Consider the following 56796-nt stretch of genomic DNA (forward strand, 5'->3'; position numbering starts at 1 on the left):
TGCGAAGCCACGCCCCTGTTCTCCCGCACGAGCAGCCTCAACAGCCGCGTTCAGTGCCAGTATGTTGGTCTGAAACGCGATTCCCTCGATGACACCAATGATGCTGCTCATTTGCTGGGCGCCGGTCGCCAGTTGATTCATGGTTCCGGCAACACGGCTTACCTCTGCGCTACTACCGCCCGTCGCTTCGGAAGCGGCATTCGCCAATGCGCTCGCCTGCATGGCGTTCTCGGCAGTGTGTTTAACGGTCGCCGTCAGTTGCTCCATGCTTGCCGCCGTTTCTTCCAGGGACGCAGCCTGCTGCTCTGTTCGTCGCGACAGGTCGTCGTTGCCGGCCGAGATTTGCGCCGATGCCGTCGCGACGGACTCGGCGGTCTGGTGAACGTGACGGACAACATCGGAGACGCGCTCATTCATGCTGTGCAAGGCACCCAGCAATTGCCCCGTTTCGTCGGTCCGGTCGACGATGATCTCGCTCGTGAGGTCACCGTTCGCTACGGCCTTGGCGATTGTCACGGCAGCCCCGATCGGTCGGGTGATGCTTTTCGTCATGAAGTAGGCAAGCAATGTCGCGGCAATCATCGCTGCAATTGTGACGACCACAACAGCGACTTCTGCGACATGCGCCAACGTGGTAATCGCCGCGCCCTGTTCGGTCGTACGCTGCATAACGATCTGGATCAGTGCGTCCAACGCCTTCCCGATCGGCTTGTCTGCGCCAGCAACGCTCCTGTCCCGAACATCAATCGCTGCCCCGGATTCAACAAGGGAAGACAGCCGCTCCATCGACGCCCGATACGCCCTTGTCGAGTCGAAAAGTGCCGCGCTCGCTGCTTGTTCATCTGGACCGAGTTGCTCTCCTGTTTCGACCGTTTTGACGGCAGTGTCGATATCGTCCAGGTTTGCCATGAACTTCGCCTTGTAGTCGCCTCCACGAAGCACATAGTCCTTGTAATTGTGAACGGCGTCGCCGAAAGTACCTTTCGCGTGCTGCAAAACCTTTAGCCTGGTGAGGGTGACCGATTCAAAATCGGTCCATTCATTTGTGATTTTCGTGAGCTTGACAAATGCCGTCGCACCGAGCACCACTGTGAGTAGGGCCGCGAGGGCGAACGCGATTGTGAGGCGCACACCGATGCGAAGATTTTTGAAGCGAAGGAAACTGCCTGTCATGATTTGTCCGTATCCTGGCCATGAGAATTGAGGATTTTTTCGGATGAGTCACCGGTGATCTCATCGAATCGATCAGACTCAAAGCGGATTCCGTCTGCATACCGCTTACCATGTTTTACGGCATGTTTCCGAATAAGCTTGAGATACGGGAGTCCCTGAAAACCACCGGCAAAGGTTTGTGAATGGATGATTTTTTTGTCAGGTTTTCCTGACGGTCAAAGAAAGCACCTCCGGGTTATGAGTTGCATCTCCCTTCAGCCACGTGCGCACGAGTTTCCGCCCGCGCTTTCGAAATCAGTCGCCCCAATTCCCTTAGACGACGTAGAAGGCAGGAAGAACCAATTCGCCGTCGAGCGTATCCGGTTCACTTGGCGGCGCTTGATCCGTGCGCGTTCAAGACCGCCTGTCGATTAGTCGCCGAGGCCTATTGGCTCTCGTGACTGAAAAGATCATCGACAATTCGCCGTGCTGCGCTATAACCACCCATCAGGGCATCTGCTTCCGTCACAAACGGAAGACCGCCGGCCTCCCCGAAGCGCAGCGGCGAAAACATGGCGACCGCATTGTCCGCCTGAAAGATCCTGACGATCGCCACGTACCCTACGCATGCAGCAGCGCCGCCAAGCTGCGAGCTAAGGTCGGATTCGACGGCCACCACAAGGGTGTACCCGTGATATTCATAAGTACGCGTCATTGCCTGTTCCACTCTCATCTGCCATTCCGGCACTCACGGACACCGGACATTGCTGCGAGGCGCGCACTGATCGTCGTGAACTCGCTGGCCGTCGCGCGCGATAGCCCAATCTGCACTTCGTCGAGTTCAGGGTCGTCTTCCGACTGCTGGACGATGAACTGCTTCACCCGGACACTTCCCGTTCCCAGGGCGTTGTGAACACTGTCAAGCGATACACTGCCGCGTTCGACCAGCAGGGTTATGTTGCGCTGTTGTTTGACCGAAATGAAGCGACGTTCCAGCGGCTTCACACCGACGAGAATAATCAGAATAATGATCGTCGCGCCGATGGCAGCCGTGTACATCCCTCCGCCGACTGCCAGACCGATTCCCGCCACGGACCAGAGACTCGCGGCAGTTGTCAGCCCACGCACGATCTCCCCGCGCAACAGGATCGACCCTGCGCCCAGGAAACCGATGCCTGACACTACCTGCGCGGCAACCCGGGAAGGATCGAGGACGACGTTCTTTTCGCCCAGCACATCCGCAAATCCGAAGGCTGATACCAGCATGATCAACGACGACCCGACGCATACAAGCATGTGCGTGCGCAAACCGGCCGCCCAATTCAATCTTTCGCGCTCAAAGCCGATGACGCTTCCGAGTAGCGCTGCCAGGACGAGGCGCGACAACAGCTCGATATTACCTATCACAATTTTCCTTCGATAGTGACACGTTAAGTCTGCTGCGAAGGCGTGCCGGTAACGTTGAAATGAGGTTGGGCCGTCCGGTGAACGAGCTCATCCGGTTTTTCTATGACCGCCGGCGGCACCTCGGCACGATTTTCGTGCGTGCAGAAAAGTTGGACGATTTCCCGGGTCGGTATGCTCGTGACGAGCGTTGAGATTTTGCCCGGGTTGAACCACCGGCAACGCGAAATTTCGCTACGCGCTTCAGCGGATGCGCCCTGACGAATATCGGCACGGAAAACGTGGTGGTGTTTGCTGAGGCCGCCAAACTGGAACAGGTACGTAAGTTCCACTCCAGCGAGCGAAGTCTCTTCTTCCAGTTCGCGCAGGGCGGCGTCCAGCGGCGATTCGGACCGTTTTATCGTGCCGCCGGGAAGCGACCATCGTGAGCGCGCGCGGGCGACCAGAAGCACCTTGCCATCGCGTACGCATACGATTGTGGATCGATCTTTCATGCTCTTCAGTCTACGAGGTGATGTTTGCGTGTATAGAGGTGAGGTGAATCAGCTTGGGGTTTTCAACGTGCAGAATAGCCCACCAGGAACATCTGCAATTAGCGGTGCAAAAATGACAGAAAACCTGGTCGGTTGCACCACGCGAAATGCTATAAGCTGAAAAATCGTAATGATTATGCTGGCGCGAAAACGACATGAAAAATCGCTCGCCAATTATCCTCTGCCTACCGCTCGCGCTGTTTATTGCGGCCTGCTTGCTGTCCCTTCCCACTTTCGTGGTGGCGGTTGTCTGGATGACGATCGGCGTGATGGCGCTCGGACACCGCCCCCTTGAGAGCTTTCCTTCAGCCGGTATCCGCCGGGAGTGGCTCCGCGGGTATCGCGCAGCGTTCGTGTGGTTCTATCACCTGGCGTGGTGGCCCTGGTACATGCGCTCGTCGATCCGAGACATCGCCGGTCAGATCGGAGCCACGCTGCGTCGAGTGAGGAAATCTCGGGGTAAGGGGCCGGATAGCCCGCCGGACAACAGGTCAAACGACGAATGTGAGTGAACGCGCAACAAGAGCGGTCGGAGCAAACATCGTCCGATGGTGGGGCACAAGGCTCCCCGTTTCGACCGTTCGCAACGGCTGTTCAGATCCGGGAGTGATCGACTGTATCTGTCGAACTTGTGATTCACCAACGCACAATACGAGCCCCAGCCATCCGAAGGCGCATTGCCAAACGGCACTTTAATTTTTGCGTTTAGCGTACGAACTTACCGAATGACAGCATTGATATCTCTTGTCCTGTTTGATATGGACGACGTCCTGTCTCACTACGACCGCTCGGCACGGGTCCATCACCTCTCAGTGGTATCAGGCCGAACATATGAAACTGTCCGCGAGGCCATTTGGGAATCCGGGTTGGAAGCTAGTGCAGACGCCGGCTTGATAAGCGACGAAGAGTATCTGACGGCGATGGGAGAAATCCTGGGTTGTCACGTCACGCGCGATGATTGGCTGGTTGCACGCCGCGCATCGATGTCGCCCAATTTCGAAGTGCTCGCGCTTGTTAGAAAACTGTCCGCGCGATACCGCGTAGCCGTTCTAACCAACAATTGTCGACTGGTGACTGAAAACATCCAGTATCTCAATCCCGCGGTGGCTGAACTCTTTGGCCCTCACGTATACGCATCGGCCTCATTCGGTGCGGCCAAGCCGGCAGCTCATACATATCTTCGCTGCCTTGATGCCCTCGGTGTTAGCGCAGCCGAGACCCTGTTTATTGACGACCTTGAGGTAAATGCGGAGGGTGCAATCAATGCAGGTCTTCACGGGCACGTGTTCACCGGCGCAGGGTCGTTATCAGAGGAGCTGGAGCGTCGCAAGTTGCTGTAGCGGGGGCAATCGTGGCAGAAAGTGTCCAGAGCGCCGAGCCGAATGAGGGCGCGCTTGATCGGTGAGCGTCTCATGTTGAACGGAGATCGGACGACTATGTCAGTGGGCCGATAGACTGAAATGGGTTGGGTACGGAAGTTCGGCAAGGGACCGGGTTCGGCCAGTGGACGAAACCGCTCGCGCGGTAAGCGGCTCCGGCCAACGGTAGTGATCAGGGAGAGGAAACCGACTCTGTCTTCATGTTGAAGCGCGAGGTAATCTGCCCCGTCATTCAACGAGACGTCGCTCAGTCGCGACCCCGTTGGACGGCCGCGAGTATCCCCCCATCGCCGGTTTGCGACGGGCAAAAACGGGTCATCGCAGTCGGCTCGGGGCGACGTTGATCAACCACCTTTGGGCATTTGGTCGGCTTCGCGCAGCCGAGCCAGTGCTCGAACAAAACCATTGGCTTTTGCCCTGTTTACCTCGGCATCAAAGCAGCTTAAGGCACGTTGCAGTTCAATCCAGGCCATCTCGTTGTCGACATTACCGGGGCCAGCCTCTGTCCTCACTTCTCGTGCAAGCCTGTGGGCAAAGCCCGCATCTAACGCTCCGCGCGCCACGAGATCGGTTAAATAGGCTGCCAATTCAGTTAAGCCTTCAACATTTGCGCCCGACTTGTGTCCTGCTCCGTCCAAGTTCCTATTCATATCATTTACGACAAAAGCACGCAGTTAGATGGTGGGTTTGCAACAGAACGACCTGCCTGGTTGCGTACGAGTTAGCCACGTCGAGGGCAGTCTCGTACTGGTTGCAAACGCGGCGGCTGCAGCGAAGCGACATGCCGGCTTGTCCCATGCCGGGTCCGACCAGCACACTGTTTTACCGATGCGAAATGAATAGAACGAGCGGCATAGTGATTGCTGCCAGCGCCGTCTGAATCGTAATAATTCCGGCCGACAACTGATGATCTCCGCCTAAGAGCTTCGCCATAATGTATGCCGATGGGGTGCATGGCAGCGAGTTGAACAAAACGATCGTCGTCAACGCTGGCCCATGAATTCCGAGACTCACGCCTATCCAGAGTGTAAGTAGCGGGACGAGCAATAGTTTGATAAACGACGACTGCAGAACGGGCCCCCGCGCCTCCTTTGCTGCTTTCATATCAAGCCCAGCACCTACGGCGAGAAGACCTAATGGCAATGACGCCGCTCCAAGAATTGAAAGAATGTTCGAAAACGTACTCGGCAGTGAAAGACCGCTCACATTAAAGAGCGCGCCAAGTAACACGGCCATGATCACGGGATTCTTCAGCAACGCGCTCATGATTTGCCGGCTCGTTGGGGCGCCGCCGCTCCCGTAATGCATCAGGATGATGATCGATGCCACATTAAGCAAAGGGATTGCGACCGCAATGCTGATAGACGTCAACGTCAGACCAACACTTCCATACATCGCTGCCGCGGCTGCGACGCCCACGTAGGTGTTGGGTCGCAGTGCGCCTTGAATCACAGAAGAAAAAACTGCGCCTGATTGCTGGCTCCAGATGCGCCAGGCATACAGCACCAGTGCGCCGGTTCCGACCGCTCCGAGAATCGCAATGGCTATGGGGCGAATCGGAAACTGTGTCAAGTTTGCTTTTGCCACCTGGCTGAACATCAACGCTGGGAACATATAGTAGTAGTTGAGCGTTTCGCATGGTAGCCAAAATTCATCGGCCAGCATTCGGCGCTGGCGAAGGATAAAACCCATAAGAATGAGGGCAAAGATCGGGGCGAGCGCTGTAAAAACGCTTTGCATGGCGCTCTCCGTTAAATGAACGTCTTAGCCAACACCACCGCACCATAGGCACCGATAAACGCGGTCATAGCGCGTTCATACAGCGGAGCACCGGCGCGTTTGAATAGGAGGTTGCCGACAGAGAAGTAAACAATGACCGCAATCGGTGCGACTGCAAGGCCTTCCCAACTCAATGCAGATCGTCTCAAGACCGCGAGCGTGCACAGTTGGATCGCACCAAACACCAGGTAGTAGCGGGCGATGGCCAAACGCACCTGGTCCTTTTCGCTATAGCCGCTCACGGCGTAGACGGCGAGCAAAGCGCCGCCCATGTTGGTTAGCCCATGGACGAGCCCCATCACGCCGACGTACGCGCGACCTTGGCGCAGCACGAACGCTTGCAACTGTGTCTGCAGGCGTCGGGAGTATCGGATTGCTGCGGCGCTCAGCATCGTGAGGCCTATAAGGATATCGGCCCGCGCCTTAAGATTTGTGTACATCAGTATCGCCAGCGACGCCACTACGACAAGCGCGCAGATCTTCATATTGACCCGTTCTCGGGCCGGCAATGGTCGATTGCGTCCTGACCACACCTGAATCGAGGAGATCGCGATCGACGACGGAAGCAAGAGGCCGAGCACCGTCGTAAAGTCGAATCCGATCAGCAGAAGCGTAGGGGTACCAAATACGAGGATGCCCATTCCAAAAATGGATTGAACCACGGCCAGCAAGGCAATGATTGCCGAAAGCAGATAGACGTCGTTCATGCTATGCCGCCTCCAGGCTCTCAGCGAGTGGCCAAGCCTGTTGTTCTGCAAGTTGACCCACCCGCACGGTCTGGAGGAAACTCAGCGATGCGTCGGCGTCGTTAGTCGTCGCCAGGACCACGAGAACAACGTCGCTCTGTGTGATGTGACCAGACGACCACAGTGCTTCGAGTGTGATGGTGCCCGCGCTGTCGGCAGCTATGTTCACATTCGGCAAATGGACGCCAACCGTGCCGGGCAATAAGTTCCAGGCGCGCACAAGAGCGGTGTCGTTGCCAACAGCAATGATTGGCTGCTGAATCTGTGCCATAGAGACGAGCCGTGCGGCATAGCCTGTTCGCGATAGCACCACAATCTTCGAGATGGGAAGGGTGCGGGCCAGTGCTTGCGTTGCGGCTCGCAAGTCGTTATGACTGGCGGCTGTGTTCGCGAGTGCCGGAGCTGACGCGTGCCTGTGGGCTTCGGCCAAGGTAACGATGCTGCGCAGACGCGCAACGGCTTCCACAGGAAATTTGCCGACGGCCGTCTCCCCGGAAAGCATAACCGCGGATGCACCGTCGATAACTGAATTCGTCACGTCACTGATCTCTGCCTTGGTCGGCAGTGGACTTTCGATCATGCTGTGAAGCAGTTCCGTCGCGACGATTACAGGTTTTCCATATTGTTGGGCAGCAGAGATGATCTTTTTTTGATAAATCGATACGTGGTCGATGCTGGTTTCAACCGAAAGATCACCGCGGTCGATCATGATGATGTCCGTTGCCTGGGCGATCTCATCAAGATGATCGAGTCCACCCTGGTTTTCGACTTTGGCGACGATTTGAGGCGTGGCAGCATCTATTAGGCTACGAATCGCTTCTACGTGCCGGGAAGACTCGACAAAACTAATGCCAACAAAATCGACTCCTGTCCTCTTGGCGAACGTGATCATTTCGCGATCGCGTTGCGTTACCAACTCTTGGCCCAGGTCAATTTCTGGAACGTTAATCCCCTTCCGGCTTTTGAGCGCCCCTGCCGTCTCGGCGACAACTTGTACATCCCTTCCACTAACTTTCTCGACTCGGAACGACAGCGTGCCATCGTCCGCATAGATGCGTACGCCTACCCGGAGCTTCGAATGAAACTCAGCATAGTTAACGGGGACCTTCTCGCTGCCGTCATGAGACAAGTCGGTCGTGAGAATCACACGATCACCGACGTTAAATGAGGGTTCCACGCGTAGTTGAATCGTTCGGATTTTGCGTCCGGGTATATCTAAAAGAATCGGCAGTTCGGGAAGCGTTTCCCGGATAAGAGTAATGGTGGCCTTGTGCCAGTCCAGACTGCTATGTGACCCGTTTAACCGCGCGACGGTCATGCCAGCGCGGTGTAAAGCCAAAAGAGTTGAAGGGTTGTCAGATGCTGGGCCGATCGTTGCCACAATAGTTGTTTTAGCCATTTTTTCTCTGTCGTTAGGTTGGTCCCAAGTAAATATGACAGTAATGTGTCATAACTGTTAATAATAAAAAATCGTCTGTTAAGACCAAAAAGAGATAAGGAGTGAATTCCGCGGTGAGAGCGTAGATAAGGGCGTTGCAGCACCGTGCTCAAAGGCCTTCAAGGTCTGGGATTAGGCGAGTCGACCGATGATTTCCTGCCGCGGCGAGATTGATTGGGCCGAAACAGATCTGAGCGTCGAACTATAGAAAAAGGGGATGGCTGTACTGCCTATGTCGGCGCGGTTCCGACGAAGGCTAACAATCCGGCGTCGACTGTCATGGTCTCATCCTGCGCTGGAAGCGGTCATCCGCTGATTCGACGCTAACGGCGCTTGTGGGTCGATCTCGGTTGTTCGAACCCGCGCTGGAAGACTCGCACGCATTGTGGATCTAGCGGGACGGATTGCGATGGTAGCCTCGCCCGGCCAGAGGGTCTCCCAATGCATCGCGGGCATCCATGAAGTGACGTTTCGGGTCGGCGACTATCATCGAGCGCAAGTGGGGTACGCTTGAGGGCGTTCCCTTTCTCGACGTGGGCCCTTACCGTTTTTGGACTCGTCAATCTGCTACAACACTATCACTTGTCGTTCAAGATGACGCTGTGGGGATTCTCCTGCTTTCGAGGAGGGGCATGAGGGCGATGCTAACTTGCGCGCGCCTTCCAGGCATTGCGAGCAGGTGCCGCAAGGCCGCCTTTTCGTTCACCTCGCTTTGCCGCGGAACGGCTGCTCGATTTACGTGGAATACGCATCCTCGGCGACCTGACTCGCTGCCGTATAAAGCCGGGCGTCAGCGACGTTCTATCAATGTACGTTTCCAGCAGCGTCATCTACTGAGCTCTTCCAGACCACCCCAACGACGGCGCCGAGCACGCATAGCGCCGCGAGATACCATGCCGGAGCCATAGTGAGACCTTGCTTGCCGACGAGGAAGGACGCAATAGCTGGAGCAGTTCCGCCGAACAGCGCGTAGGCCGTGTTGTAGGAGAGTGCGAATCCAGTGAACCGCACCTCGGCCGGGAAACTCTTGACGATGATGTACGGACCAAGCGTGATTGTGCCAATAAGGAAGCCGCCGGCGATATACAACGGCCACACCGCGCCACCGGTACGCCCCAAGGTCAGATAGAACGCGCCGCAGATGACCAGCATCGCGACACAGCCGATAGTGTAGGCGCGGCCACCTCCTATTCTGTCTGCTGCCACGCCGGCGACTACGCTTCCGACGATGAGGCCGAAGATTGCCCACGAGTTGTTGGCAAACACTTCCTTCGCTTCAATGTGGAATTGCGACTGCAGGAACGTGGGCGTATACAAAAAATACAGCACAAAAACGCCCGAGAAAACCCACGTCGCTAGGCCGGAAATGACCAGAGCGCGCCTGTGCTCCGTCAGCACCACTGCAAGCGGTAGCCGCTTGTCGGCTTCACGTGCCACTCGCAGAGCTTCGAAAACGGGCGTTTCGTGAAGATATCTGCGCAGGTAGACGGAGATGAGCCCAAACACGCCGCCGGCGATGAAGGGCATACGCCAGCCCCACGCCTTCAGGTCGCCTGCGGCGAGATTGCCAAGCAGGTACTTTGCGCTCAATGAACCAAGCAGAATGCCGAGGCACAATCCGGCCATGAGGAGGCCGCATGCGAGTCCGACACGGTCCCGTCTCACATGCTCAGAACAAAAAATCCAGGCCCCTGGAACTTCGCCGCCGACGGATAAGCCCTGAAGCACCCGGCAGAGTAGAAACAACAGCGGCGCGCCAATGCCAAATGTCGCATAGCTTGGAAGCAGGCCGATGAGCAGCGTCGGTGCCGCCATCAGAAACAGGCTGAGCGAGAACATCTTCTTGCGACCAATGCGGTCTCCAAAATGGGCAAAAAATACCCCGCCAATCGGACGCACAAGATATCCCGCCGCGAAGATGCAAAACACCTCCAGTTGTGCGAGCCACTCCGGCGTATGTTCAGGAAAGAACACTGTCGCAAGCAGCTTTGTAAAGAAAACCGCAACGATGAAATCGTAGTACTCGAGCGCACCTCCTAAAGAAGCCAGGGTGAGGGTTTTGATGTCATTTCGGCTCATCGCTGTCCGTTGCACGGCGATGCCGGCTGACCCGACAGGGGTAGAATTCATCGTTATCTCCAAACACAACGAAAAAAATGGGGAGCCGCAATCCTTATGTTTGTTGTAACCATGCTTTCAGGATTTTGCGGAATGCGTTCACTACAATCCCTGCCTCTGTGAGAGCAAGCTCAGTTGAACGGCGCGTACGGATTCGTTGTTTATCAACGCAGCCGATAGCCACCGTACAGTTGTCGGGCGCTAGACTTCTTCCAGTTTCTTAAGTGCTTCGTCGCGCGTCAGCACGGTTGCGTACTTCTGCGCCATGTCGAAGAGATTCGCCTCATGCGGCCCGAGCGCTCTGTCTCCCACGCAGTCGGCCAGCACGAAGGGCCGGAACCCGTGCTGCATCGCATCGACGACGCTCGCACGCACGCAGCCACTCGTCACCGCACCGGCAATCAAAAGCGTCTTGACGCCGCGGTGCGTGAGCCATGCCGCGAGCGAAGTGCCGAAGAACGCAGAGGGCACGGTTTTGCGCACGACCAGTTCGCCCTCACGTGGCGTCAGTGCGGGGACAACTGCACTGCTGGCGTCAGCCTCCTTCAGGGCCAGCATTCCAGGCACCTTCAACGTGAAGATGTTCTGGTCAGCGTCGTCATCGGCGAACACGATTCGCGTATGGGCGACGGGCCAGCGTTTCTCTCTTGCGTACTTGAGCAAGGGCACGGTGTTCGAAATAGCGTCGGCAATATTGCCGCCACCAAACACCTCGGGGTCCGCGAACCCGTTCACGAAGTCGATAATTAGTAACCCAAACGGTGGTTCGGCTGCCAGCTCGGCGCCGAAGCTCTGACGTCGATATGTCTCAATGTCACTTCTCATTTCGATGCCCACCGTTGTCTGAGACTACGCCGTTGCGCACTACCGCCTCGCCATCGAGGAACACATCGCAGTGTCGTAACGGGATATCGATGTGACAGGCCGTCGTTCGACTTCCTCCTGCCTCGTTGTTCGGCCCGAGCGAAAAGAGGAAATTTCCTTCGAACGCGCGCGCATCCATTCCTATCGTCGCTTCCCGGTCATAGAGGCCCAGCGTCGACCACCGGGCACGCGGCTGCAGTCCCCAACCGATGTGGGAGATTGCATATGCCTCCGGGTCATTGAAGGTCTCCATGTAGTCCGCAAGCCGTTCGGCGTCGACACCACCCTCTATCCGCGTGGCAAATCCGTTTTCAACGGTCAGCTCGACAGGTTCGGAAACGTAGTACTTCTGTGGCAGGAGGATGTCCCCCTTGTCGATGACAATGCGCCCGTTCGCGCCACCCTCGTCCGGAAAGGTCAGCGCGAAGCCACTTGGCCAGTGGTCCCACCTCCCGGGTTGATCGACGTAGCCATATTCGGCGATGGGTTCGAACTCGCCAATCGGACAGCGCAGGTTGGTTCCAGACCTGGAGACGACATGCATCTCCCGCGCGCGAGCGATACGCGCTTGAGCCGCAAGGACGCGCTCCCGGTCGGCCTCCGACGGAACAAGCCGCGTGAGCACTTCAGGCGGCTCTACCGCGAGGAGGATCTTTGTCCCAGACTTCAAGATATCCAGCTGCTCCGGAGAAAAGAGCAGTGTCATCAGATCCAGAACGAGGTCGCTCTCTTTCAGCGCGGCAATTGCGGCTCGATTGCCCGTGAGAGGCGTCGTCCCCAGGTATGCGAGCGCGTCCCGGCTCAAAGACTTCTCTCCATTAACGGGCGGCAAATCGAGCCTGTTCACCACAGCGCTCATTGCCTGAGCTGCTATCACCGCGGTTGAAAGGGTTTGTGGATGAGTCGACGCACTTGTCAGAATCGTCACTGTCTGCCCGGCCTCAAGCCGGGACAGCTTCAGCACGGTCGTCCAGGCTGTCATCATCTGATAGTCACTGACTGGCATGTGATACTCCTCAATCGACAGATTCGTGCCCGGCGGGCGAAACGCCCACCGATTCCCCAAGGAAATCCCCCAACGCGCGATAGAAACCCGGCTCGTTGTCCCAGGGAATCATGTGGCCTGCTGCTGCCACACGAACGTGCAAGAGCTGCGGGGCTAATGCGCGAATCTCCCTGACGTCGTCCTCGAGGACTACGTCACCGCGCTCCGCCGTCATCAGCAGGAGCGGGATGGCGATCTCTCCGATATCCACATGCACGTCATCGCTGTGAAAACCATCAAAGCTATCGCGCACAGCACGCTCATCGCATGTCGGTAGCCATTGCGCCCGCAGTGCCAGTTGCTCTTCCGTCCACGTCGGGCAGAACACGCGCATTGCATCGGCGTCCATGCCAATGCGTGACTGCCTTATAGAGTCGACGTACCACGGCAACTTTGACGGATACGCGCGACGTCCAGGCCCGGAGACTGGCGGGTCGGCCATCACGAGGCGGGCGAACCCTGCCGGAAAGTGTCGCGCGGCCCGAACCCCAATGCGGGCGCCCATCGAGTGCCCCAGTACGCTGTATCGTTTGAGTCCAAGCTTGTCCGCAAACGCAATCAAATCCGCGGCTTGCGCATCAAGGCTGTAATCGAGTCCGTCGCCTGCCGACGAAAGTCCGCGGCCGCGCACGTCGAGAACGTACGTATCGAATCTGCTTCCCAGACATTCGCCAACGAACGCCCAGGTCGCGGCCGGGCTCGTGATTCCCGGAACCACAATAACGGGGTCATGCACTGTGCCGGCACATTCAGCACCACCAAATCTCAGGTAGTGCTGACGGATACCGTTTGCGTGGACGTGCCCACCATAGCGATAAGTCGTAGGTGAATGCATTAGAAATCTCGCGGACGGGGTCACTTAGTAGGCGCCAGACAAAAGCGCACCGGCACCCGGCGCGATAGCTTCGAGTCCCAGTTTCTTCAGGATCGCGTAGGTGGTCGCGACGGCTGCGGTAATAACAGGCTTGCCGGTCATCGCTTCGACTTTGGCAATGGCCGGTAGCGACGGCATTTGTACGCAAGCCGACAGCACGATGGCGTCAGCCTCCTGATAGCGCAGTGATTGCACAATCTCCGGCAGACGCGCGGGGTCGTGCCGCCCCACATCGAGATTGTCGGGAATCTCGAGCGCGCGATAGTCAATCACTTCATAACCTTCGTGACGAATGTAGTCGACGACCAGTTCTGTCAGGGGCTTCATATAAGGTGCGACGACAACAATTCGCTTTGCGCCGATTGTGCGCAGACCATCGACGAGTGCACCGGCGCTCGTAATCACCGGCGCTGCACCGCCATTCTCAACGGTCCGGGCCCCAAGTCTTTCCTGCGATACCCGGTGGTAACCGTGGCCCATGGCCATAATGGCGACAAGGCATGCGTAACCGAGCACATCCACACGCGCGTCGCTTAGCTCGGCAGCACAACGGTCCGACTCCGCGTCCATCGCTGCAAGCTCTTCCTTCACCACCTTCTTCATGCGCATGCGGCTCGAGTGAAACGTGAAGCGCTCTGGTCGAACCGACTGCCGCGCGAGGAGCATTGCGGGAATCTCCGTCTCCATCGTTGTATTCGAACTCGGAACAATTTGACCGATCCGGTAGTGCTTCGTCATGTCCAACTCCATTGATTCACACATCTCGTAACGTGCGAGAACAAACTGCTATGGCAATATCGGCGGCTGGTTCAAGCCGGTTGGCGAAAGCGCTCCACGCAAAGCCGGGCGTCGTATTCGTATACCCACTCTGCTTTGATACCGACCGCATTCGGATTGGTCTTCTGTTGCTGCTGCATCTCGAGGTCGCGCTTCGCCTGTTCTTCGGGGGACGCAAGGTGATATGTGCGGCCGCGTTCCCGAGCCTCCAGTTGCACGCGCGCAGTCCGTGGTCGCCGTTCTTCTTCGTACGCATCGAGTGCGCTCTGCAAATGACCGAAGTGTGCGAGCGCTTCAGCAAGAACGTATGCGTCCTCGATTGCCATGGCCGCACCCTGCGACAGGAACGGCAACATTGGATGTGCCGCGTCTCCGAGCAGCGTAAAGGCACCTTTCGACCATTGCGGCATCGGGTCCCGGTCGAAAAGTCCCCACTTGAATGTCGTCGCGCTGTCTGTCATGCGGAACAGGTTCACGATATCGGAGTGCCAGCCTTCGAATGCGGCAAGCAACTCCTCGCGGGAGCTCGGCTGCGTCCACGACTCGGCAACCCAATCGGCGCTTTCAGCAACAGCAACAATGTTGACTGCTGCGCCGCCCTTGACGTAGTACGTGACGATGTGCGCCTTCGGTCCCATCCAGAAAGATGCGTCCGGGCTGGCAAACTGCAGGGGATGCTTATCGACCGGTACGAGCGCGCGCCAACACATGTGACCAGTGAAGCTCACGGGGGTCTTGCCCCAGAGGCCGTCACGAACAACCGAGTGAATTCCGTCTGCACCGACAATCAAGTCGGCTTCGAAGCTCGAACCATCGCGGAAGTGAGCAATTGCCTTCTCTCCCTGCTGCTCCACGTCGGTGCACGCCGCGTTGAATGTCACATTGCGCATATCGAGACCTTCGGTCAGGATGGCATGGAGGTCAGCGCGGTGAACATGATAGAAATCGGCGCCAAACAGCTTCGGGCAAATCTCTTTCAGCGGGGTGCGGAACAACTGGCGCGCACTCTCCCAGTTGCGCCCAGTCATCGCCTCCGGCAAGAAACCGATTGCTTTCAGCTTCTCCGCGAGCCCGAGTGCGTTGAGCACTTTCACGGCGTTGGGCGTCATCTGCACACCGGCGCCGATTTCGCCGAAGACCGGCGCTCTCTCAAAGAGGTGCGCGGTGATGCCGCGCTGCTGAAGCGCCATTGCCAGCGCAACGCCACCGATACCACCACCAATAATTCCGATTTTCATATGTATTCCTACGTGTTTACGCGCGAGGTAGATCGTTTTTATATTCGCTACCAATGGCTGTATGTCTTTAAAGGTCGAGGACCAGGGACGTGTCCCTGGCTCGGGAACAGCAGATCATCATTTTTTTGTGCTGCTGACGTTGCTCCGGGGTGAGAATGCTGTCTCGATGGTCGACCTTGCCTTCGAGCACGGCAACCTCACACGCGCCACATACACCTTCCTCGCACGAGTAGGCGACGTCGATGCCGGCCTTCAGACAGGCCTGGAGCACGCTCTCGGATGGGGCGACTGTGAGTGCCCGGTTCGACCGCTTTAACATCACCTGGAACTCATCGCCGCTGGTGTTTTTGACTGTCGAACCGAAACGCTCCCTGTGCGCCACGCCGGCGGGACGGCCGGTACAAACGGCGTCGAACTCGTTCAGCATGCGCTCGGGTCCACAGCAATAAAGCTGCGTATCGGGGGGCAGCGCGCGAATTACGTCTGCAATTTGCACAGCAGGTGCGCCCAGCGAGACGTCATGCATCAGATGAACGTCTGCGTCGCCTGACAGTTCGTCGTAGAACAATGTTCTCAATGGATTTGCCGTCCAGTAGTGCAACGCAACAGCTGCCCCGCGTTCTTTCAAGTTTCGATACATCGACGCAATGGGCGTAATGCCAATGCCCCCGGCGAAGAGCGCGTAGCGCTCCGCACCCGGGTGAACACGGAAGTTATTCCGCGGTGCAGAAATCCGATACGTGTTTCCAACGACACTCTCGTGGTGAAACGCCCTGGAGCCACCACGCCCCGCGCTGTCCAGTTGAACGGCGACGGAGTAGCTGTTTGCACTGGGCGCCGGCCACAGCAAGGAATACTGCCGCCGGTGCGGCGATGAAATCTGCAGGTCGATATGAGCGCCGGGCTCGAATTCCGGCAGTCTCGCGCCGTCGATCGAGCTGAAACGATAGATGTTGATGCCTGCTGCGCCGTACGAGATTTCGGTGAGCCGCACCAGAATATCGGCGCCGTCGGGGTTAGATGACGCCATAAGAAATCCCCTTGTTTCGCAGCCACATGCGATAGCGCTGACCCATGAGGTCCGTCCTGTGATGCAGCTCATAGCGGAGCTCTGTCGGAATGCGCTCCGGTCGTTGTGTTTCGACGATGTCCTTATCCTGATTGAAGATAATGTCCGCTCGCGCACGCACTGTCTCGGCATCCGGAGCCGGCTGGACATTCAGGCCGGCGCAGACCCGGACAATACAAAGGGTCTGGTCAACCAGTTGCACAGTGAAGAATGTCCCGAAAGTATCGCAATGGTCGGTGATTGGGTTGCCGTTTGCGTCCGCACGTTGAGTACGCTTGCTGAAATAGGCCACCAGAGGACGCAGTGCGTGGTACGTGTAGTACGCAACAAGCGGGTGGCCCGTTGCGTCCCCGACAGGCTGAAACACACGGACCTCGGACGACTTGAGCCCTGTCTCGACCTCGTCCACCGTGTACGGTTCAAGGCGGTCCGCATTGTCCTTGACGCCATTGAGTCCTGAATGGACAAAGGGGAAATGTGAAGCGTCGATGAAGTTCTCGATAGCGCGATAGCCGTTCGCACCATACTGATAAGGGCCGCTGTGAACCGTCATGAACTGGCTATCGTGCCATTCCGGAAAGTCGGGAATGTCCGACTGAGGCTCGCCAAGACAAACCCAGACAAAGCCAAAACGTTCCTCGGCTTTGTAGCTAAAGGCGATAGCCTTCTTCATCGGTTTTTCGTCAGGCGCTGCAGGCATCCGGGTGCATTTGCCGGTGCAGTCGTACTCCCAGCCGTGATACGGACAAACTACCTGGTCATTCGAAATCCAGCCGCGGGACAGCCGTGCGCCCCGGTGGATGCATAAGTCCTCCCAGACATGAACCTGACCGGACGCGCTGCGCCACACAATCAGGTCTCGCTCGAGGAGTCGAGTCGGGTAGATTGTTCCCGACTGAAAATCGCTAGAGTATCCGACGACATGCCAATCATTCAGCAATACTGAGTCTTGGCAGCCGTCCTGTGCCGTGATTGGTACAAGCTTGATGTCGATAGGGGCGTTCATGGTGTGTCTCTCGTTTGGATTCGTGTCCGTGAATCGCTCAGCACGTGGCGTCAGCGTGGACACAGTATTGCGAGCCAATTTTTTGTTGTCGTTTTCCCATCTCGCCATTCAATCTTCAAAATCCGTCATCTATCGGATGACCTCTTGCTAGCCCGTTCCGGGTGGTCGTCGATCTCGGTGTTTCTACCGCTGTCTAAATTCGCGAGTGGGAGAGCACAATTTTGACTTCGTTGACACATCTAACGATGCGCCCATAATCCGTCGAGACGCTTTAAGCACTTAGCGGGGAAACCTCAATGTCGTATTCGCCAACGCTTCGCGGTTCCTATTCGCAGTTCGACCCCGACGTGGCGGCTGGGGAAACGGTAGCGCTGCGCGTCAATCTCTCCTGCGTCGAAGATGAGCAGCCTGTCCATCATCACCGCAAGGGGCAACTGGTTCTGGCGCTGCGCGGCAGCGTGACATGCCGGCTGTCGGATGCGCTGATGATGGTGTTGCCGCAGTCTGGTGTGTGGATTCCGAGCGAGCTGCCGCACAGCAACCAGGCGAGCCCTGATTCGCAGATTATTTTTTTGTTTGTTGAACCTGACGCGCTCGCACTACCGGCTCGTCCGTGCATCCTGTCGATTAGCCCGCTCATTCGGGAGATGGTGATTCACCTCGCCGATCATGGAGATACGTTTTCGGAACAGGTGCACCGTGCCCAATTTTGCCAGGTGTTGCTCCATCAGCTATCGGGCTCGCCTGTCGAGCAACTGTCTCTGCCGATATCGACCCATCCGAAGTTACGAAACGTATGCAACGCCCTGATCGACAACCCCGCGGATAGACGGTCCCGAGCCGAATGGGCCAGCATGGTTGCAATGAGTGAGCGCACCTTTGACCGGCTCGTGATGAAGGAAACCGGGCAGAGCTTTGGTCGTTGGCGTCAACAACTTCAGCTGGTTGTCGCGTTGCGCGATCTATCCGGCGGCGCCAGCGTTCAACAGGTAGCGCTTGCCCTCGGGTACGAGTCCACCACTGCGTTCATCATCATGTTTAAGAAAGCGTTTGGCGTGCCACCGGGCCAATATATGCTGGACCGCCGCGCGCACGTCGCTGCCGATCCGGTCGAGGAGAGCGTTTAGAAGAAGCAGGCCTGTCGCGCATTTACGGTGGAGTGATGTCCTGCTTCACGCGATGAATGTGCTGTTCGACGTAAAACGCTGCGGCATCGGCATTGCCCGTAACGATTGCCTCATAGATGAGCTGATGTTCCGCAACGTAGAGACGAATACGCTGCGGGTCGAATATCCCATCGTCCTTTATCCGCTTCCACAGCGATTGATCCATCGTCTCCGCGATTTCATCTGCGATTCTTGCCAGCAACGCGTCACCCGTCATCTGGGCGAGCTGCCGATGAAAGAGACGGTCGCTGTTGTTCCAGAGCGTGCGTTGTTCAGGGTCGGACACATCGGTGAGCGTTTCCATCTGTGACAGATAGTGCTCCGCAAGCTTGTCGCGCTTTTTGAGCGCGGCAGCGCGCCGTGCAATTGCGGGCTCCAATATCAGGCGAACGTCCAGTGTCGCTGAGGGGCTGTAATCGGGCTGCAGTTGGCCATCCGGTGCTTGCGCTACGTCCACACTTCTGCTCAGAACGTCGGGCGCGTTGCCCGCGACGTATGTGCCTGAGTTTCTGCGCGTGATGACGAGCCCTTTGTTCTGAAGGGCACCAATGGCTTCACGTACAGCAGGCCGCCCCACGCCGAAAAGTGAAGCAAGTTCACGCTCTGAGGGTAGCCGCGCATCAGGCATAAATCGTCCTGCGCGGATTTCAGCTCTGATTTTTTCCGAGACCTGCTCATAAATCTGAAGCGGGCGGAAATTGCGAGGGAATTCGGCTGGTGCGGAAGCCATATATGGACGAATGCGAAGAGATGGGTGGTTCAAAAATGTACCACTTGAGGAAGACTGGCACCCCGCTGCGGGCTGATTGTTCCTAGGGAATTCCCTCAATTTGGCTTTAAATTGATCAAAATTGCTTCTTTACATGTACTATTGGCTTGGTTGTGAACCATAACTGGTCTAAATAAAGTCCAGTGGCTATCCGGCTTGACTCTCTGTCTGCGTACGCCGAGTCGCCCCTTCCTACCTCAGTGGAAACCGCATGAATACCGAAAAGACGACTTTTGATGCACAGGAGACAGCTTCGCTTCTTGACTACACCGCACTCGTAGAGACGCTTAGGCGAACAATCGTCGAGTACGGCGCCGGCGACATCGCGAGTCCCGAGCGACTGTCCATTCCTTTAAAAGGCGGGGTGATGCTCTCCATGCCGTCGAGCGCGGAAGATATCGCGATTCATAAGCTGGTGAACGTCTGCCCGGGCAACATCGCTCGCAACCTGCCGACCATTAACGGACAGGTCATCGCATGCGACGCAGACACTGGCGAGATGTTGTTCGTGCTTGATGGTCCGACTGTGACGGGGCGTCGCACGGCTGCCGTGTCGGCCTTGGGCGCAATGACGCTTCTGAATGGTTTGCCCAAGGAAATCCTGGTCATCGGCACGGGAAAGCAGGCGTCGAATCACGTCGAGGCTTTTGCAACACTTTTCCCTGAGGCGCGAATCCTGGCCAAGGGCATTTCGGACGACGACACACGAAGCTTTGTTGAACGACACATGGTGGTCGCCCCGAAGCTCGAAGCACTGCAAGGTGAGATCCCCGACTCCGTCGACGTTGTGGTTACCGTGACTACGAGCAGGAAGCCCGTCTACAACGAAGCGGTTCGTTCCGGTCGGTTGGTCATCGGCGTCGGGGCGTTCACGCCGGACGCTGCCGAAATCAGCAAACAGGTTGTTGATGGCAGTTTCGTGGTTGTTGACGACCCAGTGGGCGCGAAGCACGAGGCAGGCGACCTGATTCAGGCTGAGTTTGACTGGAGTCGCGCTGGTTCGTTGGCACAAGCGATTCAAGGTCAGCTCAAGCCGGATGCACCGGTTTTCTTCAAGAGCGTTGGCTGCGCCGCATGGGATCTGGCCGCGTGCCGCGTGGCGCGCAGTGCGCTAGGTTGATCAACCAGTGCCCCGCAACTGCCAACTTGCGCTAGCCAGGCCGTTGCCCCCGATGGGTTCCTGCGCAGTATGCGTCGGCCTTCAGGGGTTCTGCGTAAGTATCTGAGATGCAGCGCAGAGAAGTAGCAATCACGGTTTCGGTGCCTTGTATGCGCTGGCTTGTTCGAGAAGCCATGTTCTGAAGAGCTCCAGCGGTTTGCCGTGGCTCAGTTCCGTCGGATAAACGAGGTAGTAGGCGGAGTCTGCAACAGTTGCGGCTTCAAAGGGAATGATGAGGCCAAGCTGCTTCAACTGCCCCTCGACGAAAAACTTTGGTACAAGTGCCACGCCTAGCCCTGCGGCGGCGGCACTGATCAGCATCGTATGGAGTTCGTAGCGCACGCCTTGCATCGTGGAATTGTCCTCGACGCCGAGATCCGATAACCATCTTGTCCACGCGTCGGGACGAGTGGTCGAGTGCAACAGCGGGTAGGCAAGCAGTTCGTGGGGTTTTTTGATGGGTTTGGATAAGAGCGACGGCGAGCAGATGGGTACCACCTCTTCCCCGAACAGATAGTCGGAAGAGGTGCCCGGCCACGTCGGCTTTCCATAGTGAATGGCCGCTTCGAAATGTGATTCCTCGAACGAAAACGTGTCAGTACGCACGCCCATATTTATCCGTACGTCAGGCGTTCGGTCGTTGAAATCTTTCAGGCGCGGAATTAACCACTGAGACGCAAACGTGGGAAGTACTGCGAGTTCGAGATAGCCACCGCCGCTACCATGAGCGATGATTGACAGGGTATCGCGGTCGAGATTTTCGAGCGCCCTGCGGACTTGCGTGCCGTACAGCCGCCCGGCACGAGTGAGCACCACGCGCTGCTTTGCGCGAACAAACAGGCGGACACCAAGATTGGATTCGAGTGTTGCGATTTGACGCGAGATGGCGCTTTCCGTCAGGAACAGTTCCTTCGCCGCATGCGTGAAGCTCTCGTGTCGCGCAGAAGCTTCAAATGCCAGCAACGCGCCCATGTTGGGAATCTTGAACTTGCGCATGTTAATTCCTAAATGTCATCAAGTAACAATTTAATCTCGCTTTACGCGATATGCAACCGTTTGAATAATGCAATCACGTACGGCTGACCTTCCTCCGGGAAGTCAGCAGAAGAACAATCTCCGCCTTCCGGCGCTGTGTCCCTGTGAGATAAGCGATGCGTAATTCGAACGTTGAACATCTGTTACTGAAGCTGCTTGGCCCCGCAAAGACAGACTCCCTCTTTGCCACCCTGAATTTCCCGACCGTGCTTCAGGACTGGGAGGCCGGGATTGTTACGCGCGCCGAACTGGCGCATACGATGAACATGGCCCTGTTCGAGGATCTGCTGGACCGCTCGACGAATGGCCGGATCTACACGGACGAGGCAATCGCCAAAGGCGGGTCAGTCTACTTCGACCACGGCGCGCTTCGCACTGTTCGTTGGTCGAAGAATGGCGCACTGCCGCCGGGCGAAGCCGCATTTACCCGAATTCTACGTCCGCTTGGTTTCAAGCTGAACGGCCGCTACCCGTTGGACAAGCTGGGCATGACCGGACGCGCTTACTTACACGAAGACGCGCCTGATGGGATTGCCCAGTTTTTCGTCAGCGAGCTTCACCCGGAACGTTTCTCCAGCGAGTTTCAGCAAGCCGTGACGAACGTCGTGAGCACGTCGAAGGACCCGTTGACGCCAGCAGCAGTCTCGCAACTCTGGGAGCTGGAACGCGACGGCTCGCTGCCTGTCGAGGCAGCATGCGAGCTACTGCCTGTGATCGTCGGCGCCTTTGCGCGCCATCATGAAGTACCGCAAGAAGCAGACTACGAGGCACTCCTGCTTGAGTCGGCCGAAATGGCCTGGATTGCGACGGAAGGCAATGCGTTCAACCACGCCACGGACCGCGTCGAAGACGTGTTCAAGTTGTCCGACGATGAGAAGGCGAAGGGGCGGCCGATGAAGCCCGAAGTCGAGCGGTCGCGCTCAGGTCGTGTATTCCAGACTGCCTACCGTGCCGACACGGTCAGGCGCGAGTTCAAATCGCATGACGGAAAAATCGTGACGCGTGACGTCCCTGGTTCGTTCTATGAGTTCATCACGCGCAAGCGCAACTTCGACCAGGCATCGCGCAGTTGGGCAACTGACCTGCGCTTCGACGCCGGAAACGCTCAAGGCATCTTCAAGATGACAGCGAACGCGGCGCAGTAAAGTGAAACCCGCTACCGCGTTCCAGGCGAGCAAAGCCCTGTTGCAAGACATTGAGGCGGAGCTTCGGAAAACCCTTCGTGGTGAAGTTCGTTTCGATGCCGGGTCGAAAGCGTTGTACGCCTCTGATGCATCGAACTACCGGCAGATACCACTAGGCGCTGTGGTCCCCGTCGATGTGGACGACCTCGTTGCCGCGCTCGGTGTGTGCCGGCGCAACGATGTTCCGTTTCTTACACGAGGCGGAGGCACTTCGCAGAATGGCCAGTGCGTGAACGTGGCGGTTGTGGCTGACACGAGCAAGTATGTCAACCGGATCGTCTCTGTTGACGCGGAAAGCCGGACGGCGCTGGTTGAACCGGGCGTCGTGTGCGATAACCTGCGCGACGCGGCTGAAGAGCATGGCCTGACCTTCGCGCCGGACCCTGCGACACACAGCCGATGCACGCTTGGCGGAATGATTGCCAACAATTCTTGCGGTGCGCACTCGGTGATGGGTGGCAAGACCGTCGAGAACATCGAAGCGCTGGAAATCGTGACGTATGACGGCGCGCGATTCTGGGCGGGTCCGACCACGGAGCCCGAGCTTGAAGAAATCATTGCGCGCGGCGGCCGGCAGGGAGAGATATACGCAGGGTTGCGAGCGCTGCGCGACCGTTATGCGCAAAGAATTCGTGCGGAGTTTCCGCAAATCAAGCGGCGCGTGTCCGGATTCAACCTCGACCAACTGTTGCCGGAAAATGGCTTCAACGTTGCGCGAGCACTCGTCGGAACCGAAGGGACCTGCGCCGTTACTTTGCAGGCAATGGTGCGCCTCGTTCACAGCCCATCGTGCCGCGTTTTGCTCGTGCTTGGCTTCAAGGACATCTACACCGCGGCAGATGGCGTTCCTCACTTCAATCGCTTTTCGCCAATCGCAATCGAAGGCCTCGACCGCGCCATCATTCGTGGTCTGCAAGCGCGCGGACTGAAGAAAGAGGAGATTGCGCTGTTGCCGGAGGGCGACGCCTGGGTCGTTCTGGAGTTCGGAGCGGACACGGTTGCTGATGCCATAGAACAGGCAAACGATGCTCACGCTTACTTCATGGCCGGCCACGGCGGTGCCGCGGTCAGCGGTTTTGTCGTCGAAGACAAACAGAAGCAGCAGAAGATCTGGTCGATTCGAGAGACAGGTGCATCTGCCGTTGCACTGGCGGTGGACCCGTCAAAGCCTGACCCGATTGTGGGCTGGGAGGACGCGGCCGTTGACCCGTTGCGACTCGGGGACTACCTGCGCAAGTTTCAGGCGCTCGTGGACCGGTTTGGATATGAAACCTGCCTTTATGGTCACTTCGGCGATGGTTGTGTCCATGCGCGTATCACCTTCGATATCCGAACCGACGAGGGTGTGCTGAAGTGGCGCGGCTTTTTGCGCGAGGCCGCGCAACTGGTAGTTGACTTCGGTGGCTCCCTGTCTGGGGAGCACGGCGATGGTCAAGCCAAAGCTGAGTTTCTTCCCATTATGTATGGCCCGGAAATCATGCAGGCGATGGAAGATTTCAAGGCTATCTGGGATCCGGCCAATCGCCTGAATCCGGGCAAGGTCGTCCATGCGTATCGCGCGGATGAAAATTTGCGGATGGGACCTTCATATAAGCCCGTGACGCTTACGACCAGGCTCGCGTTCTCGAGCCCGGAAGGCGACGGCATGCAGCGAGCGGTTGAACGCTGTATTGGCATGGGCAAGTGTCGTTCCCTCGATGGCGGGACGATGTGTCCGAGCTTTCGTGCAACACGCGAGGAGAAGTTCTCCACGCGAGGCCGAGCCCACCTCTTCTGGGAAATGCTCCAGGGCGAAATTATCACCGACGGCTGGAACAGCCCTGAGGTGAAAGAAGCTTTGGACACATGCCTTGCATGCAAGGGTTGCAAATCAGACTGTCCGACGCATACCGACATGGCGTCGTACAAGGCTGAGTTTCTGTCTCACTACTACGAGAACCATCGTCGACCGCGGCAGGCGATGTTCATGGGGAGGATTGGTCAATGGGCACCGCTAGCGAGTCGTTTTCCGTGGTTGACGAATTTCATGACTTCAGCCCGACCGTTGGCTCGTATCAGCAAGTGGGTCGCGGGCGTCGCGCCGCAACGGCATCTGCCAGTATTCGCTCCCCGGACGTTCAGGGCGATGGCCAGGCAGCGGCAGACGGTGGACAGCCTTGCGAAAACTGCACCCACGCAGAAGGTGATTCTCTGGGTTGATACTTTCAACGACCACTTTTCTCCCGAGGTCGCAACGGCCGCATTTGATGTGCTGACTGCGATTGGCTACGAAGTCGTTTTGCCGCGCAAGCGACTTTGCTGTGGCCGGCCTTTGTACGACTACGGTCTGCTTGATGAGGCACGCGCGCTGCTCCGAAGCGCCGTCGACGAGCTGGCTGAGGACATTCAGTCGGGAGTGCCCGTTATCGGGCTCGAGCCCGGATGTTTGTCGGTCTTCAAGGATGAGTTGCTCAAGCAACTCCCTGACGACACGATGGCGAGAAGACTCTCAGAGCAGACCTTTCTGTTTTCCGACTTCGTCGCTCGAGCAGACTACGACTGGGCGGAGCTCGACGCGGACGTTGTCGTGCACGGGCACTGCCATCAGAAGTCGATCTTCGGCATGAAAGGCGAGACTGCTCTGCTCGACAAACTCCATGTGCGATGGACCCTGCTTGATACGGGGTGTTGCGGAATGGCCGGGTCGTTCGGATTCAATGCCGACCATTACGACCTCTCGATGAAAATCGCCGAAGACAAGTTGCTACCGCTTGTCCGCAGCGCTCCTGCAACCGCAATAGTCGTGACTAACGGATTTAGTTGCCGGGAGCAGATCGAACAGGGCGCGGGCAGACAGTCGATTCACATCGCACAACTGGCGCTGAAGGCGCTGAAGCGCGAACACATTCCGCAGGCGAAGCCAGTGCCGCGCATCACCGGCGACTTGACGCCGATATCGTGAGCCGTGGGAAGCCGGCTTCTTTCGATTGTTGATAGCCTCGTCTGATGAACGGCTTCGAAGAGGGAGTCCATTTTCTGCGCACTGCCTGCGAGGGCTGCGGTCGGCAGTCTCGGTGACGGAGCATCTTTCGAAAGCGTCGACAGAAGCACACGAAACATGCGACAGCGCCTCAGCGTAGATGTGAAGCTATATGCCTCCCGAAACAAGCGCATCTGCACTGTGCGAATGTCTTCGCCCAGCGTCCGTGATACTTCGGCGATGCTCCACGGATATGCGGGCGCGATGAACATTTGCTGAGCGAGAGCGCGCCCAAACAGCGAACTCCGCGTCCAGTAGGCCGCGTGCAGAGAAGTCCAGTCCGGCGCGGAATGCACGCCACTGTCAAACAATTCCAGAGTTAATGTCCCTGCCGCACAACCCTCAATTCCGGGCACCAAATCCACCGAGAAAAGTGTCTCTGCCGGTACCACCCAGCCAAGACCCGGCGCTGTACGTTTGAGGGTGACTTCGGCAGCAACGGCGTGAGCCCCAAGGTGGGGATTCCAGAGGACCGGAAAAGGGACTCGGAGACTGTGGGCCTGTACGGTTCTGGAAAAACTGAAATGCAGGTGCATGACGTGATCGCTATCGGGAAAATCAGGAAAGGTAAACACTAGGCTGAAGCCGACTACGAAAGCCTGGCGAAACACAAACACCAGACTAGCTTGAAGATAAATTTATAACATCTGTAGTATAACCAACTAATATTGTTTGATCCCACACCTCGATGAAACTGCAAGGGTGAACAGCCCCGGATTTTTCGTCCACATATGCGGTCTGACCGGAGTTCCAGGACGGCTAGGGCGGGTTTGGGGCTGTCTCCTTTGAACCTCGGGAATCTCCTGGTGGCCTGATAGATCGAAGTCCATTTCCCGAGAATGCTTGTCACATCTGGCTTGATGAGAAATAGGCATCAGGTGGTGAATAGATATCGTTTGATACCCCTATATTGGATACACACAATCGGCCTGCATCTTCTTCACCGACGCGGCGAGCGTCACGTTCCGACGGGGCTGACAGGTTCTTCAGGCCGTTCAGCGAGATCAGAAAGCTGATTTGCTGATGTACCGCTGGCGGAGCGACAGAGGATGACTCACACGCGCTGGGGCCATTGGTTGTTACCGAAGTGCGTTTTGTACCGACAACAGATATCAAAGGACTACCCCATGGTTTCCCTTCTCCGCACTTCCCGCCGTACCGCTGTCATTGCAATGTCGCTGACGCTTGCCGCCGGCGCGGTCAGCGCCCAGGAAGTTGTCGTCAAAGTTGGTGTTGCAGGCCCGCTTACGGGTAGCGGTGCTGCGTATGGTAAGGACATCGAGAACGGTGTGCGTATGGCAATCGACGAAGCGAACGCTGAACACCACACCATCGGTGGCAAGCCGGTAAAGTTCGTCATGGAGTCGCAGGATGATCAGGGCGACCCGCGCGTCGGCGTACAGGCTGCACAGCAACTCGTTGACGACAATGTTTCGGTGGTAGTCGGTCATTTCAACTCGGGTACGACGTTGCCGGCTTCGAAGATTTACGCGAAGGCTGGCATCCCGATGATTACGCCGGCCGCTACCAATCCGACTATCACTCAGAGTGGGTTGAACACGATCTACCGCGTTATAGCTACAGATTCCCAGAACGCGGGTAATGCCGGTCAGTACGCCGCGACCGTGACCAAGGCGAAGCGCATCGCCATCATTGACGACCGCACGGCTTTCGGTCAGGGCGAGGCGGACGAATTCGAAAAAGCGGTGAAGTCGGCTGGTGGCAGCATCGTGGCTCGCGAGTTTACGAACGACAAGGCCGTCGACTTCAGCGCGCAGCTCACGGCTATCAAGAGCACGAACCCAGACCTGGTTTTCTTCGGAGGTCTCGACGCTCAGGCGGCCATGCTCGTCAAACGTATGCGTCAGCTTGGCATGAAGGCGCAATTTCTGGCCGGCGGCGGTGTCATGGATGCCAACTTTATCCGGCTCGCGGGTAGTGCGGCGGACGGCTCGTCGGTATGGGAATATGGCCAGCCTCTGAGCACGCTGGCCAAGGGGAAGACCTTCGAGTCCAGGTTCAAACAGAAGTTCGGTACAGACATGCTTTCCTACGCTCCCTTCGCGTATGACGCGACATGGGTTGCCATCAAGGCGATGGAGGCGGCGAACTCTGTCAAGCCGGCCGATTTCAACGCTGCATTGAAATCGACGAACTACGATGGTGTCACCGGCAAGATTGGCTTCACCCAAACCGGTGACCTGAAGAACCCGCGCTCGACGATGTATCAGGTCAAGGATGTCACCTGGGTGCCGATTACAACCCGATCAGCCGACTGAACATGCTGTGAGTAAGCGATATGACGCGGAGGCGGCGAGCCGCCCGACACCGCGTCAATCAAGCAGGTGCTACCAAAGCTAGGCATTGGAAAATTTAAGAGGTCATATCGTGAAAGCATCAACCATTCTCTCGGAACTCGGCATATCTCACTTCGCAGAAGCAGGCGATATCGCCGTCCATTCGCCCGTCAATGGTGAACTCATTGGTCGCGTTGCGAGCGAGTCCGTCGCCGACGTTGACGCAGCACTGGCCAAGGCCCAAGCTGCATACGCCGTCTGGCGCAACGTGCCTGCACCGCGTCGTGGAGAACTGGTTCGCCTGCTAGGCAACAAGCTGCGTGAACAGAAGCACGCGCTGGGCAGCATCATCACGCTCGAAACCGGCAAGATTCTCCAGGAAGGTCTAGGTGAAGTACAGGAAATGATTGATATCTGCGATTTCGCGGTTGGTCTTTCGCGCCAATTGTACGGCCTGACCATCGCGTCAGAGCGTCCGGGCCATCGCATGGCCGAAACGTGGCATCCGATGGGCGTCTGCACTGTTATTTCCGCCTTCAACTTTCCGGCGGCTGTCTGGTCATGGAATGCTGCGCTTGCGCTCGTCTGCGGCAATGCGGTCATCTGGAAGCCTTCGGAAAAGACGCCTCTTACCGCTTTGGCTGTCGACAGAATTCTGCAGGATGCGTTGAAGGAATTCGGCGATGCGCCGGAAGGCCTGACAAAGCTCATCAACGGCGGTCGTGAAGTTGGAGCGAAGCTGGTCTCCGATCCGCGTTCGAATATCGTTAGTGCTACCGGCAGTACCGAGATGGGGCGTACGGTTGGTGTTGAAGTCGCTCGCCGCTTCGGCCGCTCCATTCTTGAACTGGGTGGCAACAACGCCGGCATCGTGTCCAGTACAGCCGATCTGGAACTCGCTCTGCGTGGCATCGTATTCTCGGCGGTGGGTACTGCTGGTCAGCGTTGCACGTCCTTGCGTCGCCTGTTCGTTCACGAAAGTGTGTATGACAAGGCAGTGGAGCGTCTGAAGACTCTGTACAGCAAGGTCGCTATAGGCAACCCGCTTGAGCAGGGTGTTCTGATGGGGCCGCTCATCGACGAAGCATCGTTTTCACGCATGCAGGCCGCACTGGAGCAGGCGAAGAGCGAAGGCGGCAAGGTTTTTGGCGGCGAGCGCCACGTAGTAGCCGGCAACGAGCATGGTTTCTACGTGCGCCCGGCTATCGTTGAAATGCCGTCACAGACCGAAATCGTACTGAAAGAGACGTTCGCACCGATTCTGTACGTTCTGAAGTACAGCGACTTCAACGACGCAATCGAGGCAAACAACGCCGCGGTCCACGGCCTGTCGTCCTGCGTCTTCACGACGGACTTGCGTGAGAGCGAGCGATTCCTGTCCGCTTCGGGTAGCGATTGCGGTATCGCCAATGTGAACATCGGCCCCAGCGGCGCGGAAATCGGCGGCGCATTCGGTGGTGAGAAGGAAACCGGCGGCGGCCGCGAATCGGGTTCGGACGCGTGGAAAGCCTACATGCGCCGGGCGACGAATACCGTCAACTACTCCTCCGCGCTGCCACTGGCGCAGGGCATCGATTTCAACATCGACTAAAGGTAGTGGCGATGCACGGGTAGGCCATGGATGTCCGGCTTGCCTGTGAGATTCAGAGCCGCTCTATCCGGAGCAGCCCATTCATGCAATTTGGAGCAAGTCGTGAGTTCTCAAGTCGTTATCGTTGGCGGCGGGGTAATCGGTAGTTCTATCGCTTACTTTTTACGTGCCTCGGACCCGACGGTGTCGGTCACGGTCATCGAGCGTGACCCGACCTATGCGAAGTCGTCCTCGGCGTTATCGGCCGCATCAATCCGGCAACAGTTTTCGACGCCGTTGTCGATTCAGATGTCGCTTTACGGTATCGAGTTTCTCCGCGACATTGGCAACCGGCTGGAAGTCGACGGCAACCAGCCTTCGATTGATCTGCATGAAGGCGGATATCTTTTCCTCGCGACGCCGGCAGGTGCGGCAACCCTGCGGGAGAATCATGCCCTGCAGAAAAGCCTGGGCGCAGATATTAACTTGATGGGGCAGGACGGCCTGAGGGCAAAGTTCCCCTGGCTTAATGTCGAAGACCTCGTGTCGGGTGCTTATGGTGAAAGTGGCGAGGGTTGGTTTGACGGCTACGGTCTCGTGCAGGCGCTCCGGAAGAAAGCGCAATCGCTTGGTGCGCGGTACGTTGCAGCAGACGTCACAGGCCTTGTTCGCGACGGCCGAAAGGTGACCCATGTTGTTGCGAGCAACGGTGAACAGTACCCGTGCGACACGGTTGTCAACGCTGCCGGTGCATGGGCGAGACGCATCTCCGAAATGATGGGCATCGACATTCCCGTCTTTGCGCGTCGGCGCAGCATCTTTAATGTTTCTTCACCAGCACGCCTGACGAACTGCCCGCTGTTGATTGATCCCTCTGGCGTGTACTTTCGCCCGGAGGGCAAAACCTACATCACCGGAACTTCGCCGAGTGAAGACAACGACCCGGATGACTTGCCGCTGGACGAAGTTGACCACAACATCTTTGACGAAGTCATCTGGCCGACTCTCGCGCATCGAGTGCCGGAATTCGAGGCACTGCGTGTAGAGAACTGCTGGTCCGGCTACTACGAGTACAACGTATTCGACCATAACTCCATCATCGGCTATCACCCTGAGATAGAGAACTGTATCTTCGCCAACGGCTTCAGCGGACACGGCCTTCAGCAAGGACCTGCCACCGGCCGCGGTGTGAGCGAGTTGATTCTCAATGGCAAATACAGTTCGCTGGACCTGTCGGATTTGAGCTGGAACCGCATTCTCGAAAACCGTCCCATCGTCGAAAAGAACGTCGTGTAACGTCGACGTGTCCGTCCGTTTGTGGCGGATGGCGTCTCCTGGAAAGCTTCGACATTTTGGCCCGACATCGTCGGGCCTTTTTTATTTGCTCGCTAGCAGGCGGAAGAGCGCGAAGCCGTGCAAATTTCCTCAAGAACTTGTGACTCGGGTAAATACCGGCGCCCGGAGAAACGCATCAATGTGAGCATCTATAAACGAATGCACCTGGCATGATGATAAAAGCGCATTACGTAGTGCATAGATATCGTTTGCTGGCTGCACTTTGGCTGACCACAATCAAAGCTCAAATTTCATTCGATGCTTTGTGTATCGACGGGCGGTGGCAAAGACGCTGGCGGACAGACCATTTGGTTTAGCGCTTGCGGCAAGCAACTGCTGCTATTTCCCGGTCACCAGCCAAAAACGACATGTACGAGTTCACCGCTCCTTTTCAAAACCCGTCCGGTTCACCGATACGGGAGCTGTTCAAGTATCTCAGCGAACCTGGGATGATTTCATTCGCGGGCGGCTATCCAGCCAGCGACCTTTTTGACGTCGAGGGTTTGCAGTCAGCTCAGGCGCGAGCTTACCAGGCGTCAAATCGTTGTCTGCAGTATGGCCCGACGGATGGATTGCCTGAACTGAAGGCCGAGTTGGTGAAGCTGATGGCTCGCAGGGGTGTGACGTGTGCGTCAGAAGAGCTGCTTGTGACAACAGGTTCGCAGCAAGGATTGGATTTGTTGCTGCGCATCCTGGTGGCGCCGGGAGATGTCGTTCTCACCGAGCAGCCCGCATATCCCGCGACCTTGCAGGCATTGAAGCTACAGCAGGCGGAAGTCGTCACAGTGCCGGTGGATGGACATGGTCTCGATGTCGACGCTTTGTCCGCGCTTCTTTCCAGCGGGGCCTTCAACCCCCCACGGCTCCTGTACACGGTGCCGACGTTCGCGAACCCGACAGGTGCGACCCTTTCACGGGAGCGTCGCCTTGCCCTGCTCAAACTTGCGGTCGAGTACAAATTCCTCATCGTCGAAGACGATCCTTACGGCGACTTGCGCTTCTCAGGTGCGGCGGTTCCGTCAATTTTTTTCTTGTCGACGGAAGTGCCGGGTTCGCGCGACTGGGTCGTGCATTTTGCAAGCCTCTCCAAGATTGTTGCGCCCGGATTGCGAGTGGGCTGGACGGTCGCGCCACCAGAAATTGCCCGCCGGTGCGTCATCGCCAAACAGACGGTGGACCTTTGCAGCGCGCCGTGGACTCAGGCTACGGCCGCCGAGTACCTGGCAGATGGTGCGCTGGAGCATCATTTGCCGCGCATCACCGGGATGTATCGACGGAAGTGCGACGCCCTGTGCGACGCACTGCGTTCCCAACTAGGCGACGCCATCCGGTTCCATCAACCTGAAGGCGGTATGTTCGTGTGGGCTCGAATCGAAGGTATGGATTCCTCGGTACTTCTGCAGGCCGCAATCGACAACAAGGTTCTCTTTGTCCCGGGTAAGGCCTTCTTCGCAGACAAGCTGGACGTTGCATCACTTCGTCTGTCATTTGCTGCGCCTGGTGTCGATGAGATTCAGGAAGGTGCAAGGCGGTTGAGTGACGCGTATGAAGAAGCGCTGTCAGCAAATACGTCGCGGGTTTAATCGTACGCGTTGGAAAGGGAATAGGAAATGAAAGTATTGGTAGCGGTCAAACGGGTGGTGGACTTCAACGTAAAGGTTCGTGTGAAAGCCGATCAGTCAGGCGTTGAGCTTGCCAACGTGAAGATGTCGATGAATCCCTTTGACGAGATTGCCGTTGAAGAAGCGGTGCGCCTGAAAGAGACGGGGCATGTCACGGAAGTCATTGCAGTCTCTGCCGGGCCCGCCCAGTGCCAGGAGACGCTTCGGACGGCACTGGCGATCGGTGCTGACCGAGGCGTACACGTGTGCGTTGACACGGAGCTGCAGCAACTAGGCGTCGCCCGAATCCTCCGCGCAATCTTCGAGCGTGAGAAGCCAGGCCTTGTGATTCTCGGCAAACAGGCAATCGATGACGATGCGAACCAGACCGGACAGATGCTCGCCGCGCTGGCAGGCATTCCGCAGGCGACTTTCGCTTCACGTCTTCAGGTTGAAGGTGATGTCGCAACGGTTGCACGCGAAATCGATGGAGGCGCCGAGACTGTCAGCGTCACGCTGCCCGCGGTTGTGACGACGGACTTGCGTCTCAATGAGCCACGCTATGTAACGCTGCCGAGCATCATGAAAGCCAAGAAGAAGCCGATTGAAACGATCGATTTTGCCGAGTTGGGCGTCGACATCAAACCACGTCTGAAGACGCTAAAGGTTAGCGAACCGCCAAAACGTCCTGGCGGTGTCATTGTGCCGGACGTTGAATCGTTAGCCCAGAAGCTGAAAAACGAAGTGAAGGCGAACTGAGACATTGCCATGACGACATTGCTGATTGCAGAACACGACAACTTTGAACTGAAAACTTCGACGTTGCACGCGTTGACGGCGGCTCGCCAACTGGGTGAACCCGTACACGTTCTGGTCGCAGGTTTCAATGTAAGCGCCCTCGCAGCGAAGGCCGCCAAATTCGAAGGCATTGAAAAAGTATTGCTTGCTGACGCGGAACACCTGAAGGACGGTCTCGCCGAGAACATTGAGCCGACGGTGGTAAGCATTGGCGACCGTTACTCGCATATTGTCTTTCCGGCAACAGCCTACGGGAAAAACATAGCACCTCGAGTCGCTGCGAAGCTTGCTGTCGGTCAGATCTCCGATATCACTCGCGTGGTAACCGCTGACACGTTTGAGCGACCTATCTATGCGGGCAATGCAATTGCGACCGTGCAGTCCCTCGATCCCATCAAGGTTTTAACAGTGCGTCTCTCCGTCTTTGAAGCGAGCAACGCGAATGGAGGTGCAAGCGTCCCCGTAGAAGCGGTTATCGCCGCGCCCGATAGCGATTCATCGACGGTTATCAGCCGAACGTTGACGAAATTGGAACGCCCTGAATTAAGCGCCGCGAAGGTGATCGTCTCGGGCGGTCGTGGCCTCGGTTCGAGTGAGCGCTACAAGTCAGTCCTGGAGCCGCTGGCTGACACTCTTGGAGCAGCCATGGGCGCGTCGCGAGCGGCCGTCGATGCTGGCTACGTTCCGAATGACTTCCAGGTGGGGCAGACTGGAAAAGTCGTCGCTCCTGATGTCTACATCGCTGTGGGCATCTCCGGGGCCATCCAGCATTTGGCCGGCATGAAGGACTCGAAGACGATTATTGCCATCAACAAGGACGCTGAAGCACCGATTTTCGGTGTGGCAGATTTTGGCCTCGTGGCTGATCTCTTTCAGGTCGTACCTGAGCTCGTTAGTAGGCTCAACGCGTAGTTTCGAAAACGGTTGCCACGTCTGCAAGCCGTCAGCGGCCGTTCGCCATTCCCGAAAGGACTTTCGAAATGAATACGAGTACGCACATGGTCGCGTTGCCCGACGATATGGACAGTGAACTCACTAGCTACCCGGTGCGACATCTCTCAACGCAGATTTCAGCCGAACCCGGCTATGTGGTGAAGGTCTTCGTGCGTCTTGCTGCAGAGAATCAGGATGGCGGCGAGATTCCGCGTGTTGTTCGCGGCTACAGCTGAGGCCGCAGCGTTGATACACGACTGTACGCATGGGAGGATACCCGCGACGCTTGACCATCCGCTTAGAAAGTCTCTGGATGATGAAATTCATTCGCGTCCTTTTCTGAAGATCTGTGGTCGCGGAACGACGGTGCATTTCGCCGTGTATTCAACCGAAGACTTCGCCATACATGTCAGTCTGCTTCGGCTGCAATGCGCGCAGCTAGGGTTTCCGGCGCCGTCTGATGATGCGAATCACTACTATGGCCGTCATGCTTCGTTCCAGATCAGATGGGAGTTACATAGCGAGTTCTCGACTTTCACCTTCGTCGAGTCCGAGATTGAGGATGCGCCGTTTTCTCGTGACGCAGACACTTTTATCCCGAAAGAGTGGCTGATGGCACTACGAGGCACACGTCTGGTAGCGATGCACGCGGAATTGGTCAGCGGTACGGATGTTGAGCCAGCTCGAAAGGCGGTTCGGAGATATCTTTCCGGGTCCGTGGTTGCGGCAAGCCAGGTAATGGGCGGCGGTGAAGTCTATTGTGACTGGCGCGCGGGCGACGATGGATACACAAGGGTGCTCGTGTGTGACATCGACTTTCGGGAGGCTCAGACCGGTCGACTGCTTCAACGCATCTTTGAAATCGAAACATACAGAATGATGGCGTTGCTTACGCTTCCGGTCGCACGCAATGTCACGAAGATCGTCGAGGAACTTACAAGGCAGGTCGCTGCTGTTGTTGCCAGGATGGACCACATTGAATCGGGGCAGGACGCCGAGCTGCTTCTTAGCCTCACGCATCTCGCCGCACGAAGCGAGTCACTCGGGGAAGGCGCCGCACGCTTCAGTGCGTGCAAAGCCTACGACAGCCTCGTTTCAGCACGTATTCGAGAGTTGCGGGAGCAACGTATTCCCGGGGCTCCGACGTTCGGTGAGTTTATGGATAGACGGCTGCAGCCGGCGATGAAGAGTTGTCAGGCAGTGTGGGAACGACAAGCTCAGGTCGCCCTACGCATTGCGCGAGCGGTCGACCTGTTACGCACGCGGGTGACGCTTGAACAGGAGAGACAGACGACTGGACTCCTGGCACGGATGGACGCAACGTCGCAGACGCAATTACGGTTACAGCATGCAGTGGAGGGTCTCTCGGTCGCAGCTATTTCGTACTATGTCCTGAGTCTGATTACCGCTGTTCTCCGTTCCCTGCATGCTATCTCGTTGCCAGTCAATCCCGAATTAGTGGAAGGGGCGCTTGTTATCCCGGTCATTTTTGCATTGCTCATGGTTATGCGGGCGGTGAAATCGCGAGCCGACAAACGAGCCATGCGTAACCACGCAGGCAAATAGGGCGGACACAACAGTCCGCTGCAGGTGTTTAAGGAAATAACAGGAGAACGTATGCACGAGCCCCCCAAAGTATCCCCCGTCGCGACGTGGCGGTCGGCGTTCACACTGCCGGCTTCACGTCTTACATGACGGACGGCGCACCGTACCAAGATAGTCTCGATAAGCCGGCGAAACCGGGAGCTCTGGGTGACGGCTTGAAGCAACGGCATGTAGTCATGCTCTCCATTGGTGGGAGCATCGGCGCTGGCCTTTTCGTCGGCTCGGGTCCACACAATCAAGTCATGATTGCTTGACGACGCAGCGGTCCCTTCATATGAACGAGCCGGTTCCCCAACGGGACTGTCCCGGAAATTGATTAACTAACAGCATGGAGCCTTAGAAAGAATGCCCACACTTCACGTTCAGCTTCTCGAAGGTCGGTCTGCGGAGCAGAAGCGCAAATTCATAGATGCAGTCACTAAGGCGACTTGTGAGTCGTTGTGCGTCGAACCGGGTACCGTCGATGTTGTCCTTTCTGAAATTCGACCGGAAAACTGGGCGAAGGGCGGGCAGCTATTGTCCGGCGCAATATAGCAACCCGCACACTGCATAAACGCGGCAATGTTGGATGAACTTCGACGAAGAAGAAGCTTCGCGCTGCAACAAGAAATACATTCGGGTAGGAACCCTGCGGGTTTGGTAAATAAGGAGGATGGGAATGCGATTCAAGAGAGTTTTGAATGTGGTCGACGTCCATGCAGAAGGAGAGGTTGGCAAAGTCATCGTTGGTGGCGTAGGCCAGATACCTGGCAAGACGATGTTTGACAAGCGCGTTTATCTTGAGACGAAGCTTGACGACATCCGAAAGATGGTGTTGTTTGAGCCGCGCGGCGCTGTCTGGCACAACGCCAACATTGTGTTGCCTTCGGAACATCCTGACGCGGATATGGGATTCGTTATCCTCGAAACGACAGAGTATCCAGCCATGTCCGGATCCAACGCCATGTGCGTTGCGACCGTGCTCCTCGAAACTGGGATTCTCCCTATGCAGGAGCCCGTCACCGAGCTCGTCCTGGAAGCTCCAGCTGGTCTGATCAAAGTTCGCTGCGAATGCTCAGACGGCAAAGTAACAAGCGTGCGCCTCGTGAATCAACCCGCATTTTGCTATCACACTGATAAGAACATCGAAGTTCCCGGCATGGGGACAATTCGAGTCGATGTCGTGTATGGAGGAATGACGTTCGCGATGGTTGACGCAGCGGACTTAGGCTTTTCAATCAACCCCTCGGAAGCGCGGGAGCTGTGTGAAATTGGCGAGAAGGTCAAGCTCGCCGCTGCCGAGCAACTGGCGGTTGAACATCCCGAGAATCCCCAGATCCCGGGAATTACGGCAACAGAGTTTATGGGACCCGTGCTGCAGGAGAACGGGCAGTTGATCTCGAGGAACACAGTCGTCGTATCGCCCGGTCGCTGCGATCGTTCTCCGTGCGGGACAGGATCTTCTGCAAGACTTGCATTGCTGCATGCGAAGAAGCAAATCGAGGTGGGGCAGATACTTGTCCATGAGTCAATCACTGGCAGTCGCTTTACGTGCAGTATCGAGAGGCTTTCTGAAGTTGGGAAATATCCGGCCGTCGTTCCGGTAATAGCCGGGCAGGCATGGCTTACTGGCTTCTACCAGATGGGCATGGATCCGACTGATCCTTATCAACAGGGATTCACCGTCTCCGACACATGGATGAAGACTGTCTAACGATCCGGCAAGCAACATAGTTCATGATCTTTCGACAGTAATGTTCGATTGCAGATGCGCGTTCAACCAGGATTGATGGACTGAGAGAGGGCTGGCGAATTCGCTGGTGGCTTGCGATTTCGACCGCGGACTAAGCAATGTGCCATGTTGACGCCGTGCGAGCTATCAATGGGCCAGATGAAACACGCTATGTGTGATATTCAGGCGGGGCGGACAGTCTTGTTGTATGTCGAACGCCCCTTTGACTCTCGACGTGAGTGGTTTCTCCTGGCGAAGCCGGCCCGGGTGAGAGGTCAGATTTGCTGGACGGTTTCGGGAATTGCGTCGAGTTGACAGTTGCCTGAACTGGGCTCGGGCCATTGCCACAGCCACGCCTGTTTGAGAAGGGTCTTACGGTCCGGGTGGATCGATTCAGACAAAATGAAACGCATCAACGAGGGAGAGAATTATGCGCTGGAAGAAAACTTTGCAGATCGTGGGCGTTCACTGCGAAGGTGAAATCGGCAAGATCATAACTGGCGGCGTCGTCGATATTCCCGGTAAGACCATGCTCGACAAGATGAATCACATTAACGAGGTAGATGACAGTCTACGGAAGCTCGTCATCTTCGAACCCCGTGGATGCCTGCAGATGTCTGTCAATATACTCCTGCCGCCGACGCGGCCAGAAGCGCATGCTGGTTTTATCGTGATGCAGGCGGACAAGGCGCACCCGATGTCAGGTAGCAACGCGATTTGCGTCGTTACGGCACTCCTCGAGATGGGCATGGTGCCGATGCAGGAGCCTGAAACCACTGTGGTGCTTGATACTCCCGCAGGCCTCGTCACTGCTCGCGCGACGTGTATTGACGGGCGATGCACTGGCGTGTCGCTGGACATGGTGCCTTCGTTCGTTGATCGCCTCGACGTGCCGATCGAGACGAAGGAGTTCGGCACTATCAAGGTGGATATAGCATTTGGCGGTGTGTTCTACGCATTGATCGATGTAGAGCAGGTCGGCCTTGATTTGGTGCCCGAGAACGCGCGTCGACTTGCGGATGTCGGTGTCGCGTTACGCAGCCTTATTGATGAACGTGTTCGCGTAGAACATCCGCTATTTCCACAAATCAATAATATCGCGTACGTAATGTTCCGCAGAAGGTTGAGCGATGTGGAATATCAGACTTGTACGACCCTGCCACCAGGTCGTATCGATAGATCTCCGTGTGGGACTGGAAGCTCGGCGAACCTGGCGACGCTTGCTGCGCGTGGACTCGTCGACGTCGGCGGAAGCCTGATATCGCGCTCGACCATCGGCAGCGAGTTTCGCGTCGAATTGCTGGGCCGAACCGAAGTTGGTGGACGGCCCGCCGTGCTGCCACGTATTCGAGGCCGTGCTTGGATCTATGGGATCGAGCAGCTCGGCGTGGATCCAGACGATCCGTTGGCTGCGGGTTTTACGCTTAGCGATACCTGGGGGGAAGGGCGATAGCCGTTCCGGGCGAAGACGCAAACGGACGGCAGGCGAAGTAGTGAGATCGGATCTGCCATTACGAGGAAACAATGTGCGGTTGTTGTACCGTGTGGACGTCGTGACAGCATTTTGGAAGGGGAGGTTCGACGATGTACCAACTCAAGAGCGCTTCGTATATCCCGTTGACGGCGAAGAATGCTGACTAAAGGGGCCAATTAGCCACAGGCACGGCGGTCGCGCTAAAGGAGCACGGCGTCGGATTATCTTGTAGCGGCTTGCTAGGCGGATGGGCGGGAGTTTTAGCATGGGTCCACCGAAGGGCCCGGCACATCATTACGCCACGAAGCAGCCAAACTCGAATGAAACTTCTGGATGAAGCGCGGGTGCTGTGCGACTGCTGAGTTTGATCACCTATGTTTGCTATGAGAGAAACGTAACCTCGTGTCGATGTACGAAATGAAGTGAGGGCTTAGCCTTGGACGAAATCGTTGATGAAATTTGGAATCTTCTTCACGCAGGTGCGAACGTTGGAAGAGAACATTCGCCATTTACGGTGCTGCAGGCTGCGACAGTGGGCGTCGACGGGGCGCCCGCAGTACGAAATGTAGTGCTGCGTCGGGCCAGTCGCGAGGACCGCTCGGTGACATTCCACACGGACGTCCGTTCGCAGAAGGTTACGGAGTTACGGAAAGATGCCCGGATCTCAATTGTCGGTTCTGACTTCGAATCAGGGATACAGATTCGTCTTCAAGGTATCGCAAGAATCATAGAAGATCCCGAAAAAACCAAGCCGGCATGGAACTTGAGCAGACCTCGAACTTTGATCGTCTACAGTACGCCGCACATTCCCGGCACGCCGGTAGCTTCTCCGGAAGACGCGTACGCAAAGACAGATGCCGGAGTGGACGGTGAATCGGTAGGGTTCGAGAATTTCTGCCTGATTGACGTAAGGATTTCGAAGATCGACTACCTCAACTTGTATTCAACCGGCCATGTCCGCGCGAGTCTGGAACATGACGGGGAGAGGTGGTGTGGGAAATGGGTGGCTCCTTGATTTGCCAGTCCGCAAGTTGACAACAAGGGCGTGAGCGATATAGTTGATGGGTCGGCGGCCCCGAGCGTTGTAGATTCCGCCATGCGCAGCCCGACATCGGCAACCTTGGGGGGCGGCGGGCTATGCTCGATGTGGATAAGTGAGCTCCCTTGGAATGTGCGATTCGTTTACTGTCACACGGCCTGCTTGGACAACAACGAACCTGACATCAGGTTCACTGTTTGGCTTTGACGATCGACAGGGACTGGCTGTCGAGTGCACCGGCTGGATTTTTCGCTGATACCGTATGTCGATGAGAGGCATGCCACGGAATCAGAATCGCTTCGATGTATTCGAGGAACTTGAAGAGCAGGACGCCAAGAAGATCAAGCAACAGCGAAACGAATACGGTAGACTAAATCGGTAATTACGACCTTGCCACGAATCTTTTTCCGGAGAACTTTTGGACTCCAAAGTCACCACCTCGAAGGTCTTGGATACGTCATCGTACGCGCACCAGGAGACTCTGATTCAGCTCTTGAAGCAACTACACACATATCCTCGTAATTCAACGAAGGCAGTTTGGCTTCGATAACCGAATTCAATTCGTTCGCGATATCGCGGTTTCTGCGATTCCGCTCGAGATCGGGCAGCAAGTCGGTGGCGTCTTCGAGCCGACTCGCAACGGGTACGCGAAAAGTGAGCGTGTCACTGGAGTTTTCTGATAGTCCCTCACGCTCCCGGCGCTTCAGATCGTCGTGTATCCAGACGTAAAACGCGGGACATCTCGAAGTGTTCGAGTCAAAACTCAGATCCGCGAAGACGAGCAGAACTGGCTCGCCGATGCGGAGGTAGTAATTCACCGTCGATCTTTCAAGGGGGACAGAGTAAAACTCGCCCGTCGCGTTCAGCGTAGGTGATTCACTGCCTTTGAGCTGGACGTGGAATAGGCCGACATACTGTCCGTCGTCAACCAACTGAACCTGATAATCCAGTCCAACATCGTCAGTGCCGTCGGTCGGCTTCGGCCGCCAGTTATCAGGCTGATTCGCAGCGAAACATTTTTCTGCGCGATGCCCGATGCGCTGCGCCTCACTCTCTTGCGGAAGCCGTTCCGAAGCCATCGTCCCCCCGAATGAATTCGAGTCAGTTTTTCGATATTCTAAATCCCCCTATACATAAGTCGAAACCTCGTCTTGCGCTGTGCACAGGGTTAGTTGGTTGAAATCTCGTGCACCTCTAGCGAGCCATCATGGAAGCGAACATTCCTGTGGCAAAGCGCGTCTGTGCGGAGCGGACAGTTTGTGCGCGCGTCAAGCGTCCGATATGGCAGGTTTAACGGACGTTGTAGATCGCTTGGTCGGTTTGCACCGATCGCGGCTGGCCCGGGACAAAGGAGGTCTGTACGGCAGTCGACAACGCTGGGTATTTACCTTTAAGCCGTCGTTACCATTCCGCGGTGATGACTTGATCGAGCAACTGAACGGTGATCTGCCCTGACACGGAGGGCGGTAGCATGGCGGCCGCTGGCCGTATCATGGTTTTCGAATTTCCAGAGCGTGACTGATGAATGTGACTGATTCAGGGTTTGCCCTAAGTTTAACGTTGATCGTGAAGTTTTGTGACCGGTTGCTGTTCAGTCTCGTACGGCACGCGGGCTACCAAGAGATAGCATTTTCGATGCTAAGTGGTTGTTTGTTATGGAAAATGCGTGTCACCGCCGTGTCGGAATGTATGTTCCGAGTTCAAACTTAAGTGAACAAAGTTCAAAGTTAAGTGAATCTCGACACCTGACAAAGCGACATCCCTTCTTGAATTTGTCACCACCCGTCCATATAATTAGCACTCGCTGCACGAGAGTGCTAACAACATCGCCGGTTGGCTCAGCCAGCCGGGTTTTCTCAGCGTTCTTCAGTCTCAATCAAGAGAGGAGTATGTATGAACCTTCGTCCTTTGCATGATCGCGTGATCGTCAAACGTCTGGATCAAGAAACCAAGACCGCGTCGGGCATCGTGATCCCCGAAGCCGCAGCAGAAAAGCCGGATCAAGGCGAAATTCTGGCAGTCGGCCCGGGCAAGCGTGACGACAAAGGCGCACAAATCGCCCTCGACGTGAAAGTTGGTGACCGCGTCCTGTTCGGCAAGTACGCAGGCCAGACCGTCAAGGTCGACGGCAACGAACTGCTCGTGATGCGCGAAGAAGACATCATGGCCGTGGTGCAGAAGTAAGCGCCAGTCGCTACTTTTCCCGGTCATATCCCAAAGAATTCAAGGAGTTAGAAGATGGCAGCTAAAGACGTCGTATTCGGTGATTCCGCCCGTGCCAAGATGGTTGAAGGCGTGAACATCCTCGCGAACGCTGTGAAGGTCACGCTGGGCCCGAAGGGTCGCAACGTTGTCCTGGAACGCAGCTTCGGCGGCCCGACGGTCACGAAGGATGGTGTTTCGGTCGCGAAAGAGATCGAACTGAAAGACAAGCTCCAGAACATGGGCGCACAAATGGTCAAGGAAGTTGCTTCCAAGACCAGCGACAACGCAGGTGACGGCACCACGACCGCAACGGTTCTGGCTCAGTCGATCGTCCGCGAAGGCATGAAGTACGTTGCATCGGGCATGAACCCGATGGACCTGAAGCGTGGTATCGACAAGGCTGTGTTCGCAGCGATCGAAGAACTGCGCAAGATCAGCAAGCCGTGCACGACCAACAAGGAAATCGCTCAAGTCGGTTCGATCTCGGCAAACAGCGATTCGTCGATCGGCGACCGTATCGCTGAAGCGATGGACAAGGTTGGCAAGGAAGGCGTCATCACCGTTGAAGACGGCAAGTCGTTGCAAGACGAGCTGGACGTTGTCGAAGGTATGCAATTCGACCGCGGCTACCTGTCGCCGTACTTCATCAACAACCCGGACAAGCAAGTTGCTGTGCTCGAAAACCCGTTCGTGCTGCTGCACGACAAGAAGGTTTCGAACATTCGTGACCTCCTCCCGGTCCTCGAGCAAGTCGCTAAGGCTGGCCGTCCGCTGCTGATCATTGCAGAAGACGTCGAAGGCGAAGCGCTGGCTACGCTGGTTGTGAACAACATCCGCGGCATCCTGAAGACTGTTGCTGTCAAGGCTCCGGGCTTTGGCGATCGTCGTAAGGCCATGCTGGAAGACATCGCGATCCTGACCGGCGGTCAAGTTATCGCTGAAGAAACCGGCCTGACGCTCGAAAAGGCAACGCTGGCTGAACTGGGCCAAGCGAAGCGTATCGAAGTGGGCAAGGAAAACACGACGATCATCGACGGTGCTGGCGAAGCTGCAACCATCGAAGCACGTGTGAAGCAAGTTCGCACGCAAATCGAAGAAGCTACGTCGGACTACGACCGTGAAAAGCTGCAAGAACGCGTGGCCAAGCTGGCCGGCGGTGTTGCAGTGATCAAGGTCGGTGCTGCGACCGAAGTCGAAATGAAGGAAAAGAAGGCACGTGTCGAAGACGCACTGCACGCAACGCGCGCAGCTGTGGAAGAAGGCATCGTTGCTGGCGGCGGCGTCGCACTGATCCGTGCACGTACGGCAATCGCTGGCCTGAAGGGCGCTAACGCCGATCAGGACGCAGGTATCAAGATCGTGCTGCGCGCGATGGAAGAGCCGCTGCGCCAGATCGTCACGAACGGTGGCGAAGAAGCCAGCGTCGTGGTGGCAGCTGTTGCTGCTGGTACGGGCAACTACGGCTACAACGCTGCAACCGGCGAGTACGTCGACCTGGTTGACGCAGGTGTCGTGGACCCGACGAAGGTGACGCGCACGGCGCTGCAAAACGCAGCTTCGGTCGCTGGCCTGCTGTTGACCACCGACGCAGCTGTTTGCGAACTGCCGAAGGAAGATGCTCCGATGGGCGGCGGTATGCCCGGCGGCATGGGCGGCATGGGCATGGACATGTAATCTCCGATTGAGCCTCACTTGGCCTCGTTTGAGGCTCAGTTGGAAACACATGGGGAGGTGCGTCGCGAGGCGTACTTCCCAAAACAAAAAACCCGCAGAAATGCGGGTTTTTTGTTTTGGGGCTAACGATAAGCCGGTTCGCTATGACTAGCGCTCGATGCAATCGGTGTTCATCAGGCAGTTGTCGCGCAAGTAGCTGAATATATGCGCTACGCTCTCGGCCGGCGTCAACACGGCCGTATCTATCTTCAACTCAGGATCAGCCGGGACTTCATAGGGTGCCGATACGCCAGTAAACGACGCAATCTCGCCGGCGCGGGCTTTGGCATAGAGACCTTTCGGGTCACGACGGGCGCAAGCGTCGACCGAGGCGGAAAGATAAGTCTCGATGAAATTGCCGGGTCCAACGATTTCGCGCGCCATCGCTCTGTCTTCACACATGGGTGAGATAAGCGCCGCGATAACGATGAGGCCTGCGTCGTTCATCAACTGGGCCACGTGCGCCACCCGGCGAATATTTTCACGCCGGTCGTTCTTGTCAAAGCCGAGATCGGACGCCAAACCGTGGCGGATATTGTCTCCGTCGAGGACGTAGCATGCATGGCCTAGCGATGCGAGTTGCTGCTCGAGTGCGAAAGCGATTGTTGATTTACCCGCCCCGGATAGCCCCGTCAGCCAGATCGTAACCGGCTTGTGGCGGAACATTTGCATCCGGTCGCGGGCGGTCACTTCGCCGTGGAAGCGTTGCAGAAAAGGCAGGGGCTGTCCCATTGTTCTCTCTCGACTCAGGCGGCGCAGTGCCAACCTTGCCGCCAGACGCCTGCGTTGTGCAGGCGCTCCAGCGAATTTTCGATCGTGACGTGAAAACCGTCTGATATGCCCGCGGGTAGAGGAATTGAAAATCCAGCGTGGGAGCTTGGGTATCCCGCGCCAGCAACGTCGGGCCGATACTCACCACTCGAACCTCTCGCGACGACCTCCGTACCAACGCGGACTTCGAGCGGAACTCTTTCTTCCGGCCGGGTGAGATTGACGGCCCAGCCCGAAATCACGCCGTTATGGACGGCGTCGACAAAACCGTCGTACATGTCGGCGGTAGTGTGCGGTTGGCTCTGCGCGAACTCTATGTATTCCTTGATGGGAGTGAGATCAAACTGGTTGATCACGCTCACCACTTTCGAGAGGAATTTTTCGTCAAAACCGAAAACGATCGAACTGTGCGCGTACGGATTTTCGAGCTGATTGATCGCCTCCTGAATGGTGCGCACCGACGCCAGGGCCTTTGAAAACACGTCGCCTGCTTGCAGGGCATGTTGCGCTATCGCCTGGTTGACGTCCTGAAATATCTCGTAATCGAAACGATTCTCTTCGGCAAACGTTTGCCTTGCTGTTTCACTCACATGAGTTCTGTTTTTGGGCGAGCCACTCGTTTTGTTGGTTTCGAAAAAAAAGGGCAATTCGAGCCCGGTCTTTCCGCAGAGCCGAAGTAAAAATTCGCTCATGTCTTCGCAGACGCCGGTTGCCGCGAAATGTTGGAGAACATGGGTCCGCGCGACTTCGAGGCTGCTTTCGTCGACTACGGAATGGCCGCTCAACATCTGGGTAAACAGGTTTTTCCCCGCGAGTGATTCGCTGACCCACTCGTCGAGCGAGATGGTGCCGCGCCGAACCAGAGCCTCGGTTGCCGACATACCGGCGCCTCGCTCAACTTCGCCGTTCTTGCCGTTGGCTGCGTACCAGTAGTGCGATATCTGACGTGCCAGCGGCTCGCGCAGAATCGTGCAATACGTCAGCGCGCTCTTCAGGTTCCTGTGCATGCCATAGGGCTGATGGCCTCCGCCAATCCTCGTGGTCATCAATTTGGCGTGACTGTTTTCCCAGCCTTCTCGCTCCCATTCGAAATTCACGAACTGATCTTTGCCTTTATTCAGATCAAAAAATGAGATAACGGTTGATCCGCCGCTCTTAGGCGGATGGATGAAGAAAATTGGTGAGGCCATGGGGGCTTATGACAGATTTACGAAATAGAAAGCTTAGCTCGGAGATAAAACCGGTGCTGTAACGTTTAATTACAAGTTAAAACGCATGTTGGCGTTGTGAAAGGAGCGGTAGTTCCGTTGGGTTTCGCGAGGAAGTCGAGCTCGGCCATGTGTTGAGGCGAGGCCTGAGGGAGAGATCACGTACAGGCGTGTCCGCTGGCGCGGGGCTTTCCACGGCGAACATCGATCAAGACGGGGAAAGGCGAGTTGGTGGCACGCGGCCGCGAGGCGTGCTTCCCAAAAACAAAAAACCCGCAGAAATGCGGGTTTTTTACCGGGGCTGTCGGGCCGCCGCTGAAGTGGAAACGCTCGCCAAGCGCCTGCCGCTTGCGCAGCAGACGCGTCGAGTCGTCAAATTAATGCCGTGCTTCGCCCGGTGCCGCGTCCTTGCCCGTTGCTGGCGGCGTGTCGTCGTCGCTGCTACGAGCCCAGAAAAAGCGATCCGGCAGATAGGCGCCCATGCCTGGCCGGAATGCGTTGCGCATTGCCTGATACAGATACTCCTGCGCCTCACGTACGGCTTCCGCCGGTTCCTGGCCATTGGCCAGCAAGGCGGCAATCGCGGCGCCGAGCGTGTCGGTAATGCCCATGATCCGATGGGCGCCGCGGTCCCACATATCCTGGCGCAGTTGGCCGTCTTCGCTGAACAGCGTATTGACGAGCCGGTGCGTGCCGGTTTCCGTCGACAGAATGTATTCGCAGCCTTGCGACAGCAGATGCGAGATCGCCGCGTCGAGGCTTGGTGCTTCGGCGTCGCCGTCCGGCTGGGCGAGCGCGAGCAGTGTGGCCGAATCGGCGACCAGCAAGGTGGTTTGCGGCGCCAGCAGATCGGCGATCGCTTCGCGTAGCTCGTCGGCGGCGAGCACGTGTTCGTCGTCGAGCGTGAAATCGGGGGCGAGGATCAGCGGGATGTCGTCGTAATCGGCGACCACCTCGGCAATCGCGCTGACCACTTCCGCGCGCGTGCATGCGCCGACCTTGAACGCGGCGATCGGCATGTCTTCGAGCAGCATTCGGGCCTGGGTCGCGACCACTTCAGGATCGAGCCCGGTGACTTCATCGCAGCTTGCCGAGTCGCGCACGGTATAGCCCGTGAGCACGGAGACGCCATGGCAGCCCATGCTGGCAAGGGTCATCAGGTCTGCTTGCAGGCCGGAGCCGCCGGTGGGATCGGAAAGGCCGAAGGTGAGGACGATCGGAGGCGTATCGCTGGGCATGAAGATTTACAAAAAGGAGCTGTATTTAGGCGCAGACGGTGCGCAATCGGCTCAATTATGCGGCCTAAACTGTCATGAGGGCGTTTTTTCGCATTCTTCGGCAGGTTGCCGCAAGTCAGCAGCACATAACCGGCAACCAGGCGCGACCCCCGCGCGCAAGCGCCGGCCAAACCGACGCAACCCTCTAGCCAAAGGCCGCCGCACACTACGATTGCGCGTTTCTGTTTGCTAGGCATTGGGGCGGCAACACGGTACCATCATGGCTCCCGTTTCCACGGACTCTACGACGCGACACAAGAATGGAATATCAAAGCTGGATGTGCCTGATTTGCGGCTGGATTTACGACGAAGAAGCTGGTTTGCCGGAGGAAGGCATTGCGCCGGGCACGCGCTGGGAGGACGTTCCCATTAACTGGACCTGCCCGGAATGCGGCGCGCGCAAGGAAGACTTCGAGATGGTCCAGATCTGAGGGCCAAGGGGCAAACGGCGGTCTCCAGCTGAGCGCCATGCCGTGTGGTTGCGGCGCGGCGTTTTGCTGGCGGCGTCGGTCGGATCGAACGCGGTCGATGCGCTCGGCGCGCAGCCCCAACGCGGTGGCGCGGAACATCCCCCGGTTGCACCGTGTCGCAGCGGTAATCTGTGATTGTCCTGCCGCCAGTTCGCGCGTTAGCCGATCAGTCTCTCGTGCAGCGCCGAAGCGGCGGTCCGTCAGCTTCCTGTCGCCTGCCCATGACTCTTCGATCCGCTGCACCCGATTCTTTCGATGCATTGCCCAATCCGCGCGGCGGCGCTGTCCGACCTGCGGAGCTGGCGCTGGCAGAGGCGTTGCTGGCGTTCGAACAACACCGCGAGAGCACCTCGGCGCTGCTGCGTGCGTCGCATGCGTTGCGCGAGGCCGGCTGGCTCAGCGCGCAGCGCTTCGCGGACGCGCTGGTGCGGCTCTCGCCTCTGGCCGAGGGCGATCCGGCTGAAGCAGACAGCCCGCGGCCGGTATTCGGCGCCGCATTGCACGATTTCCGCGCGGCGCTCGAGCGCCACAATCTGCGCGAGCTGTCCTGCTCCTCCACACTGTTCAATCACTATCACGCGCTGTGTGCCCATCTGTCGGAGCACACGCCGGGTTCGACCGTCGCATTCGAAGATCTCGCGCTGAGCGCCCGCCCGGTGCCGCCGGTCTCGCTGCATAACCAGTCCGCGGATCAACTCGCCCATTTGCGGGCTCGCTACGAGCGCGCGCTGCTGCCGGTGTTGCGCTCGCAGCCGGATAGCAGTGGTGCTGCGCTGGCGTTCACGAACGCGGCGCTCGACGAGCTGGACGCCGTCTTTACCGAACTCGCCGGTCCGGACCCCTACGATTTCTGGCGTCTCGCCAAAGCTTGCGCCAAGGCGCTGCGCGTCAGCGGCCGCGCCACCGGAGATGCCGACGCGCGGCGTTTCTATGCGCGCTGCAACCTCACCCTGGCCGATCATGCGCACGGCATCGAGCGCGCGCCGCGTTCGCTGGTGCGCGCAACGCTGGCGCTGCTGTGGCGCGATTACGCGCTGTTCGGCGCTGCAGCGGAAGATGCCGATCAGGTCGAAGTGCTGCACGACTATGGCTTGACGGTCGATTGGCACGTCGCGGGCACCCAGGCATCCGAAATGCTTTGGGAAGCGGGCGCCGTACAGGCGCAGGCGGTCAGCGCGACCCGCAGCACGCTGACGCGCGAGCTGGGCGTGTTGGCCGTCAACGCGCATGCGTATGAAGATTTCCTGCAAACGGCCGATGCCTCGATTTCGGCGCTGACCGAGCATGCCCGTGCGGCCGACCAGCCCGAGAAAGCCGATCCGAGCGAAGCCCTGCAAGCGGGCGACGCCGCCTACCGGCTCGGTGCCGCTGCGTGCGCGCTGGGCCTCGGACACGTGGCGCTGGTTGCCGATGCGCTCGGGCTCGCCTGGCGCCGCCGCGCGCACGCCGGCGTATCGACGCCGGCGGTGCGCTCCCATGTCATCGTCGGTGCACCAGCGGCGAGCACGCTCGAGCAGGCCGCCGAGGCGTTGCGTGCGATGCTGCACAAAGTCGCTGCGGGCGTCGCGCCGACAGGCAGCAACGCGGCGCTGGCCGCATTGACGCGTTCGATCGAGCAGGGCGGCGCCTGAACTGCCGGCTGCGGTATCACTGCGGTATCAATCAGCAGCACGCCCTGCGCGCCGGTACGCATGCTCTGCCGGCAACAGCGAGGCGCAATGTTCGAACCCGGAGGCACGCGATATGCGTGTCGTAAACACCGCTGAGCGCACCATGGACAAGGTCTGCGTGCGTGATAGAGTGCAACTTGATTCGCCGTCGATGGCTCGCGGCGCACTTCATCGCGCACATCGCGGTCACGCGCTCAAAGCCCGCCATCCCGCACCGTCTTTGCTAAAATCCGAACTATGTCCAAGAGTACCGATCGCATCAATCTGACCAACCAGTTCCTGATCGCCATGCCGAGCATGGCCGATCCCACGTTTTCAGGAACGGTGGTCTACCTTTGCGATCACAGTGAGCGCGGCGCGCTCGGCCTCGTGATCAACCGGCCGACCGATATCGACCTTGAAGCGCTCTTCAGTCGCATCGATCTCAAGCTCGAGATCGAACCCCTTCTCCATGTGCCTGTGTATTTCGGCGGCCCGGTGCAAACCGAGCGCGGCTTCGTGCTGCACGATCCGAAAGACGGCAATGCGTATACGTCGTCCATGTCGGTGCCGGGCGGGCTCGAGATGACCACGTCGAAAGACGTGCTCGAAGCCGTCGCGAGCGGCACTGGTCCGGAGCGCTTTCTGCTCACGCTCGGCCATGCCGGCTGGGGCGCGGGTCAGCTCGAAGAAGAGATTTCGAAGAACGGCTGGCTCACGGTTGAAGCCGACCCGAAAATCGTGTTCGACGTGCCCGCCGAAGAGCGTCTGGAAGCGGCGCTCGCGCTGCTCGGCATTTCACTGTCGATGCTGTCGGGCGAAGCAGGTCACGCATGAGCCTGGCAGCCGGACGTGAAGCGACGCTGCTTGCGTTCGACTACGGTGAAAAGCGGATCGGCGTGGCAGTGGGCAATTCGCTCACCCGCAGTGCACGCGCGCTCGTGATCGTGCAGAACCGCAGCCGCGAATACCGTTTCGAGGCGATCGGCAAGCTGATCAGCGAGTGGAAGCCGGACGCGCTGGTGGTCGGTTTGCCCATGCACCCGGACGGCACGCCGCATGAAATGACCCAACTTGCGAAGCGCTTCGGCAATCAGCTGAATGGCCGCTTCAATCTGCCGGTGACATGGATCGACGAGCGCTATTCGTCGGTCGAGGCGAAGGCGGAAATCCGCGCCGGCAACGGCCGCGCCGACATGCTCGACGCCGAAGCCGCCAGCATCATCCTCCAGCAATATCTAGACGGACTTTCCGACGATCATGAGTTCCATTGACGCCGAAGCGCTTTATCGCGCCGTGCTCGACCAGGTTCGCGCGGCGTATGGCGACGCCTTCAGCGCTGCCGATGGCCCCGTGCTGGCCGGCATCTACAGCGGCGGCGCGTGGCTTGCCGAGCGCCTCTCGCGCGATCTGAAGGCGCCGAGCTTCGGCGTGGTGAATGTCGCGCTGCATCGCGACGACTACGCGAAAAAAGGCCTGCACTCGCAGGCAAGTCCGACCTCGCTGCCATTTTCCGTGGACAAGCGCCGCATCGTGCTGGTGGACGACGTGCTGTACACCGGCCGCACGATTCGTGCGGCGTTGAATGAGCTGTACGACTACGGCCGTCCGGCATCGGTCGAACTGGCGGTGCTCGCCGACCGCGGCGGACGCGAGCTCCCGGTGGCGGCGCGTTTTGTCGGCGGCGTGGTGGATGTGCCGGCCGATGCAACGCTCGTACTCGCCCGCGAAGCAGGCGGCGCCGACGGCAACCAGCGTTTCACCTTTCACACCGAAGCACGCGTCGATTGAACACAGCTTTGCGCATTGAGCAAGGCATCGACGCCGAACACGTTGAAGCCCGTATTTGAAGCAGGTACCCCATGCACACCGCCACCCAGGCCTCGCAGGATTCCACCGACAGCGCCACCGAGCGCTTCCGTTATGGCTTCCTGAAGGGCAATCCGCAGCTCACGAAAAACGGCGAGCTCAAACATCTGTTGTCGATCGAAGGTTTGCCGAAGGCGATCGTCAATCACATTCTCGATACCGCAGACCAGTTCGTCAGCGTGACCGATCGTGAAGTGAAGAAGGTGCCGCTGTTGCGCGGCAAGTCGGTGTTCAACCTATTCTTCGAGAACTCGACGCGCACCCGCACGACCTTCGAAATTGCCGCGACGCGTTTGTCGGCCGACGTGCTGAATCTGAACATCAATGCGTCCTCGACAAGCAAGGGTGAGTCACTGCTCGACACGATCAACAACCTCTCGGCGATGCATGCCGATATGTTTGTCGTGCGCCATGCATCGAGCGGCGCACCGTACCTGATCGCCCAGCACTGCGCGCCGCACGTGCACGTGATCAATGCCGGCGACGGCCGTCACGCACACCCCACCCAGGGTCTGCTCGACATGTACACGATCCGCCACTACAAGAAGGATTTCACGAATCTGCGTGTGGCGATCGTCGGCGACATTCTGCATTCGCGGGTCGCGCGTTCGGACATTCATGCGCTGACCACGCTCGGCGTGCCCGAAGTGCGTGCGATCGGCCCGCGCACGTTGCTGCCGGGCGGTCTCGAGCAAATGGGCGTGCGCGTATTCCACAACCTCGACGAGGGCCTGAAAGACGTCGACGTGATCATCATGCTGCGTCTGCAAAACGAGCGGATGAGCGGCGCGCTGCTGCCTTCGGCGCAGGAGTACTTCAAGAGCTGGGGTTTGACGCCGGAGCGCCTTGCGCTCGCCAAACCCGATGCGATTGTGATGCACCCGGGGCCGATGAATCGTGGCGTCGAAATCGATTCGCAGGTGGCCGACGGCCCGCAATCGGTGATTCTGAATCAGGTGACGTTCGGTATCGCGGTGCGCATGGCGGTGATGGGGATCGTCGCGGGCAATAACGACTGAGCACAACCAGGGCAGCGCATGAACTATTGCCGGCGCATTCCCTCTCCTTGGGCGGTCGGTTTGCTTGCGAACCCATAGGCGAAGCCGAGAGGAAGGAGGGGTCTAGCGGGCAGGTTTGTTTTTTTCCTTTGTGGCCGACTTCCGGGCGTGCTCCGCAGTATCCTGCGCGTCGACACAAGCGCGCTCCAGTTGTGGTGCCCCCAACGCTACCGTCAAATGGGCGCGGCTCCAAAACAATGGCTTCCGGTAGAACGGCGCAAGGTGATCGGCAAACCTGTTTCGTTCGCGCCGTGCCGTCTTCAGGTTGTTGATCAGCACGGATATATCCAGCGCTGGATGGATGTCGATCAGCAAGTGCACGCGGTCAGGTGCGCCGCCAAACTCGATGAGTTGCAGCGCCAAGCGGCCAGGATTTCGCCGAACGCCGTTTCCTCATACGCGAGTAGTTCCAGCGACAACGTTTTGCGCCGGTATTTCGTCACAAAAACGACGTGTAGTTTGACGTTATAAACAGCATGGGGGCTAGATCTGCTAGTGTTTCCACATTTCCGCCTTAACGGTTTATTCGTCCCAGTATGGCAGCTATGGAACGCCGCAAAGTCACCTTCAAGCTCTATCCCGGCGCCACGCAGGCCGAGCGCCTGACTGGCTGGATTCGCTTGCACTGTGAGCTATACAACGCGGCGCTCGAGGAGCGAATCGACGCCTATCGGAAGACCGGCAAGTCGATCAGCTATTACGAGCAGCAAAACGTGTTGCCGGCGATCAAGGCCGATCGTCCGGAGTTCGTCGAACTAGGCAGTCACGCCCTCCAGCAGACACTGCGCAGGCTGGATCTGGCCTTTCAGGCGTTCTTTCGCCGCGTCAAGGCTGGGCAGACGCCGGGCTTTCCGCGCTTCAAGGCCAGCAAGCGGTTTTCTGGCTTCTGCTATCCAGACCAGGCCGGCTGGAAACTCATGCAGTCCGGCACGCGCGGCGCAACGATTCGCATAGGCAGCGGCAAGGACGCCATGTCGATCCGCGCACGCGGCCGGCATCGCTTCGGCGACGGCGCGAAGCCCAACGATCTCACGATCATGCGCAAGAACGGCGAGTGGTTCGCGTCTGTCACGCTACGCGTATCGGCGACGGCTTGCGCTCGCATGCGGAATGGTGACGACCATCGCGGCGTCGACTTCGGCGTCAACGATTGGGCTACGTTCGACAACGGCGAGACGATCGCCAATCCGCGATTCATCCGCAACGAGCTGCCATGGATGGCGGATCTGCAGCGACAGCAGGCGAGGAAGAAACGCGGATCTGTCCGCTATAAGCGGCTTGGCAGGCAAGTGGCGAGGCTTCACGAGCGTATCGGCAACCTGCGCCGTGAGTTCCTGCACACGAAGACCTCGCGCATGGTCGCGTCGTGCGCAGTGCTCGCTACGGAAGAATTGCGCACGCAGAACATGAGCCGTTCGGCCAGGGGCACGCAGGACAAACCCGGCCGGATGGTCAGGCAAAAGGCTGGACTCAATCGCGAAACGCTGTCGGCCGGATTGAGCATGGCGCACAACATGCTCGCGTACAAAGCGGTAGAGGCTGGTACGCGACTGCATGTGTCGAACACACGCCAGTTGAAACCATCGCAGCGCTGCGCCGCATGCTGGGAGATCGTGCCCAAAACGCTCGCGCAACGTGTGCATGAGTGTCCGCATTGCGGCCACACGGCACCACGCGATCAAAATGCAGCCTCGGTCGTCCTGATCGACGCGCACACGCCCGGGACGGGCGTGGCGGCGAGACCCAAACCTCTGGCGCGGCAGCGCGCCAAGTCAAAGTCTGTGACCCGTGAAACCCCTGCTACAGTGTCGCAAGACACTTAGCAGCGGGAGAGTTCATGATTCATATTCAAGGCGGCACGCTGATCGATCCGGCAGCGGGCACCGAACAGCAGCAGGACATTTTTATCGAAGCAGGCAAGATCGTCGCCATCGGCAACGCGCCTGCCGATTTCAGCGCAACGAAGACGATCGACGCCAAAGGCTTGCATATCGCGCCGGGCCTCGTCGATCTGTCTGCACGCTTGCGCGAACCGGGCTACGAACACAAGGCGACGCTCGAATCCGAAATGGCCGCGGCGCTCGCAGGCGGCGTGACGAGTCTCGTGTGTCCGCCGGACACCGATCCGACGCTCGATGAACCGGGGCTCGTCGAGATGCTCAAGTTCCGCGCGCGCAATCTGGATCAGGCGCATGTGTATCCGCTCGGCGCTTTGACCGTTGGCCTGAAAGGCCAGGTCATCACCGAGATGGTCGAGCTGACCGAAGCGGGCTGTATCGGTTTTTCGCAGGCCGATGTACCGGTGGTCGATACGCAGGTGTTGATGCGTGCGTTGCAGTACGCGAAGACTTACGGCTACACGGTATGGCTGCGTCCGGTCGATGCGTATCTTGGCAAGGGCGGCGTGGCCGCGAGCGGTGCGCTGGCGTCGCGGCTCGGTTTGTCGGGCGTGCCGGTGTCGGCTGAGACGATCGCGCTGCACACGATCTTCGAACTGGTCCGCGTGACGGGAGCACGGGTGCATCTGTCGCACGTGTCGTCGGCGGCGGGCATTGCGCTGATGCGCGCGGCCAAGGCTGAGGGCTTGCCTGTGTCGTGCGACGTCACCGTGAACCATGTACATCTGATCGACCTCGATATCGGCTACTTCGACGCGCAATTCCGCCTCGATCCGCCGCTGCGCCAGCAGCGCGATCGCGAAGCGATTCGCGCGGGCCTCGTCGACGGCACGATCGACGCGATCTGCTCCGACCACACACCGGTCGACGACGACGAAAAGCTGCTGCCGTTCGCCGAAGCCACGCCGGGCGCAACGGGCCTGGAGCTGTTCCTGTCGCTAACAGTCAAATGGGCCGACGAAGCGGGCGTGCCGTTGGCCAAGGCGCTGAACCGCATCACCACGGCGCCGGCCGATGTGCTGAAGCTGGAAGTGGCTGGCCGCATCGCCGTGGGCGCTGTCGCCGATCTTTGCGTGTTCGACCGCAACGCGTATTGGCGCGTCGAACCGCGTGCATTGAAGAGCCAGGGGCACAACACGCCGTTCCTCGGCTATGAACTGCCGGCGCGTGTGCAGGCGACGATCGTGTCCGGTCACGTTGCGTTCGAGCAGCGCTAATATTCGCGGCATTGCCCAGTTACGGAAAGCTCCGACAAATGAAGCTCGCGTTACGCAAGGCCCGTCTCGTCGCCCATCTGCTGCATGGCATGTGGATCGTTGCGACGCGCTTTTCCAAGGTCGGTGCGGAGGGGCGGCAGACGCTCAACCGCGAATGGTCACTGAAAATGCTGCGTCTATGCGGCATGCGGCTCGTCGTGCATAACGACAGCGCACGGCTCGACCGCGGCGCACTGGTGGTCGCCAATCACATCTCGTGGATCGACATTTACGTGATCAATGCGTGGCGGCCCACGCCGTTTGTCTCGAAGGCCGAGATCCGGCAGTGGCCGGTAGTCGGCTGGCTGGCGCAGCAACTGGACACAGTGTTCATCCAGCGCGAGAAGCGCAGCGACGCGAAGCGGATCATGCACGAACTGTCCGACCGCCTGAGCGCGGGCGAGCTGATGTGCGTATTTCCTGAAGGGACAACAACGAACGGTCTGGCGCTACTGCCGTTTCACGCGAATATGTTCCAGGCCGCCGTGTCGGCCTCGGTGCCGGTGCAGCCGCTATGCATCATGTACGAAGATGCGCAGGGCCGGCAATCCACTGCGCCTGCGTATATCGACGATCTGACGCTGGCTGATTCGCTGAACATGCTGTTGAGCGGCGGGCCGTTGACCGCGCACGTGTATGTCGGCGCGCCGCTTGCACCAGGTGCGGATCGTCGCACGCTGGCGGCGGAGGCGGAAGGGGTGATTGCTGCGGCGCTGCGGGAGATGCAGGGTGGCATGACGAGGTCGGGCGCTGCGATCGCGGCGTCGATTTCATCAGCCGATGCGCACAACACGCACAACGCCTCGGATGCTTCCAGCGTTTCGCCGGCGCTGATCGATCCCGTCGATCAGTCCGGCCGGTCGGCTTAACGGGGCAGCTTAGCGGGCCGGCTCAGTTGCCGCCTGGTGTGCGGCACGCCTCGCAGTCGACCTGCGTGAGCGTGCGCTCCGCCGGATTCTGCGCAAGGCGCACGGCCGAGAGTTTCTCACCCCACACGCAGCCGGAATCCAGCCCGATCAGGTTGTCGCGCAAGGTCAAACCGAGCGCGGCCCAATGGCCGAACACCACAGTGATGTCCGCGGTCTTGCGCGACGGCACGTCGAACCACGGCATGCTGCCCGGCGGCGCCGAATTCAGGCCAGCGCTGCTGCTGAAATCCATCACGCCTTCGGCATTGCAGAAGCGGATGCGCGTCAATGCGCTGCACGTCACGCGCAACCGCTCGATCCCCTTGATGCCTGGCGTCCAGCGATTCGGCTCGTTGCCGTAGAGCCCCGCGAGCGTTTCCTTCCAGTTCGGTGCACG

54 protein-coding genes (2 of these 54 running past the window's edge) are annotated in these 56796 nt (G+C 58.0%); 29 read left to right on the plus strand and 25 right to left on the minus strand.

All coding sequences use genetic code 11. The features are described 5' to 3' along the window. The 4 genes from M0D68_RS18840 to M0D68_RS18855 all read right to left on the minus strand — a co-directional run. A protein-coding gene (locus M0D68_RS18840) for a methyl-accepting chemotaxis protein (protein WP_266224934.1) crosses the window boundary here: on the minus strand, positions 1 to 1173 show its 5' portion. 393 nt of this gene lie to the left of the window's left edge; the window shows 1173 of its 1566 coding nt (coding positions 1-1173); its start codon is at positions 1171 to 1173; its stop codon lies off the left edge, out of view. Positions 1174 to 1597: 424 nt separating this feature from the next. After that, positions 1598 to 1885: a hypothetical protein gene (locus M0D68_RS18845; RefSeq protein ID WP_234487789.1), complete on the minus strand. Its 288-nt coding sequence runs from the start codon at positions 1883 to 1885 to the stop codon at positions 1598 to 1600. Further along, complete coding sequence (locus tag M0D68_RS18850) at positions 1882 to 2559, minus strand: MgtC/SapB family protein (protein ID WP_200652347.1); 678 nt, start codon at positions 2557 to 2559, stop codon at positions 1882 to 1884. The genes M0D68_RS18845 and M0D68_RS18850 overlap by 4 nt, the downstream gene beginning before the upstream one ends. Positions 2560 to 2582: 23 nt before the next feature. Beyond that, positions 2583 to 3050 (minus strand): NUDIX hydrolase, encoded by a 468-nt coding sequence (locus M0D68_RS18855; RefSeq protein ID WP_200652348.1) that lies wholly within the window; start codon positions 3048 to 3050, stop codon positions 2583 to 2585. 194 nt (positions 3051 to 3244) lie between these two features. Between M0D68_RS18855 and M0D68_RS18860 the strand changes: the two genes are divergently transcribed. Both M0D68_RS18860 and M0D68_RS18865 read left to right on the plus strand, forming a co-directional pair. After that, positions 3245 to 3601, plus strand: a complete 357-nt coding sequence (locus M0D68_RS18860) for a hypothetical protein (protein ID WP_200566666.1) — start codon at positions 3245 to 3247, stop codon at positions 3599 to 3601. Positions 3602 to 3814: 213 nt separating this feature from the next. Then, positions 3815 to 4429 (plus strand): HAD family phosphatase, encoded by a 615-nt coding sequence (locus M0D68_RS18865; protein ID WP_200652349.1) that lies wholly within the window; start codon positions 3815 to 3817, stop codon positions 4427 to 4429. A 383-nt stretch (positions 4430 to 4812) separates the two neighbouring features. Here the strand turns inward: M0D68_RS18865 and M0D68_RS18870 are convergent, their stop codons facing one another. The 12 genes from M0D68_RS18870 to M0D68_RS18925 all read right to left on the minus strand — a co-directional run bounded on the left by M0D68_RS18870 (position 4813) and on the right by M0D68_RS18925 (position 17422). Further along, positions 4813 to 5106, minus strand: a complete 294-nt coding sequence (locus tag M0D68_RS18870; RefSeq protein ID WP_200652350.1) for a hypothetical protein — start codon at positions 5104 to 5106, stop codon at positions 4813 to 4815. A 184-nt stretch (positions 5107 to 5290) separates the two neighbouring features. Beyond that, a complete protein-coding gene (locus M0D68_RS18875) occupies positions 5291 to 6208 on the minus strand; it encodes an AEC family transporter (RefSeq protein WP_266224936.1) in 918 nt (305 codons plus the stop codon). Between the two features lie 11 nt (positions 6209 to 6219). After that, positions 6220 to 6954, minus strand: a complete 735-nt coding sequence (locus M0D68_RS18880; protein WP_200652352.1) for a TSUP family transporter — start codon at positions 6952 to 6954, stop codon at positions 6220 to 6222. A gap of 1 nt (position 6955) precedes the next feature. Beyond that, positions 6956 to 8392 (minus strand): pyruvate kinase, encoded by a 1437-nt coding sequence (pyk, locus tag M0D68_RS18885; protein WP_266224939.1) that lies wholly within the window; start codon positions 8390 to 8392, stop codon positions 6956 to 6958. Positions 8393 to 9235: 843 nt separating this feature from the next. Next, a complete protein-coding gene (locus tag M0D68_RS18890; protein WP_200652354.1) occupies positions 9236 to 10561 on the minus strand; it encodes an MFS transporter in 1326 nt (441 codons plus the stop codon). Positions 10562 to 10750: 189 nt separating this feature from the next. Next, a complete protein-coding gene (locus M0D68_RS18895) occupies positions 10751 to 11374 on the minus strand; it encodes an isochorismatase family protein (RefSeq protein ID WP_211707346.1) in 624 nt (207 codons plus the stop codon). Then, a complete protein-coding gene (locus tag M0D68_RS18900) occupies positions 11364 to 12419 on the minus strand; it encodes a 2,5-dihydroxypyridine 5,6-dioxygenase (RefSeq protein ID WP_200652356.1) in 1056 nt (351 codons plus the stop codon). Before M0D68_RS18900 ends, M0D68_RS18895 begins: the two co-directional genes overlap by 11 nt. A gap of 10 nt (positions 12420 to 12429) precedes the next feature. Beyond that, positions 12430 to 13293, minus strand: a complete 864-nt coding sequence (locus tag M0D68_RS18905) for an alpha/beta fold hydrolase (RefSeq protein WP_266225038.1) — start codon at positions 13291 to 13293, stop codon at positions 12430 to 12432. Positions 13294 to 13317: 24 nt separating this feature from the next. Then, positions 13318 to 14070, minus strand: a complete 753-nt coding sequence (locus tag M0D68_RS18910; protein WP_200652358.1) for an Asp/Glu racemase — start codon at positions 14068 to 14070, stop codon at positions 13318 to 13320. A 71-nt stretch (positions 14071 to 14141) separates the two neighbouring features. Continuing rightward, a complete protein-coding gene (locus tag M0D68_RS18915; RefSeq protein ID WP_200652359.1) occupies positions 14142 to 15347 on the minus strand; it encodes an FAD-dependent monooxygenase in 1206 nt (401 codons plus the stop codon). 67 nt (positions 15348 to 15414) lie between these two features. Next, on the minus strand, positions 15415 to 16377 hold the full coding sequence (locus M0D68_RS18920) for a PDR/VanB family oxidoreductase (RefSeq protein ID WP_266224941.1): 963 nt from the start codon (positions 16375 to 16377) through the stop codon (positions 15415 to 15417). Continuing rightward, positions 16364 to 17422 carry an aromatic ring-hydroxylating dioxygenase subunit alpha gene (locus M0D68_RS18925; RefSeq protein WP_200652361.1) on the minus strand — a complete coding sequence of 353 codons (1059 nt, stop codon included), beginning with the start codon at positions 17420 to 17422 and terminating at the stop codon, positions 16364 to 16366. The genes M0D68_RS18920 and M0D68_RS18925 overlap by 14 nt, the downstream gene beginning before the upstream one ends. Positions 17423 to 17718: 296 nt before the next feature. Between M0D68_RS18925 and M0D68_RS18930 the strand changes: the two genes are divergently transcribed. Then, positions 17719 to 18549 carry a helix-turn-helix domain-containing protein gene (locus M0D68_RS18930; RefSeq protein WP_200652362.1) on the plus strand — a complete coding sequence of 277 codons (831 nt, stop codon included), beginning with the start codon at positions 17719 to 17721 and terminating at the stop codon, positions 18547 to 18549. A gap of 22 nt (positions 18550 to 18571) precedes the next feature. On the opposite strand, the gene M0D68_RS18935 is transcribed toward M0D68_RS18930, so the two are convergent. Continuing rightward, positions 18572 to 19318, minus strand: a complete 747-nt coding sequence (locus M0D68_RS18935) for a FadR/GntR family transcriptional regulator (RefSeq protein ID WP_200652363.1) — start codon at positions 19316 to 19318, stop codon at positions 18572 to 18574. 250 nt (positions 19319 to 19568) lie between these two features. On the opposite strand from M0D68_RS18935, the gene lhpI reads away from it, so the two are divergent. Continuing rightward, the gene (gene lhpI, locus M0D68_RS18940; protein WP_093644148.1) at positions 19569 to 20477 is read left to right on the plus strand and encodes a bifunctional Delta(1)-pyrroline-2-carboxylate/Delta(1)-piperideine-2-carboxylate reductase; all 909 of its coding nucleotides are present in this window, start codon (positions 19569 to 19571) and stop codon (positions 20475 to 20477) included. Positions 20478 to 20606: 129 nt separating this feature from the next. On the opposite strand, the gene M0D68_RS18945 is transcribed toward lhpI, so the two are convergent. Continuing rightward, a complete protein-coding gene (locus M0D68_RS18945) occupies positions 20607 to 21512 on the minus strand; it encodes a LysR substrate-binding domain-containing protein (protein WP_200652364.1) in 906 nt (301 codons plus the stop codon). Between the two features lie 155 nt (positions 21513 to 21667). On the opposite strand from M0D68_RS18945, the gene M0D68_RS18950 reads away from it, so the two are divergent. From M0D68_RS18950 to M0D68_RS19015, 14 genes are all read left to right on the plus strand, one after another. Then, on the plus strand, positions 21668 to 22696 hold the full coding sequence (locus M0D68_RS18950) for a DUF1338 domain-containing protein (RefSeq protein WP_093644144.1): 1029 nt from the start codon (positions 21668 to 21670) through the stop codon (positions 22694 to 22696). Between the two features lies 1 nt (position 22697). Then, on the plus strand, positions 22698 to 25676 hold the full coding sequence (locus tag M0D68_RS18955; protein ID WP_266224945.1) for an FAD-binding and (Fe-S)-binding domain-containing protein: 2979 nt from the start codon (positions 22698 to 22700) through the stop codon (positions 25674 to 25676). Positions 25677 to 26926: 1250 nt separating this feature from the next. Continuing rightward, entirely contained in the window at positions 26927 to 28033 is a 1107-nt protein-coding gene (locus M0D68_RS18960; RefSeq protein ID WP_234487790.1) for a branched-chain amino acid ABC transporter substrate-binding protein, read from the plus strand. A gap of 109 nt (positions 28034 to 28142) precedes the next feature. After that, entirely contained in the window at positions 28143 to 29642 is a 1500-nt protein-coding gene (locus tag M0D68_RS18965) for an aldehyde dehydrogenase family protein (protein WP_200654300.1), read from the plus strand. A 102-nt stretch (positions 29643 to 29744) separates the two neighbouring features. Then, on the plus strand, positions 29745 to 30917 hold the full coding sequence (locus M0D68_RS18970; RefSeq protein ID WP_200654301.1) for an FAD-binding oxidoreductase: 1173 nt from the start codon (positions 29745 to 29747) through the stop codon (positions 30915 to 30917). Between the two features lie 407 nt (positions 30918 to 31324). Continuing rightward, positions 31325 to 32539, plus strand: coding sequence for a PLP-dependent aminotransferase family protein (locus M0D68_RS18975; protein ID WP_200654302.1), 1215 nt, complete (start codon positions 31325 to 31327; stop codon positions 32537 to 32539). 27 nt (positions 32540 to 32566) lie between these two features. Continuing rightward, the gene (locus tag M0D68_RS18980; RefSeq protein ID WP_200654303.1) at positions 32567 to 33316 is read left to right on the plus strand and encodes an electron transfer flavoprotein subunit beta/FixA family protein; all 750 of its coding nucleotides are present in this window, start codon (positions 32567 to 32569) and stop codon (positions 33314 to 33316) included. A gap of 9 nt (positions 33317 to 33325) precedes the next feature. After that, the gene (locus M0D68_RS18985; protein ID WP_200654304.1) at positions 33326 to 34267 is read left to right on the plus strand and encodes an electron transfer flavoprotein subunit alpha/FixB family protein; all 942 of its coding nucleotides are present in this window, start codon (positions 33326 to 33328) and stop codon (positions 34265 to 34267) included. A gap of 68 nt (positions 34268 to 34335) precedes the next feature. Beyond that, a complete protein-coding gene (locus M0D68_RS18990) occupies positions 34336 to 34524 on the plus strand; it encodes a hypothetical protein (protein WP_200654319.1) in 189 nt (62 codons plus the stop codon). After that, a complete protein-coding gene (locus M0D68_RS18995) occupies positions 34484 to 35854 on the plus strand; it encodes a DUF3422 family protein (protein WP_200654305.1) in 1371 nt (456 codons plus the stop codon). Before M0D68_RS18990 ends, M0D68_RS18995 begins: the two co-directional genes overlap by 41 nt. Positions 35855 to 36238: 384 nt before the next feature. Further along, positions 36239 to 36427 (plus strand): 4-oxalocrotonate tautomerase, encoded by a 189-nt coding sequence (locus tag M0D68_RS19000; RefSeq protein ID WP_093644120.1) that lies wholly within the window; start codon positions 36239 to 36241, stop codon positions 36425 to 36427. Positions 36428 to 36551: 124 nt separating this feature from the next. Continuing rightward, positions 36552 to 37586 (plus strand): proline racemase family protein, encoded by a 1035-nt coding sequence (locus tag M0D68_RS19005; RefSeq protein ID WP_200654306.1) that lies wholly within the window; start codon positions 36552 to 36554, stop codon positions 37584 to 37586. A 448-nt stretch (positions 37587 to 38034) separates the two neighbouring features. Continuing rightward, positions 38035 to 39057, plus strand: a complete 1023-nt coding sequence (locus M0D68_RS19010; protein WP_200654307.1) for a proline racemase family protein — start codon at positions 38035 to 38037, stop codon at positions 39055 to 39057. Positions 39058 to 39514: 457 nt separating this feature from the next. Continuing rightward, positions 39515 to 40093, plus strand: coding sequence for a pyridoxamine 5'-phosphate oxidase family protein (locus tag M0D68_RS19015; RefSeq protein ID WP_200654308.1), 579 nt, complete (start codon positions 39515 to 39517; stop codon positions 40091 to 40093). A gap of 214 nt (positions 40094 to 40307) precedes the next feature. On the opposite strand, the gene M0D68_RS19020 is transcribed toward M0D68_RS19015, so the two are convergent. Then, a complete protein-coding gene (locus tag M0D68_RS19020; RefSeq protein ID WP_200654309.1) occupies positions 40308 to 40466 on the minus strand; it encodes a hypothetical protein in 159 nt (52 codons plus the stop codon). Between the two features lie 82 nt (positions 40467 to 40548). Next, the gene (locus M0D68_RS19025; RefSeq protein WP_200654310.1) at positions 40549 to 41196 is read right to left on the minus strand and encodes a DUF4365 domain-containing protein; all 648 of its coding nucleotides are present in this window, start codon (positions 41194 to 41196) and stop codon (positions 40549 to 40551) included. Positions 41197 to 42010: 814 nt separating this feature from the next. On the opposite strand from M0D68_RS19025, the gene groES reads away from it, so the two are divergent. Then, positions 42011 to 42301, plus strand: coding sequence for a co-chaperone GroES (gene groES, locus M0D68_RS19030; RefSeq protein WP_007178996.1), 291 nt, complete (start codon positions 42011 to 42013; stop codon positions 42299 to 42301). 54 nt (positions 42302 to 42355) lie between these two features. Next, complete coding sequence (gene groL / locus M0D68_RS19035) at positions 42356 to 43996, plus strand: chaperonin GroEL (protein WP_054041672.1); 1641 nt, start codon at positions 42356 to 42358, stop codon at positions 43994 to 43996. Positions 43997 to 44143: 147 nt separating this feature from the next. Here the strand turns inward: groL and cysC are convergent, their stop codons facing one another. The 3 genes from cysC to M0D68_RS19050 form a co-directional block, all read right to left on the minus strand. Continuing rightward, positions 44144 to 44767, minus strand: coding sequence for an adenylyl-sulfate kinase (gene cysC / locus M0D68_RS19040; protein WP_266224946.1), 624 nt, complete (start codon positions 44765 to 44767; stop codon positions 44144 to 44146). Between the two features lie 14 nt (positions 44768 to 44781). Then, positions 44782 to 45996 (minus strand): chondroitin 4-O-sulfotransferase, encoded by a 1215-nt coding sequence (locus M0D68_RS19045; RefSeq protein ID WP_266224947.1) that lies wholly within the window; start codon positions 45994 to 45996, stop codon positions 44782 to 44784. Between the two features lie 395 nt (positions 45997 to 46391). Further along, positions 46392 to 47252, minus strand: a complete 861-nt coding sequence (locus M0D68_RS19050) for a hydroxymethylpyrimidine/phosphomethylpyrimidine kinase (RefSeq protein ID WP_054041676.1) — start codon at positions 47250 to 47252, stop codon at positions 46392 to 46394. Between the two features lie 299 nt (positions 47253 to 47551). On the opposite strand from M0D68_RS19050, the gene M0D68_RS19055 reads away from it, so the two are divergent. The 6 genes from M0D68_RS19055 (at position 47552) to M0D68_RS19080 (ending at position 52298) form a co-directional block, all read left to right on the plus strand. Then, the gene (locus M0D68_RS19055) at positions 47552 to 47722 is read left to right on the plus strand and encodes a rubredoxin (RefSeq protein WP_007178992.1); all 171 of its coding nucleotides are present in this window, start codon (positions 47552 to 47554) and stop codon (positions 47720 to 47722) included. 260 nt (positions 47723 to 47982) lie between these two features. Next, positions 47983 to 49392, plus strand: coding sequence for a hypothetical protein (locus M0D68_RS19060; protein WP_266224948.1), 1410 nt, complete (start codon positions 47983 to 47985; stop codon positions 49390 to 49392). A gap of 276 nt (positions 49393 to 49668) precedes the next feature. After that, positions 49669 to 50247, plus strand: a complete 579-nt coding sequence (locus M0D68_RS19065) for a YqgE/AlgH family protein (RefSeq protein ID WP_054041678.1) — start codon at positions 49669 to 49671, stop codon at positions 50245 to 50247. Beyond that, entirely contained in the window at positions 50244 to 50684 is a 441-nt protein-coding gene (ruvX, locus tag M0D68_RS19070) for a Holliday junction resolvase RuvX (protein ID WP_093636449.1), read from the plus strand. Before M0D68_RS19065 ends, ruvX begins: the two co-directional genes overlap by 4 nt. Beyond that, a complete protein-coding gene (pyrR, locus tag M0D68_RS19075; RefSeq protein WP_266224950.1) occupies positions 50671 to 51201 on the plus strand; it encodes a bifunctional pyr operon transcriptional regulator/uracil phosphoribosyltransferase PyrR in 531 nt (176 codons plus the stop codon). The genes ruvX and pyrR overlap by 14 nt, the downstream gene beginning before the upstream one ends. A gap of 71 nt (positions 51202 to 51272) precedes the next feature. Then, a complete protein-coding gene (locus tag M0D68_RS19080; protein ID WP_266224952.1) occupies positions 51273 to 52298 on the plus strand; it encodes an aspartate carbamoyltransferase catalytic subunit in 1026 nt (341 codons plus the stop codon). Between the two features lie 102 nt (positions 52299 to 52400). Here M0D68_RS19080 and M0D68_RS19085 read toward each other — a convergent pair whose 3' ends face one another. Then, positions 52401 to 52700 carry a transposase gene (locus M0D68_RS19085; protein WP_266224953.1) on the minus strand — a complete coding sequence of 100 codons (300 nt, stop codon included), beginning with the start codon at positions 52698 to 52700 and terminating at the stop codon, positions 52401 to 52403. Positions 52701 to 52882: 182 nt separating this feature from the next. On the opposite strand from M0D68_RS19085, the gene M0D68_RS19090 reads away from it, so the two are divergent. The 3 genes from M0D68_RS19090 to M0D68_RS19100 are packed head-to-tail and all read left to right on the plus strand — an operon-like array spanning position 52883 to position 56360. After that, on the plus strand, positions 52883 to 54160 hold the full coding sequence (locus tag M0D68_RS19090) for a transposase (protein WP_266224954.1): 1278 nt from the start codon (positions 52883 to 52885) through the stop codon (positions 54158 to 54160). 14 nt (positions 54161 to 54174) lie between these two features. Next, on the plus strand, positions 54175 to 55452 hold the full coding sequence (locus M0D68_RS19095) for a dihydroorotase (RefSeq protein ID WP_266224955.1): 1278 nt from the start codon (positions 54175 to 54177) through the stop codon (positions 55450 to 55452). Positions 55453 to 55490: 38 nt separating this feature from the next. Continuing rightward, positions 55491 to 56360, plus strand: a complete 870-nt coding sequence (locus M0D68_RS19100) for a 1-acyl-sn-glycerol-3-phosphate acyltransferase (protein ID WP_266224957.1) — start codon at positions 55491 to 55493, stop codon at positions 56358 to 56360. 22 nt (positions 56361 to 56382) lie between these two features. Here M0D68_RS19100 and M0D68_RS19105 read toward each other — a convergent pair whose 3' ends face one another. Further along, on the minus strand, positions 56383 to 56796 hold the 3' portion of the coding sequence (locus M0D68_RS19105; protein WP_266224958.1) for a symmetrical bis(5'-nucleosyl)-tetraphosphatase. Its footprint extends 498 nt past the window's final position; 414 of the gene's 912 nt are visible here — the last part of the coding sequence; its start codon lies beyond the right edge, outside the window; its stop codon occupies positions 56383 to 56385.

The organism is Paraburkholderia sp. SEWSISQ10-3 4, assembly GCF_030464785.1.
GTDB lineage: Bacteria > Pseudomonadota > Gammaproteobacteria > Burkholderiales > Burkholderiaceae > Paraburkholderia > Paraburkholderia aspalathi.

Excerpts from the sequence above, each read along its gene's own strand:
- M0D68_RS18930 (WP_200652362.1), top strand. The coding sequence starts at position 17,719 with ATGTCGTATTCGCCAACGCTTCGCGGTTCCTATTCGCAGTTCGACCCC.
- M0D68_RS18905 (WP_266225038.1), bottom strand. The coding sequence starts at position 13,293 with ATGCATTCACCTACGACTTATCGCTATGGTGGGCACGTCCACGCAAAC.
- M0D68_RS18945 (WP_200652364.1), bottom strand. The coding sequence starts at position 21,512 with ATGCGCAAGTTCAAGATTCCCAACATGGGCGCGTTGCTGGCATTTGAA.
- M0D68_RS19055 (WP_007178992.1), top strand. The coding sequence starts at position 47,552 with ATGGAATATCAAAGCTGGATGTGCCTGATTTGCGGCTGGATTTACGAC.
- M0D68_RS18845 (WP_234487789.1), bottom strand. The coding sequence starts at position 1,885 with ATGAGAGTGGAACAGGCAATGACGCGTACTTATGAATATCACGGGTAC.
- M0D68_RS19060 (WP_266224948.1), top strand. The coding sequence starts at position 47,983 with ATGACTCTTCGATCCGCTGCACCCGATTCTTTCGATGCATTGCCCAAT.
- M0D68_RS18900 (WP_200652356.1), bottom strand. The coding sequence starts at position 12,419 with ATGCCAGTCAGTGACTATCAGATGATGACAGCCTGGACGACCGTGCTG.
- M0D68_RS18995 (WP_200654305.1), top strand. The coding sequence starts at position 34,484 with ATGGCGGCGAGATTCCGCGTGTTGTTCGCGGCTACAGCTGAGGCCGCA.
- M0D68_RS18890 (WP_200652354.1), bottom strand. The coding sequence starts at position 10,561 with ATGAATTCTACCCCTGTCGGGTCAGCCGGCATCGCCGTGCAACGGACA.
- M0D68_RS19005 (WP_200654306.1), top strand. The coding sequence starts at position 36,552 with ATGCGATTCAAGAGAGTTTTGAATGTGGTCGACGTCCATGCAGAAGGA.
- M0D68_RS18980 (WP_200654303.1), top strand. The coding sequence starts at position 32,567 with ATGAAAGTATTGGTAGCGGTCAAACGGGTGGTGGACTTCAACGTAAAG.
- M0D68_RS19095 (WP_266224955.1), top strand. The coding sequence starts at position 54,175 with ATGATTCATATTCAAGGCGGCACGCTGATCGATCCGGCAGCGGGCACC.
- M0D68_RS19045 (WP_266224947.1), bottom strand. The coding sequence starts at position 45,996 with ATGGCCTCACCAATTTTCTTCATCCATCCGCCTAAGAGCGGCGGATCA.
- M0D68_RS19090 (WP_266224954.1), top strand. The coding sequence starts at position 52,883 with ATGGAACGCCGCAAAGTCACCTTCAAGCTCTATCCCGGCGCCACGCAG.
- groES (WP_007178996.1), top strand. The coding sequence starts at position 42,011 with ATGAACCTTCGTCCTTTGCATGATCGCGTGATCGTCAAACGTCTGGAT.
- M0D68_RS18875 (WP_266224936.1), bottom strand. The coding sequence starts at position 6,208 with ATGCAAAGCGTTTTTACAGCGCTCGCCCCGATCTTTGCCCTCATTCTT.
- M0D68_RS19010 (WP_200654307.1), top strand. The coding sequence starts at position 38,035 with ATGCGCTGGAAGAAAACTTTGCAGATCGTGGGCGTTCACTGCGAAGGT.
- M0D68_RS18920 (WP_266224941.1), bottom strand. The coding sequence starts at position 16,377 with ATGGCGTCATCTAACCCCGACGGCGCCGATATTCTGGTGCGGCTCACC.
- M0D68_RS18910 (WP_200652358.1), bottom strand. The coding sequence starts at position 14,070 with ATGACGAAGCACTACCGGATCGGTCAAATTGTTCCGAGTTCGAATACA.
- cysC (WP_266224946.1), bottom strand. The coding sequence starts at position 44,767 with ATGGGACAGCCCCTGCCTTTTCTGCAACGCTTCCACGGCGAAGTGACC.
- M0D68_RS18880 (WP_200652352.1), bottom strand. The coding sequence starts at position 6,954 with ATGAACGACGTCTATCTGCTTTCGGCAATCATTGCCTTGCTGGCCGTG.
- lhpI (WP_093644148.1), top strand. The coding sequence starts at position 19,569 with ATGAATACCGAAAAGACGACTTTTGATGCACAGGAGACAGCTTCGCTT.
- M0D68_RS18975 (WP_200654302.1), top strand. The coding sequence starts at position 31,325 with ATGTACGAGTTCACCGCTCCTTTTCAAAACCCGTCCGGTTCACCGATA.
- M0D68_RS19050 (WP_054041676.1), bottom strand. The coding sequence starts at position 47,252 with ATGCCCAGCGATACGCCTCCGATCGTCCTCACCTTCGGCCTTTCCGAT.
- M0D68_RS18895 (WP_211707346.1), bottom strand. The coding sequence starts at position 11,374 with ATGAGAAGTGACATTGAGACATATCGACGTCAGAGCTTCGGCGCCGAG.
- pyrR (WP_266224950.1), top strand. The coding sequence starts at position 50,671 with ATGAGTTCCATTGACGCCGAAGCGCTTTATCGCGCCGTGCTCGACCAG.
- M0D68_RS18855 (WP_200652348.1), bottom strand. The coding sequence starts at position 3,050 with ATGAAAGATCGATCCACAATCGTATGCGTACGCGATGGCAAGGTGCTT.
- M0D68_RS18985 (WP_200654304.1), top strand. The coding sequence starts at position 33,326 with ATGACGACATTGCTGATTGCAGAACACGACAACTTTGAACTGAAAACT.
- M0D68_RS18990 (WP_200654319.1), top strand. The coding sequence starts at position 34,336 with ATGAATACGAGTACGCACATGGTCGCGTTGCCCGACGATATGGACAGT.
- M0D68_RS19025 (WP_200654310.1), bottom strand. The coding sequence starts at position 41,196 with ATGGCTTCGGAACGGCTTCCGCAAGAGAGTGAGGCGCAGCGCATCGGG.
- groL (WP_054041672.1), top strand. The coding sequence starts at position 42,356 with ATGGCAGCTAAAGACGTCGTATTCGGTGATTCCGCCCGTGCCAAGATG.
- M0D68_RS19000 (WP_093644120.1), top strand. The coding sequence starts at position 36,239 with ATGCCCACACTTCACGTTCAGCTTCTCGAAGGTCGGTCTGCGGAGCAG.
- M0D68_RS18950 (WP_093644144.1), top strand. The coding sequence starts at position 21,668 with ATGCGTAATTCGAACGTTGAACATCTGTTACTGAAGCTGCTTGGCCCC.
- M0D68_RS19080 (WP_266224952.1), top strand. The coding sequence starts at position 51,273 with ATGCACACCGCCACCCAGGCCTCGCAGGATTCCACCGACAGCGCCACC.
- M0D68_RS19100 (WP_266224957.1), top strand. The coding sequence starts at position 55,491 with ATGAAGCTCGCGTTACGCAAGGCCCGTCTCGTCGCCCATCTGCTGCAT.
- M0D68_RS18915 (WP_200652359.1), bottom strand. The coding sequence starts at position 15,347 with ATGAAAATCGGAATTATTGGTGGTGGTATCGGTGGCGTTGCGCTGGCA.
- M0D68_RS18935 (WP_200652363.1), bottom strand. The coding sequence starts at position 19,318 with ATGGCTTCCGCACCAGCCGAATTCCCTCGCAATTTCCGCCCGCTTCAG.
- pyk (WP_266224939.1), bottom strand. The coding sequence starts at position 8,392 with ATGGCTAAAACAACTATTGTGGCAACGATCGGCCCAGCATCTGACAAC.
- M0D68_RS18865 (WP_200652349.1), top strand. The coding sequence starts at position 3,815 with ATGACAGCATTGATATCTCTTGTCCTGTTTGATATGGACGACGTCCTG.
- M0D68_RS18860 (WP_200566666.1), top strand. The coding sequence starts at position 3,245 with ATGAAAAATCGCTCGCCAATTATCCTCTGCCTACCGCTCGCGCTGTTT.
- M0D68_RS19065 (WP_054041678.1), top strand. The coding sequence starts at position 49,669 with ATGTCCAAGAGTACCGATCGCATCAATCTGACCAACCAGTTCCTGATC.
- M0D68_RS18925 (WP_200652361.1), bottom strand. The coding sequence starts at position 17,422 with ATGAACGCCCCTATCGACATCAAGCTTGTACCAATCACGGCACAGGAC.
- M0D68_RS18960 (WP_234487790.1), top strand. The coding sequence starts at position 26,927 with ATGTCGCTGACGCTTGCCGCCGGCGCGGTCAGCGCCCAGGAAGTTGTC.
- ruvX (WP_093636449.1), top strand. The coding sequence starts at position 50,244 with ATGAGCCTGGCAGCCGGACGTGAAGCGACGCTGCTTGCGTTCGACTAC.